The sequence below is a fragment of the Massilistercora timonensis genome, from assembly GCF_048354975.1.
Lineage (GTDB): Bacteria > Bacillota > Clostridia > Lachnospirales > Lachnospiraceae > Massilistercora > Massilistercora timonensis.
On the sequence record NZ_DBGCJQ010000061.1, the window covers coordinates 1 to 57,671 of the forward strand.

46 protein-coding genes and 6 tRNA genes (1 of these 52 running past the window's edge) are annotated in these 57,671 nt (G+C 53.4%); 38 read left to right on the plus strand and 14 right to left on the minus strand.

Features of this window, described 5'->3' with window-relative positions:
- The 6 genes from ACML7B_RS05175 to ACML7B_RS05200 all read left to right on the plus strand — a co-directional run.
- A partial coding sequence (locus tag ACML7B_RS05175; protein ID WP_418539564.1) for a carbohydrate ABC transporter substrate-binding protein occupies positions 1-1,217 on the plus strand: 1,217 nt, incomplete at its 5' end.
- A gap of 83 nt (positions 1,218-1,300) precedes the next feature.
- The gene (locus ACML7B_RS05180; RefSeq protein ID WP_346707570.1) at positions 1,301-2,191 is read left to right on the plus strand and encodes a sugar ABC transporter permease; all 891 of its coding nucleotides are present in this window, start codon (positions 1,301-1,303) and stop codon (positions 2,189-2,191) included.
- A 17-nt stretch (positions 2,192-2,208) separates the two neighbouring features.
- Positions 2,209-3,081, plus strand: coding sequence for a carbohydrate ABC transporter permease (locus ACML7B_RS05185; RefSeq protein ID WP_418539565.1), 873 nt, complete (start codon positions 2,209-2,211; stop codon positions 3,079-3,081).
- A 12-nt stretch (positions 3,082-3,093) separates the two neighbouring features.
- A complete protein-coding gene (locus ACML7B_RS05190; RefSeq protein ID WP_165697948.1) occupies positions 3,094-3,261 on the plus strand; it encodes a DUF6903 family protein in 168 nt (55 codons plus the stop codon).
- Positions 3,262-3,292: 31 nt separating this feature from the next.
- The gene (gene gnpA / locus ACML7B_RS05195) at positions 3,293-5,455 is read left to right on the plus strand and encodes a 1,3-beta-galactosyl-N-acetylhexosamine phosphorylase (RefSeq protein ID WP_418539567.1); all 2,163 of its coding nucleotides are present in this window, start codon (positions 3,293-3,295) and stop codon (positions 5,453-5,455) included.
- Positions 5,452-6,573 (plus strand): radical SAM protein, encoded by a 1,122-nt coding sequence (locus tag ACML7B_RS05200; RefSeq protein WP_418539569.1) that lies wholly within the window; start codon positions 5,452-5,454, stop codon positions 6,571-6,573. Before gnpA ends, ACML7B_RS05200 begins: the two co-directional genes overlap by 4 nt.
- 17 nt (positions 6,574-6,590) lie before the next feature.
- Here ACML7B_RS05200 and ACML7B_RS05205 read toward each other — a convergent pair whose 3' ends face one another.
- Both ACML7B_RS05205 and ACML7B_RS05210 read right to left on the minus strand, forming a co-directional pair.
- Positions 6,591-7,451 (minus strand): AraC family transcriptional regulator, encoded by an 861-nt coding sequence (locus tag ACML7B_RS05205; protein ID WP_346707573.1) that lies wholly within the window; start codon positions 7,449-7,451, stop codon positions 6,591-6,593.
- Between the two features lie 26 nt (positions 7,452-7,477).
- Complete coding sequence (locus tag ACML7B_RS05210; protein WP_418539571.1) at positions 7,478-8,941, minus strand: arylsulfatase; 1,464 nt, start codon at positions 8,939-8,941, stop codon at positions 7,478-7,480.
- Positions 8,942-9,073: 132 nt separating this feature from the next.
- Here ACML7B_RS05210 and ACML7B_RS05215 point away from each other — a divergent pair, with 132 nt between their 5' ends.
- The 9 genes from ACML7B_RS05215 (at position 9,074) to ACML7B_RS05255 (ending at position 18,387) form a co-directional block, all read left to right on the plus strand.
- Positions 9,074-9,871 (plus strand): sulfite exporter TauE/SafE family protein, encoded by a 798-nt coding sequence (locus ACML7B_RS05215; protein ID WP_346707575.1) that lies wholly within the window; start codon positions 9,074-9,076, stop codon positions 9,869-9,871.
- Between the two features lie 204 nt (positions 9,872-10,075).
- The gene (locus ACML7B_RS05220) at positions 10,076-10,576 is read left to right on the plus strand and encodes a MarR family winged helix-turn-helix transcriptional regulator (protein WP_418539573.1); all 501 of its coding nucleotides are present in this window, start codon (positions 10,076-10,078) and stop codon (positions 10,574-10,576) included.
- On the plus strand, positions 10,542-12,281 hold the full coding sequence (locus tag ACML7B_RS05225) for an ABC transporter ATP-binding protein (protein ID WP_418539575.1): 1,740 nt from the start codon (positions 10,542-10,544) through the stop codon (positions 12,279-12,281). The genes ACML7B_RS05220 and ACML7B_RS05225 overlap by 35 nt, the downstream gene beginning before the upstream one ends.
- Before the next feature lie 24 nt (positions 12,282-12,305).
- A complete protein-coding gene (locus tag ACML7B_RS05230) occupies positions 12,306-14,198 on the plus strand; it encodes an ABC transporter ATP-binding protein (RefSeq protein WP_418539577.1) in 1,893 nt (630 codons plus the stop codon).
- A gap of 171 nt (positions 14,199-14,369) precedes the next feature.
- Positions 14,370-14,885, plus strand: a complete 516-nt coding sequence (locus ACML7B_RS05235; protein ID WP_418539579.1) for an RNA polymerase sigma factor — start codon at positions 14,370-14,372, stop codon at positions 14,883-14,885.
- Positions 14,886-14,897: 12 nt separating this feature from the next.
- On the plus strand, positions 14,898-15,659 hold the full coding sequence (locus ACML7B_RS05240) for a hypothetical protein (protein ID WP_418539580.1): 762 nt from the start codon (positions 14,898-14,900) through the stop codon (positions 15,657-15,659).
- On the plus strand, positions 15,640-16,527 hold the full coding sequence (locus ACML7B_RS05245; RefSeq protein ID WP_418539581.1) for an ABC transporter ATP-binding protein: 888 nt from the start codon (positions 15,640-15,642) through the stop codon (positions 16,525-16,527). Before ACML7B_RS05240 ends, ACML7B_RS05245 begins: the two co-directional genes overlap by 20 nt.
- A complete protein-coding gene (locus ACML7B_RS05250; RefSeq protein ID WP_418539583.1) occupies positions 16,514-17,701 on the plus strand; it encodes an ABC transporter permease in 1,188 nt (395 codons plus the stop codon). The genes ACML7B_RS05245 and ACML7B_RS05250 overlap by 14 nt, the downstream gene beginning before the upstream one ends.
- Before the next feature lie 50 nt (positions 17,702-17,751).
- Complete coding sequence (locus tag ACML7B_RS05255; protein ID WP_418539585.1) at positions 17,752-18,387, plus strand: M15 family metallopeptidase; 636 nt, start codon at positions 17,752-17,754, stop codon at positions 18,385-18,387.
- Between the two features lie 56 nt (positions 18,388-18,443).
- On the opposite strand, the gene ACML7B_RS05260 is transcribed toward ACML7B_RS05255, so the two are convergent.
- The gene (locus tag ACML7B_RS05260; RefSeq protein WP_418539587.1) at positions 18,444-19,547 is read right to left on the minus strand and encodes a glycerol dehydrogenase; all 1,104 of its coding nucleotides are present in this window, start codon (positions 19,545-19,547) and stop codon (positions 18,444-18,446) included.
- A gap of 251 nt (positions 19,548-19,798) precedes the next feature.
- Here ACML7B_RS05260 and ACML7B_RS05265 point away from each other — a divergent pair, with 251 nt between their 5' ends.
- The 4 genes from ACML7B_RS05265 to ACML7B_RS05280 all read left to right on the plus strand — a co-directional run bounded on the left by ACML7B_RS05265 (position 19,799) and on the right by ACML7B_RS05280 (position 24,237).
- Positions 19,799-20,221, plus strand: a complete 423-nt coding sequence (locus tag ACML7B_RS05265) for a hypothetical protein (protein ID WP_346707580.1) — start codon at positions 19,799-19,801, stop codon at positions 20,219-20,221.
- 183 nt (positions 20,222-20,404) lie between these two features.
- Positions 20,405-20,617 carry a helix-turn-helix domain-containing protein gene (locus tag ACML7B_RS05270; protein WP_418539589.1) on the plus strand — a complete coding sequence of 71 codons (213 nt, stop codon included), beginning with the start codon at positions 20,405-20,407 and terminating at the stop codon, positions 20,615-20,617.
- Between the two features lie 7 nt (positions 20,618-20,624).
- Positions 20,625-23,339, plus strand: a complete 2,715-nt coding sequence (locus ACML7B_RS05275; protein WP_418539591.1) for a DEAD/DEAH box helicase family protein — start codon at positions 20,625-20,627, stop codon at positions 23,337-23,339.
- Positions 23,340-23,676: 337 nt separating this feature from the next.
- A complete protein-coding gene (locus ACML7B_RS05280; protein ID WP_418539592.1) occupies positions 23,677-24,237 on the plus strand; it encodes a hypothetical protein in 561 nt (186 codons plus the stop codon).
- 62 nt (positions 24,238-24,299) lie between these two features.
- Here the strand turns inward: ACML7B_RS05280 and ACML7B_RS05285 are convergent, their stop codons facing one another.
- Positions 24,300-26,018, minus strand: a complete 1,719-nt coding sequence (locus tag ACML7B_RS05285) for an ABC transporter ATP-binding protein (protein WP_418539594.1) — start codon at positions 26,016-26,018, stop codon at positions 24,300-24,302.
- Between the two features lie 139 nt (positions 26,019-26,157).
- On the opposite strand from ACML7B_RS05285, the gene lgt reads away from it, so the two are divergent.
- The 9 genes from lgt (at position 26,158) to ACML7B_RS05330 (ending at position 38,580) form a co-directional block, all read left to right on the plus strand.
- The gene (gene lgt / locus ACML7B_RS05290; protein WP_346707585.1) at positions 26,158-26,931 is read left to right on the plus strand and encodes a prolipoprotein diacylglyceryl transferase; all 774 of its coding nucleotides are present in this window, start codon (positions 26,158-26,160) and stop codon (positions 26,929-26,931) included.
- Positions 26,901-28,556, plus strand: a complete 1,656-nt coding sequence (gene ptsP, locus ACML7B_RS05295) for a phosphoenolpyruvate--protein phosphotransferase (RefSeq protein WP_418539596.1) — start codon at positions 26,901-26,903, stop codon at positions 28,554-28,556. Before lgt ends, ptsP begins: the two co-directional genes overlap by 31 nt.
- A 107-nt stretch (positions 28,557-28,663) precedes the next feature.
- The gene (locus tag ACML7B_RS05300) at positions 28,664-30,130 is read left to right on the plus strand and encodes a sodium-dependent transporter (protein ID WP_418539598.1); all 1,467 of its coding nucleotides are present in this window, start codon (positions 28,664-28,666) and stop codon (positions 30,128-30,130) included.
- Positions 30,131-30,246: 116 nt separating this feature from the next.
- Positions 30,247-31,200 carry a glutamine-hydrolyzing GMP synthase gene (gene guaA, locus ACML7B_RS05305; protein ID WP_418539665.1) on the plus strand — a complete coding sequence of 318 codons (954 nt, stop codon included), beginning with the start codon at positions 30,247-30,249 and terminating at the stop codon, positions 31,198-31,200.
- 126 nt (positions 31,201-31,326) lie between these two features.
- Positions 31,327-32,379: a DNA adenine methylase gene (locus tag ACML7B_RS05310; protein ID WP_106789106.1), complete on the plus strand. Its 1,053-nt coding sequence runs from the start codon at positions 31,327-31,329 to the stop codon at positions 32,377-32,379.
- Entirely contained in the window at positions 32,376-33,308 is a 933-nt protein-coding gene (locus ACML7B_RS05315) for a DNA adenine methylase (protein ID WP_418539600.1), read from the plus strand. Before ACML7B_RS05310 ends, ACML7B_RS05315 begins: the two co-directional genes overlap by 4 nt.
- Before the next feature lie 9 nt (positions 33,309-33,317).
- Complete coding sequence (locus ACML7B_RS05320; protein ID WP_418539602.1) at positions 33,318-35,423, plus strand: AlwI family type II restriction endonuclease; 2,106 nt, start codon at positions 33,318-33,320, stop codon at positions 35,421-35,423.
- Positions 35,424-35,488: 65 nt separating this feature from the next.
- Entirely contained in the window at positions 35,489-37,150 is a 1,662-nt protein-coding gene (locus ACML7B_RS05325) for a RyR domain-containing protein (RefSeq protein ID WP_418539605.1), read from the plus strand.
- A gap of 11 nt (positions 37,151-37,161) precedes the next feature.
- Complete coding sequence (locus tag ACML7B_RS05330; RefSeq protein WP_106789102.1) at positions 37,162-38,580, plus strand: hypothetical protein; 1,419 nt, start codon at positions 37,162-37,164, stop codon at positions 38,578-38,580.
- A gap of 57 nt (positions 38,581-38,637) precedes the next feature.
- Here ACML7B_RS05330 and ACML7B_RS05335 read toward each other — a convergent pair whose 3' ends face one another.
- A complete protein-coding gene (locus ACML7B_RS05335) occupies positions 38,638-42,021 on the minus strand; it encodes a TIR domain-containing protein (RefSeq protein WP_418539607.1) in 3,384 nt (1,127 codons plus the stop codon).
- A gap of 137 nt (positions 42,022-42,158) precedes the next feature.
- Between ACML7B_RS05335 and ilvD the strand changes: the two genes are divergently transcribed.
- Positions 42,159-43,829 carry a dihydroxy-acid dehydratase gene (gene ilvD, locus ACML7B_RS05340; RefSeq protein WP_418539610.1) on the plus strand — a complete coding sequence of 557 codons (1,671 nt, stop codon included), beginning with the start codon at positions 42,159-42,161 and terminating at the stop codon, positions 43,827-43,829.
- A gap of 70 nt (positions 43,830-43,899) precedes the next feature.
- Positions 43,900-44,886 carry an ornithine cyclodeaminase family protein gene (locus ACML7B_RS05345; RefSeq protein ID WP_418539612.1) on the plus strand — a complete coding sequence of 329 codons (987 nt, stop codon included), beginning with the start codon at positions 43,900-43,902 and terminating at the stop codon, positions 44,884-44,886.
- A 42-nt stretch (positions 44,887-44,928) separates the two neighbouring features.
- Here the strand turns inward: ACML7B_RS05345 and ACML7B_RS05350 are convergent, their stop codons facing one another.
- Positions 44,929-45,930, minus strand: a complete 1,002-nt coding sequence (locus ACML7B_RS05350; protein ID WP_418539615.1) for a LacI family DNA-binding transcriptional regulator — start codon at positions 45,928-45,930, stop codon at positions 44,929-44,931.
- Positions 45,931-46,091: 161 nt separating this feature from the next.
- Here ACML7B_RS05350 and ACML7B_RS05355 point away from each other — a divergent pair, with 161 nt between their 5' ends.
- Positions 46,092-48,020, plus strand: coding sequence for an amylo-alpha-1,6-glucosidase (locus ACML7B_RS05355; RefSeq protein ID WP_418539617.1), 1,929 nt, complete (start codon positions 46,092-46,094; stop codon positions 48,018-48,020).
- 3 nt (positions 48,021-48,023) lie between these two features.
- Here ACML7B_RS05355 and ACML7B_RS05360 read toward each other — a convergent pair whose 3' ends face one another.
- On the minus strand, positions 48,024-49,373 hold the full coding sequence (locus ACML7B_RS05360; protein ID WP_418539620.1) for an MATE family efflux transporter: 1,350 nt from the start codon (positions 49,371-49,373) through the stop codon (positions 48,024-48,026).
- A gap of 145 nt (positions 49,374-49,518) precedes the next feature.
- Between ACML7B_RS05360 and fliB the strand changes: the two genes are divergently transcribed.
- From fliB to ACML7B_RS05375, 3 genes are all read left to right on the plus strand, one after another.
- On the plus strand, positions 49,519-50,667 hold the full coding sequence (fliB, locus tag ACML7B_RS05365) for a flagellin lysine-N-methylase (RefSeq protein WP_418539623.1): 1,149 nt from the start codon (positions 49,519-49,521) through the stop codon (positions 50,665-50,667).
- Between the two features lie 6 nt (positions 50,668-50,673).
- Positions 50,674-51,468: a nitroreductase family protein gene (locus tag ACML7B_RS05370; protein ID WP_418539624.1), complete on the plus strand. Its 795-nt coding sequence runs from the start codon at positions 50,674-50,676 to the stop codon at positions 51,466-51,468.
- Between the two features lie 205 nt (positions 51,469-51,673).
- Positions 51,674-52,723 carry an ornithine cyclodeaminase family protein gene (locus tag ACML7B_RS05375; protein WP_418539626.1) on the plus strand — a complete coding sequence of 350 codons (1,050 nt, stop codon included), beginning with the start codon at positions 51,674-51,676 and terminating at the stop codon, positions 52,721-52,723.
- An 81-nt stretch (positions 52,724-52,804) separates the two neighbouring features.
- Here ACML7B_RS05375 and ACML7B_RS05380 read toward each other — a convergent pair whose 3' ends face one another.
- Entirely contained in the window at positions 52,805-53,446 is a 642-nt protein-coding gene (locus ACML7B_RS05380; protein ID WP_418539627.1) for a TetR/AcrR family transcriptional regulator, read from the minus strand.
- Positions 53,447-53,573: 127 nt separating this feature from the next.
- Between ACML7B_RS05380 and ACML7B_RS05385 the strand changes: the two genes are divergently transcribed.
- Both ACML7B_RS05385 and ACML7B_RS05390 read left to right on the plus strand, forming a co-directional pair.
- Positions 53,574-54,188, plus strand: a complete 615-nt coding sequence (locus tag ACML7B_RS05385; RefSeq protein ID WP_418539630.1) for a MerR family transcriptional regulator — start codon at positions 53,574-53,576, stop codon at positions 54,186-54,188.
- A gap of 131 nt (positions 54,189-54,319) precedes the next feature.
- On the plus strand, positions 54,320-55,744 hold the full coding sequence (locus ACML7B_RS05390; RefSeq protein WP_418539632.1) for a B12-binding domain-containing radical SAM protein: 1,425 nt from the start codon (positions 54,320-54,322) through the stop codon (positions 55,742-55,744).
- 42 nt (positions 55,745-55,786) lie between these two features.
- Here the strand turns inward: ACML7B_RS05390 and ACML7B_RS05395 are convergent.
- The 6 genes from ACML7B_RS05395 to ACML7B_RS05420 form a co-directional block, all read right to left on the minus strand.
- Positions 55,787-55,872, minus strand: a tRNA-Leu gene (locus ACML7B_RS05395).
- Positions 55,873-55,894: 22 nt separating this feature from the next.
- Positions 55,895-55,967, minus strand: a tRNA-Val gene (locus ACML7B_RS05400).
- A gap of 6 nt (positions 55,968-55,973) precedes the next feature.
- A tRNA-Asp gene (locus ACML7B_RS05405) sits at positions 55,974-56,047 on the minus strand.
- A gap of 52 nt (positions 56,048-56,099) precedes the next feature.
- Positions 56,100-56,173: transfer RNA gene (locus ACML7B_RS05410), tRNA-Ile, on the minus strand.
- A gap of 26 nt (positions 56,174-56,199) precedes the next feature.
- Positions 56,200-56,272: transfer RNA gene (locus ACML7B_RS05415), tRNA-Thr, on the minus strand.
- A 9-nt stretch (positions 56,273-56,281) separates the two neighbouring features.
- Positions 56,282-56,353 (minus strand) — tRNA-Glu (locus ACML7B_RS05420).
- A gap of 225 nt (positions 56,354-56,578) precedes the next feature.
- Here ACML7B_RS05420 and ACML7B_RS05425 point away from each other — a divergent pair.
- Together ACML7B_RS05425 and ACML7B_RS05430 are read left to right on the plus strand one after the other, a co-directional pair.
- A complete protein-coding gene (locus ACML7B_RS05425) occupies positions 56,579-57,568 on the plus strand; it encodes an SPFH domain-containing protein (protein WP_418539633.1) in 990 nt (329 codons plus the stop codon).
- An 80-nt stretch (positions 57,569-57,648) separates the two neighbouring features.
- Positions 57,649-57,671: the 5' portion of a hypothetical protein gene (locus ACML7B_RS05430; protein ID WP_418539634.1), read on the plus strand. 166 nt of this gene lie beyond the right edge of the window; 23 of the gene's 189 nt are visible here — the first part of the coding sequence; its start codon is at positions 57,649-57,651; its stop codon lies beyond the right edge, outside the window.

A 57,671-nucleotide genomic window follows, 5' to 3' on the forward strand; every position in this document is an offset into this window, starting at 1 on the left:
GAAACGGAGCTGAGATCTGGGAGAAGATCACAGCAGCTTTCGAGGAAGAGTATGATTGCGAAGTAGAACTGGAGCTTTCTTCCGAGCTTGATCAGGTTCTGACAAAAGAGATCCAGAACGGAGATGTTCCGGACGTTGTTTACTACAACCTGGGTCAGGAGAGCGGATTCACAGAGACCATGCTGAAAGAGGAAGCAGTAGCTGACATTTCAGATGTTTTCGATGATGAGCTGAAGGGCAAGATGGTAGAAGGTATCCTGGATGGTACCGCAGCTCAGCCGTATGGAGACGGCAAGATCTACCTGGCTCCTATCTTCTATACACAGACCGGTTTCTGGTACAATGCGACACTGGTTGGTGAAGGAAAAGAATACGAAGTACCGACCACATGGGATGAGTTCTTCGAACTTGGCAAGCAGGCTAAGGCAGACGGAAGAGCCCTGTTTACCTATCCTCAGCCGGGATACTTTGATGCAACCATGTATGCAATGCTGGCTCAGGCAGGCGGAACAGACTTCTACAACAACGCGCTGACCTATGATGAGAACACCTGGACTTCTGACGAAGGAAAGAAAGTTCTTGACACCATCGCAACACTGGTATCTTCTGACAACCTGTGGGCAGACACCGTATCCAATGCCAATACTGACGGCGGATTCAAGGTTAACCAGCAGGCAGTTATCGACGGCGATGCACTCTTTATGCCGAACGGAAGCTGGGTAGTTGGCGAGATGGCTAACTCCACACCGAGCGACTATGAGTGGGGCGTAATGGGAGTTCCGAAGTGGAGCGCTGACGAGTCTCAGGCTGTTTACACCTTTACAGAGCAGATGTGGATTCCGGCGGATGCACCGAACATTGACCTTGCAAAAGAATTTATCAAGTTCATGTACTCCGACACTGTTGTTGACCTTTGCCTTGCAAACAAGACAACAAACGCTGAGACCGGAGAAGAGTCCGACGCACCGATCGTAGTACCGGTTCAGGGCGCTGCAGAGAAGCTTCCGGAAGGCGTTATTAAGACAAGCTTCCAGACAGGCGACGATGTTGTTGCTGTAACAGGAACATGGGCAACCACAGCTCCGATCGAAGGTCTGGATATGAAAGGTTCCGTATACGGAGCGATCGATTCTGTCAGCACAGGCGATATGAGCGTTGACGAGTGGCAGAAGCAGCTTGTTGATGTTTGGTCACAGTGCGCAGGCGCAATGGAATAAGAAACATAAAAACTGCGAAAGCATTTGTGTGGGAAAACGGTGAGTGATCTGCTCACCGTTTTTCAAAGGAAAGGAGAAATGGTATGAATCAAAAAAAGGCGCAGGGGCGGTTCGTGTTCTGCTGTATAGCGCCGGCTGCCATTCTTGTAACACTCTTTATTTTTATTCCGACGTTCAACGTATTCAGAATGTCGCTGTACCGGATGGGCGGTATCACCAACAAAAAGGAATTTGTTGGCTTCAACAATTTTAAATCCCTGATAGGAGATGAAAATTTCCTGCAGGCTATGCAGAATACGATCGCGATCATTGTACTTGTAACACTGTTCACTATCTTTTTTGCAATTTTATTCGGCGCGATCTTACACCGCGGCAAGTTTAAAGGGAAAAACTTCTTCCGCGTTATCTTTTATATTCCGAATATTTTAAGTATCGTAGTTATCGCCGGTATTTTCGGCGCGATCTACAATCCCAGCACCGGACTTCTTAATACCTTTTTAAGAGCCATCGGGCTGGACTCTCTGGCACACCAGTGGATGGGAGATCAGAAGATCGTACTGTATTCCATCATCTTTGCGCTGGTATGGCAGGCGATCGGTTATTACATGGTTATGTATATGGCCAGTATGGCGGCGATCCCGGAGGATCTTTACGAGGCGGCAGCCCTGGACGGCTCCACCGAGATCCAGATGTTCTTCCAGGTAACGCTTCCGCTGATCTGGAGCAATATCCGGACTACCCTTACTTTCTACATCATCAGTACGATCAACTTGAGCTTCCAGTTCGTTCAGATCATGTCTGACGGCGGTCCCAACGGCCATTCGGAAGTATTCCTGAACTATATGTACAAACAGGCATATGGCGCAGGCGTATATGGCTATGGTATGGCCATTGGCGTAGTGGTATTCCTTTTCTCGTTTGTACTTGCTGCAGTTGTCAATAAGATCACAGACAGAGAAGTTCTGGAATTTTAGAAAGGAGGGCCCAAGGTATGAAAAAGCAGAATCCGGCAACGAAAGCTTTGTTCAAAGTCATCGTATATGCCGCGCTGATCGTTATGACGATCTCCATCATCATTCCTGTAGCATGGGTATTTATGGCCAGCTTCAAGCGGAATGCTGAGTTTATCGGAAAGGGGACCAATCCCTGGGCGCTGCCTGAACAGCTTCAGTGGCAGAACTATGTGACTGCGTTTGTGGATGCGGAGATGGGCAAATTCTTCCTGAACTCTGTCCTCGTAACAGCGCTGTCCCTGGTCCTTCTTCTGGCGATCGCCCTTCCGGCGGCCTATGCGCTGTCCCGGTTTGACTTTAAGGGAAAGAAAATATTAAATATTGCCTTTATGGCAGGTTTGTTTGTAAATGTTAACTATATCGTAGTACCGATCTTCCTGATGCTCTCCGGCGCAAACCGGATGCTGGGAGTGGAGTTTTTCCTGGATAACAGGTTTGTCCTGTCCCTGGTTTATGCGTCCAGCTCCTTATCGTTCTCGATCTACCTGCTGAGCGGATACTTTAAGACACTGCCCAAGGGATATGAAGAGGCGGCCTACATAGACGGATGCGGATACTTTAAGACCATGGTGAAGATCATGATCCCCATGGCAAAACCCAGTATCATCACCGTCATCCTGTTCCAGTTCCTGTCCTTCTGGAATGAGTACATCATCGCATTTACCCTGATGGACGAGAACAGTACGCTGGCTGTCGGACTGAAGAACCTGATGGCAGTGGAGAGGACAGCTACCAACTACGGTATCATGTATGCAGGTCTTGTGATCGTTATGATCCCTGTTCTGATCCTGTATGTATGCGTACAGAAACAGCTGACCAAGGGTATGACGCTTGGCGGACTGAAAGGTTAGGAGGAGAAGAGAATGAGTAATGTTGTAAGAAATGTGATCATGATCATTGTATTTTTCGTTTGTCTCGCCCTGATCTTTGTTGGACAGAAGAATATCAGCGCCACCGGCCTTTGCATGGAGCTTGCCGGGCTGGCGGGATTACTGGTCCTGTTATTCATTTACAATCGCAGATATAAGTAACGACGGAATGTAAGATTGAAAGGAGAACAATGTGAAATCACAGACTAAAGGCAGAGTTACAATTCCAACAGACGTAGATGTGGTGCCGGAGACTCTGGAACTGGTAGAACGCTGGGGCGCGGACGCCATCCGCGACTGCGACGGTACTGACTATCCGGAGGAACTCAAACATGTAGACGCAAAAGTCTACTCCACTTATTATACAACCAGAAAGGATAATGAGTGGGCCAAAGCCAATCCGGATGAGATACAGCAGATGTATATTATGACACCTTTTTATACCGCTGTGGATGAGGAGCTGTCCGTTCATCTGATGGATCATTTGTATCCCGACATGTTAAAGGTAAATGACCGGGATGACATCACAAGATGGTGGGAAGTGATCGACCGCACCACAGGAGAGGTTGTCCCGGCATCCCAGTGGACTTACGACGGAGAGACCGGAAATGTGACTATCCACGGGGCAAAAGCGTTCCACGACTATACGGTCAGCTTCCTGGCCTATATTATGTGGGATCCGGTGCATATGTACAATGCGGTGACCAACGGCTGGACCAACTTTGAGAAGCAGATCACCTTTGATGTGCGCCAGCCCAAGACCCACAAATATTCCATGGAGCGTCTGCGGAAATTTATCGCGGACAACCCACATGTGGATGTGATCCGTTATACTACCTTCTTCCATCAGTTTACCCTGATCTTCGATGAGCTTGCCCGGGAGAAATATGTGGACTGGTACGGATATTCTGCATCCGTGAGCCCCTATATCCTGGAGCAGTTTGAGAAGGAAGTGGGCTACAAGTTCCGCCCGGAATATATCATCGACCAGGGATATATGAATAATACCTATCGTATCCCGTCCAAAGAATTCCGGGATTTCCAGGATTTCCAGAGAAGAGAAGTGACGAAACTGGCCAAAGAGATGGTGGACATCACCCATGAGTGCGGCAAGGAAGCCATGATGTTCCTGGGAGACCACTGGATCGGCATGGAGCCTTTCCTGGATGAGTTTAAAAAAGTAGGACTGGACGCGGTGGTAGGAAGTGTGGGAAATGGAGCCACCTTACGTCTTATCAGCGATATTGAGGGAGTAAAATATACAGAGGGACGGCTTCTGCCGTATTTCTTCCCGGATGTGTTCCACGAGGGTGGAGATCCGGTGAAAGAGGCCAAAGTGAACTGGGTGACGGCAAGAAGAGCCATCCTTAGAAAGCCTATCGACAGGATCGGATACGGCGGTTATCTGAAGCTGGCAATGCAGTTCCCGGAATTCGTTGATTATGTGGAGAGCGTATGCCAGGAATTCCGCACCTTGTATGACAATATCAAGGGGACGACCCCGTATTGTGTCAAGAAGGTGGCTGTGCTGAACAGCTGGGGCAAGATGAGAGCCTGGGGCAACCACATGGTGCATCACGCTATCTACCATAAGCAGAACTATTCTTACGCCGGCATTATCGAGGCGTTAAGCGGCGCGCCCTTTGACGTGCAGTGGCTAAGCTTTGACGATATCCGTAAGGATCCACATGTTCTGGACGATATCGATGTGATCCTGAACGTGGGAGACGCGGACACTGCTTACTCCGGCGGAGAGAACTGGACGGATGAGACCATTATTACCGCAGTGAAGAAGTTTATCTATAACGGCGGCGGCTTCATCGGCGTAGGTGAGCCTGCGGCCCATCAGCACCAGGGGCACTTCTTCCAGCTGGCTACCGTGATGGGAGTGGAGGAAGAGAACGGATTTACCCTGAATGTGGATAAATATAACTGGGAAGAGCACGACCATTTCATCACCGAGGATTGCCAGGGAGAGATCGACTTCGGCGAGGGCAAGAAGAATATCTATGCTTACGAAGGGACCACCATCTTAAAGCAGATCGAGAAGGAAGTGCAGCTTGCGGTCAATGAGTTTGGCAGCGGGCGTACCGTATATATCAGCGGTCTTCCCTACAGCTTTGAGAACAGCAGACTGCTGTACCGTTCCATCCTGTGGGCGTCCCACGATGAGGCGGAAGTGAACAAGTGGTTCAGCACCAACTACAATGTAGAGGTGCACGCTTACGTGAAGAACGGAAAATACTGCGTGGTAAATAATACCTATGAACCGCAGAGTACTACGGTATACCGTGGCGACGGCACCAGCTTCGACCTGGATCTGGAGGCCAACGGAATCTACTGGTACGAGATATGATAGAGCTGCAGCTTTTGATCAAGCCGGTTTCTTCTGCCTGCAACCTGAATTGCAGATACTGTTTCTATAAAGACGAGGCGGCCAAACGTGCCGTCGCGGATCATGGGAAAATGAGCGAAGAGACGATGAGCGCGATCGTGGGGAAAACGCTTGCAGCAGCACAGACCTGTGTGTTCGGCTTCCAGGGGGGGGAGCCGACACTGGCAGGTCTGTCTTTTTATAAGCGGTTTACGCATCTGGTGGAGGAACAAAAGAGACCGGAGCAGAAGGTGGCTTATACCATTCAGACCAACGGGACGGAATTGGACGAGGAATGGTTTGCCTTCCTGAAGGAGAAAGATTTCCTGGTAGGCCTTTCGATGGACGGGGTGAGAAAAACCCACGATGAGAACCGGGTGGACCATAAGGAAGAAGGAACATTCTCCCAGGTTTTCCAATGTGCCCTGAAACTGGAGGAATACAGGATCCCCTTCCATGTGCTGTGCGTGCTGAATGCCCAGACGGCGCCCCGCATTGGAGCCATCTATCGGTTTTTTGGACGCAAAGGCCTGCTGCACCAGCAGTACATTCCATGTCTGGATCCTGCGGGGGAGGAGCGGGGACAGGAAGACTGGTCCCTGACGCCCCGGATGTACGGGGAAGCGCTGAAGGAGCTTTTTGACCTGTGGTTCCAGGACCGGATGGAAGGCCGGCCGGTCTATATCCGGCAGTTTGAGAATTATGTGGACATGCTCACCGGGGCCCAGCCGGAGGCCTGCAGCATGTACGGACGCTGCAGCATGCAGAATGTGATCGAGAGCGACGGGTCTGTGTACCCTTGTGATTTTTACGCCATGGATCCCTGGCTGATGGGGAATATCCGGGATCCGGAGGCGGATTTTGAGAGGTTTTTGGAGCAGGCGGCTGCCGGAGAGGGAGCCGGGGGATTTTTTGCCCGTCCGGACCAGCGGGACGCAAGGTGTCCGGATTGCCGCTGGTATCCCTTGTGCCGCGGCGGCTGCCGGAGAGATTGTTATGAGGAGAATGGGAATCTTACGAACTATTACTGTGAGGCTTACCAGGATTTCTTCGCTTACAGCATCGCCAGGCTGGAATACCTGGCGGCACGCGTTCAATGAGCAAAAGAAAAGCTGCCCTAGAGGGCAGCTTTCGAAGGATCCGGTTCATTTTCACCTGAGTTGAGTTGCCGGTATCGAACGGGCGTTATCCCGTATTTCTTCCGGAATGCCTGCGCAAAATAAGACTGGGAAGAAAAGCCTACTGAGGACGAGATGGATGAGATGGAGTAATCTGTGTCCGTCAGAAGTGTGCAGGCCGCTTCCATACGCCGGTTGTTGAGATACTGGATAGGAGACTGGCCTGTATATCTGGAAAAGGAATGGGCCATGTAGTATTTATTCATATGGGTCAGTTCCGTCAGTGTATCCAAAGTGATGTGGTCGGCGTAATTACTGTCCAGATAGTCCTTGATCTGAGCGCACTCCTTGGTCATATAAGTGGAAGAAATGGGCACCGGATTTACATGGTGGTACCGGATGATCCACAGGAGCAGGATTTCGAACAGGTTCTGGCAGATCATGTCCGAGCCATAGGATGGATGGGTCATCTCAAAGAAAATCTGAGAAAATACGGTGGCCATCAAGGCTTTGTCACTAAAATTACAGAATACCTGCACACAGGTCTGCTCTCCCTCCTTCTGGAAGGCGATGCCGTCTACACTGATCACGTAATACTCCAGGGGGATCCCTTTGATCGACTGTTCCGTGTGTTCAATATGCGGCGGTATGATCACAAGATCTCCGGTTTTGATATAGTGGGTCTCCGAATAGAAGAGGAAGTTCCCCTCCCCCCTGACTACATAGAAAAGTTCTGTAAACGGGTGGGAATGGAAAACGCTCTGCCAGTCGCCTTCATCTTTGGAATGAGAGATGGACAGAAGGTTGGCGTCCAGCTTCTCGATATCGGTGCTCTGCATGGAATATTGTCTGTGACTCATAAAAACTCCTTTGTCTGTAAATGCTATCAGTCTGCCTGGCGGAGATGGTCCATGGTCTCCGGGTAAGGACGGCCGGGGATCAGCTTCTCGCCGTCGGTAAAGCCTTCCGGTCTTCCGGTAAGGCTCTGGATCAGGCAGGAGCGCAGATAACTGACGCGTTCCCGGACTTCCGGATCGTCTATGCGGTCAGTCAGCTCGTGTGGGTCGCTTGCCAGGTCAAAGTACTGTTCCTGTCCGGTGACAGGGAACCAGATGTATTTGTCAGTTTCGGTGACGATCCAGTGGTTGGAGAACTCCCCGTAGGAATGTTCTCCGTGGAGCCAGGGCCGCACGGTCTCTTCCGGGTCCCGGGCCAGGGGAAGAAGGTCATATCCGTCCACCGTATCCGGGATCGGCGCGCCTGCCAGGGACAGTAAGGTGGGCATCACATCCCGCAGTTCCACTACGCTGTGGCAGGTGGAAGCAGGGGTGATGTGAAGGCCGGTGTTCTTCCCGGCGGTGAGGAAGAAGGGAACCCGGCAGCTCCCCTCGTAAGGCCGGGACTTACGGAACATATGGTGATCGCACAGCTCTTCGCCGTGATCGGCGGTGAAGAGGATGACGGTGTCGTCGTAGACTTCCTGCTCAATGAGGGCCATGATAAGCCTTCCGATCTGGTGATCCAGATGGGTGATGCAGGCGTAGTAGCCGATCTGGGCCTGCCGGATCAGTTCTGGATCAATGGGTCCTGTCTTGGAGTCGAAGATACGGCCGTCCCGCCTGAGGAACTGATCGGTCTCCCAGGAGCCAACGAAGGGTTTGCGCAGATCCTTGTCCTTGTAGAGGTCGAAGTAATACTGAGGCGCGTCCAGAGGCGGATGGGGCCGCAGGTAGGAGGCCATCAGGAAGAAGGGCTGGTCCGGGTCTCTTCGCCGGAGGAAATCCAGGCACCGGTCCGTCACCCAGTTGGTGGGATGATATTTCTCCTCATGGGTCCAGGGGCGGGCCACCCAGCTGTTGCAGTCGATGCCTGTATCCGTCACGTCGGCGTCGGCGCCCAGCTCCTGGCGGAGCCAGTGGAAGTAGTCGTCCGCTACAAACTGTGACTCCCGGTAAGGAACATGGCCGTAGCGGGCGGAGTGGAGATAGCCGTCGTGAAGGTCCACATTGTGGAAGCCCAGGTAGTTCCGCAGGGGATGGACGTGCATCTTGCCCACGCACTGGGTATAGTATCCGGCTTTGGCGAGTTCGCCTGCCATGGTGTGGGGGTATCTCCAGGGTACATTGTCCTCATAGCCTACCCGGCCGTGATGGCTCTGCTCCATGCCGGTGTGCAGGGCTGCCCTGGCAGCGATGCAGCTTGGGCAGGCGCTGTAGGCCCGGTCGAAATTCACGCCCCGGGAAGCCAGGGTGTCAAGGTAGGGGGTCTTCACATCCGGGTGTCCCGCGTATCCCAGGGCATCAGCCCGGAGCTGATCCGTCATCAGTAAAATAATATTTGGCTGTTTCATAATAACTCCTTTATTGTTATAATATTGCTGTGAATCTTTTAGAAATCGTTACTTTGTCTTAACAATAATACAATTGGAGTGGAAAAGCAAGCGAATCCAGGGAAAATATAAGAAAGAAGAGGTTGAGAAATTATGGTTATGGTTTTGGTATTTTTCGCGGTCAGCATTCTGTCTTCCACTGCCGGCTCCATCTGCGGGATCGGAGGCGGCGTGATCATCAAGCCGGTGCTGGATGCGCTGGGAGTCATGAGCGTGAGCAGTATCAGCTTTCTGTCCGGCTGCACGGTACTTGCCATGTCTGTGGTGTCCGTCTATAAGAACCTGCGTTCCGGAACTGCCCGGATGGATCTTAAGATCGCCACATCACTGGCCATCGGGGCTGCGGCAGGCGGCGTGGCCGGCAAAGCCATGTTCCAGTCTCTGAAGGAAGCGGTGGGAGACGAGAACCTGGTGGGGATGACCCAGGCGCTGGTGCTGATCGCCATTACCCTGGCCACTCTTTTTTATACCATATATAAAGAAAAGATCCACACCAGGAAATGCGACCAGATCTGGCTGTGCGTCCTGATCGGCCTGCTTCTTGGGATCATGTCCAGTTTCCTTGGCATCGGCGGAGGTCCCATCAACCTGATGGTGCTGGGATACTTCTTCTCCATGAGCACCAAGGAAGCGGCCTTAAGTTCCCTCTATATCATCCTGTTCTCCCAGATCACCAGCCTGGTGCAGACCTGCGCCACCGGGAATATCCCCCACATGAAGCTGTCCTACCTGGCAGTGATGATCGTGGGCGGGATCCTGGGAGGGACCATCGGCAGCAGGATCAACAAGAAGATCAGCGAAAAAGGGGTGGACAAGCTGTTCATCTTCCTGATGGCGGTGATCGTCCTGATCAATATCTACAATGCGGTGAAGTTTTCCGGCATTTTGTAACAGAAAGAAAGGAAGCCTGCGGGCTTCTTTTTTCTGTGCCATTGTTTCAGGCAGATCTATAAACAATATTTATAGAAGATAAGAAATTTGAATTTCACATTTTCCGGATTCAGAGATAAAATCATCTATGGTAAATGATTCGCCGCAGAACAGTTTGACGGCGAACCATTAAACAGAAGAATCTACAGGAGGTGTTGATGGAAAATGACGGGGGATATTCAGGCGGAAGATCTGATCCTGCTGATCCGTAAGCTCAATCTGGATCTGACGTCGCAGCTGGAATCTGTTCTCCGGTATAAAGGCATGAGCGGTTTCCAGGTTTATTTCATGGTGTATTTCTTGAGACATCACCGGGAAGGGACTTATCTTACCGAGTTGTGTCATGAGACCGGAGTCTCCAAATCAGCGCTCTCCGGTTTGATCAAGAAGCTGCGGAACGCAGGGTATCTTTCTTTTCAGGAGGACCCGCAGGATATCCGCAGGAAAGAGCTGTTCCCGACGCCCAAACTGCTGGAGGAGGGCAAGGAGTTCTTAAGGAAGGCGGACGAGATGGAGAATGCTTTCTGTGGGGCGCTGAAACCCGGGGAGCGAAGGCGGCTCTGGGGGATCCTGAAGCGTCTTGCGGACGCAGGGGAGGGAACGATCAAAGAAGACAGGAGGTTATCTTACAGTGAGAAAAGTTATACAACAGCTGGGAATTTATAAGAAGGACACCTATCGGTGTATCGGTCTTACCGCCCTGGAAGTGATCATGGAGATCCTGATGCCGTTTATTACGGCGATCATTATCGACCAGGGGCTGGAGGCCAAGGACCTTGGGGTTGTGTACCGGTTTGGCGGGATGATGGTAGTGATGGCGTTCTTAAGCCTGACATTCGGCGGACTGGCAGGAAAGGATGCGGCAAGCGCGGCCTCCGGGCTGGCGGCCAACTTAAGGGAGGCCATCTACGCCAATATCCAGACCTTTTCCTTTTCCAATATTGACAAATTCAGCGTGCCAAGTCTGGTGACCCGTATGACCACAGATATTACCAACGTGCAGAACGCGTTCATGATGGTGATCCGTGTGGCGGTGCGGGCGCCGCTGAACCTGATCTTCAGTTTCACCATGTGCCTGATCATCAGCCCCCACTTGAGCGGAATGTTCCTGATCGCGGTGGTCTTCCTGGTGATCGTGATCGGAGCTATCATGGTAGTAACGCTTAAGATTTTCCGGGAAGTGTTCCGCAGGTACGATGACCTGAACGCCAGCGTACAGGAAAATGTCACCGCCATCCGGGTGGTAAAGGCATTTGTCCGGGAGGAGCATGAGAATGAGAAGTTTGCAAGGGCTTCCAAAATGCTTCGGGACCTTTCGGTGAAAGCGGAGAGCCTGCTGGCTTTCAATGCGCCGGCTATGATGGTGGCAGTTTATTTCTGTATCATCTCTGTATCCTGGCTGGGAGCGAAGTTTATTGTAGGTGGTTCTCTTACCACCGGTGACCTGACCAGTCTGTTCAGTTATATTATGTCGCTGCTTATGAGCCTGATGATGCTCTCCATGGTGATCGTTATGATCAGTATGTCCATGGCCAGTATCCGACGGATCGGCGAAGTCCTGGATGAGAAGCCGGACCTGACCGACCCGGAGGATCCGGTGATGGAAGTGGCCGACGGGCAGATTGATTTCAACCATGTGAATTTCTCCTACAAACATGGCAGCGGCAAGAATGCGCTGACGGATATCGATCTTCATATTAAGAGCGGAGAGACCATCGGCGTCATCGGCGGCACCGGTTCCGGAAAGAGCAGTCTGGTGAACCTGATCTGCCGGCTCTACGATGTGGACGAAGGTTCCGTCTGTGTGGGCGGCGTGGATGTGCGCCGGTATGACACCGAGGTCCTGCGTGACCAGGTATCTGTAGTGCTTCAGAAGAACACCCTCTTCTCCGGAACCATCCTTGACAACCTGCGCTGGGGCAATCCAAAGGCCACTAAGGAAGAATGTATCGAGGCCTGCAAGGCGGCCTGCGCCGATGAGTTCATCGACCGGATGCCCAAGGGGTATGAGACCTGGATCGAAAGGGGCGGCTCCAACGTCTCCGGCGGTCAGAAGCAGCGGCTGTGTATCGCAAGGGCTCTGTTGAAGAAGCCTAAGGTTCTGATCCTGGACGATTCCACCAGCGCTGTGGACACGGCTACAGACGCCAGCATCCGGGCGGCCTTCGCCCGGGAGATCCCGGGAACTACCAAGATCATCATCGCCCAGCGTGTCTCCAGCGTGCAGTCCGCAGACCGGATCCTGGTGCTGGACGACGGACGGATCGACGCCTTTGACACCCATGAGAACCTGCTGGAACACAACGCCATCTACCAGGAGATCTTCAATTCACAGATCGAGGGCGGCGGCGACTTCGACCAGCCGGCATAGAGAAGGAAGGAGGAGAACTGATCTATGAACGAAAAGAAGAGAAGACCCAGAGTAGCTTCCGCCTCCAGACTGGTGGGCCGGGTCATCGGATATATGCTTCACTATTATAAATACCTGTTCCTGCTGGTGATCGCCTGCATTCTCATCAATGCGGTGGCCACCGTGGTGGGAGCCACCTTTCCCCAGAAGCTGGTGGATAATTATATCATGCCTATGCTGAACACAGGCTCTGATGATTTCAGCAGCCTGGCAAGAGACCTGTTCCAGCTGGCAGGGATCATGGCCATCGGTGTGGTGGCTGCGTTTACCTACAACCGGATCATGGTCAATGTAAGCCAGGGAACCATGCTCCATCTCAGGGACGACCTGTTTGCCCGGATGGAAGCCCTTCCCATCAAATATTTTGACACCCACGCCCACGGCGATATCATGTCGGTATACACCAACGATGTGGATACCCTGCGGCAGCTGTTGAGCCAGAGTATTCCTCAGATCATCAACTCGCTGATCTCCATGACGGCTACGCTGGTGACCATGCTGATCCTGAACCCGGCTCTGACGGTGATCTCCATCCTGACGGCCGTGGTGATGCTCCTGGTGACCTCCAACTTCTCCAAGCTGTCCGGAAAATACTTTATCCGTCAGCAGATCGACCTTGGCGCGGTGGACGGATTTATCGAAGAGATGATGGACGGCCAGAAGGTGGTGAAGGTATTCTGCCATGAGGAGAAGGCAATGGAGGACTTCCACAAGGTAAATGAGAAGCTGCGTGACAGCGCCAACAAGGCCAACCGGTACGCCAACCTGTTGATGCCCATCAACGCCAATATCGGCTGGATCAGCTATGCCCTGGTGGCCATCGTAGGCGCGATCCTTGGGATCAACGGACTGGCAGGGGTGACCATCGGTACGGTGGTAACCTTCGTGGGCCTGAACAAGAGCTTTACCAACCCCATCACCCAGGTGAGCCAGCAGATCAACTTCGTGGTCAACGCGGCGGCAGGCGCCCAGAGAGTCTTCGACCTGATGGATCAGGAGCCGGAGGTGGACGAAGGCTATGTGGAGCTGGTGAACGCAACAGAAGACGAGAACGGCAATCTCACCGAGTCCAGTACCCGCACCAACCTGTGGGCCTGGAAACATCCTCATAAGGCAGAGGGGACGGTTACCTATACGAAACTGGAAGGCGGCGTGGTCTTCGATGATGTAGACTTCGGCTACACGGACGAGAAGATCGTGCTCCACAATATCAGCCTCTGGGCGAAGCCGGGACAGAAGATCGCTTTCGTCGGGGCTACCGGAGCCGGCAAGACCACCATCACCAACCTGATCAACCGGTTCTATGACATCGCCGACGGTAAGATCCGCTACGACGGGATCAACATCAATAAGATCAAGAAGCCGGATCTGCGGCGGTCTCTTGGCATGGTGCTCCAGGATACCCACCTGTTCACCGGAACAGTGATGGACAATATCCGCTACGGCAAGCTGGACGCCACCGATGAGGAGTGTATCAACGCGGCGAAGCTGGCCAACGCGGACGGATTCATCCGCAGGCTTCCCGACGGCTATGATACTATGCTGACCGGGGACGGCGCCAACTTAAGCCAGGGCCAGCGGCAGCTTCTGGCCATCGCCCGGGCGGCGGTTGCCGATCCGCCGGCGCTGATCCTGGACGAGGCTACATCCTCTATCGATACCCGTACTGAGAAACTGGTGCAGGCAGGCATGGACGCCCTGATGGCAGGGCGGACCACTTTTGTCATCGCCCACCGGCTGTCTACCGTCAAGAACTCCAATTGTATCATGGTCATGGAGCAGGGACGGATCATCGAGCGGGGAACCCACGACGAACTGATCGCGGAGAAAGGAAAATACTATCAGCTGTATACCGGGAATTTCGCGGCGCAGGGATAGAAAAGAGACAGGAAAGAAAAACGAAGAAAGAGTGAGGAAAAATCCTCACTCTTTCTTCATTTTTTCTTGCGTGGATTTTAATTTGCGGGGAGTACCATAATAGGACTATCTTTTTTCCTACCTGGATCGTTATTTAAGATAGAAGGTCATAAGAGGAAAGGAAACAGTTCCATGGATTTGGATTTCTTACTGATCAGAAGAATGAAGTCGGGCGAGGAAGAGGCCTTTGACATTTTTGTCCGCAAGTACTATCAGGATGTGCTGGCTTACTGCAGTTATCACTGTATGGATCAATGGTATGCCGCCGACCTGACCCAGGAAACGTTCATCCGTTTTTTTACAGCTCTTTCTTCTTACCGGCACAAGGAAAAAGTAAAGAATTATCTCTATACCATTGCCCACAATCTGTGCGTAGATTATGTCAGAAAGGCAAGGGACGTCCCTGTCCCGGAAGAAGAGCTGACCGGGCAAAAGGAAGGGGAAGAACAGCCTGCGGACAAGGTCCTGGATGGGATCATCCTCGGGTCGGCGCTGGAGAAACTGCCGGAAGAGTTCAAAGAAGTCATTCTCCTTTACTATTTTGAAGGACTGAAGATACAAGAGATATCGGAAGAGCTTGGGATAACCGTCCCGCTGGTGAAATACCGGCTCAGACAGGCGAAGCGCCTGCTGAAAGAACTGTTATAGGGAGGTGTGAGTATGTGGTTCAAAGAGAAGAATCTGGCTTACAGAAAAATAATACCTGTGGAAATACAGGAAGAGAAGGTACAGGAAACTATCCGGAAGTCGAAAGAGGCATTTTTCCTGTCAGAGCAGAAGCGTTTGCTGTCCTTCCATGAATTTATATGGTCGCAGTTTAGACTGATCAAATACAGATGGTGGGTATGCCAGCTGGCTGTGCTGTTCCTGCTGTGGACCATTCTGGTGTCGGTACAGGAGGATTACTATATTCAGAGGAGCATGGGGATCATCGCGTCCTTGTTTGTGATCCTTATCATGCCCGAGATGTGGAAGAACCGGATGTATCAGAGCATGGAGATTGAATCTTCCACCTATTACTCCCTCCGCAGGATCTATGCCGCGCGGATGATCCTGTTTGGAGCGGCGGACACCTTATTTCTCACGTTGTTCATCGGGTTGACGGTGTCCTTTCTGGACGTTGCCATAACGGATCTTCTGATCCAGTTCCTTTTCCCCATGACCATTACCGCCTGTGTCTGCTTCCGCGCGTTATCCAGTAAACAGATCAATGAGGCGGGGGCGGTTACGTTGTGCGTCCTGTGGAGCGCCATCTGGCTTCTGGTCATCTTAAATGAAGCCATTTACCGATGGATCACAGTCCCTGTCTGGATCGGGTTGCTGGCGGCTGCGCTGCTTTATCTGGGGATTGCTGTATATAGGGTGTTAAAAAGCTGTTTTATGTATTGGGAGGTGTCTGCAGATGGAATTAAGACTCGATGATCTGACAAAAAGATTCCATGATTTTACGGCGGTAGATCATGTCAGCCTTACGATGACAAATGGAGTCTACGGGCTGCTTGGAGTGAACGGGGCGGGGAAAACCACGTTAATGCGAATGCTCTGTACACTTATGAAGCCCACGGAGGGAAGGATTACTTATCAGGGGAAAGACATATTTAAGCTGGACAGCGAATATCGGAAATTATTGGGGTATCTGCCCCAGGAATTTGGGTTTTATCCGGAATTTACGGTGAAAGATTATCTGCTTTATATCGCTTCCATAAAAGGCCTGCGGCCGATGGTGGCGAAAAAAAGGACGAATCTTCTGCTCTCCCAGGTGGGTCTTGCGAATGCCAAGAACAAGAAAATGAAGAATCTGTCCGGAGGGATGAAGCGCCGCGCGGGGATCGCCCAGGCCATGTTAAATAATCCCAAAATACTGATTCTTGACGAACCGACGGCCGGGCTTGACCCCAATGAACGAATCCGCTTCCGCAATCTGATCAGCGAGCTGTCGGAGGAACGGCTGGTCCTGTTATCCACACATATTGTCTCAGACATCGAGTATATCGCCAATGAAATCTGGCTGATGAAAGACGGAAGGATCCTGGAGCAGGGATCCGTGGACCAGGTGATCGATGCCATGCCGGAAATGGTATGGATCTGTCATGTGGAAAAGCAGATGGTAGGTCCGCTGATGAGTCAGTATAAGATCTCAAATATGAAGACAGAGGGTGGAAAGGCAGAACTGCGGATCATTTCTTCCAGGAAGCCGCTCCCGGAAGCGACTCCGGTACAGCCTACACTGGAAGATGTGTTTTTGCACTATTTTGGAGAGAAGGCAGGTGGCGACCATGATAAGATTTGAAATCCTGAAAATATTTTCCAAGGCCAGAAATAAAGTAGCGCTGCTGGTTTTGCTGGCGGTCCTTGTGGCCGTGTCCATGCTGACCATTGACCAGGTAGAATATGTGGATGAAAACCAGAACCATATAACGGGGATCACGGCCGCAAGGGCCCTCAGGGAAGAGAAAAATAAATGGAAAGGATATCTGACAGAAGATGTTTTTCGGGAGGTTTACCGGGAAAAGCACCGGATCTACGCAGAAGAAGGGGAGGAGGAAGCGTATTATGAATGTCAGGGTCTGTGGGGAGTCGCGGATCTGATCAACAGCGCAAACAGTCCCTGGCGCAAATACGATTACTTCGCGATCGATAATATTACGGAAGAGGAAGCAGCTGCCGTCTATGAGAAGCGGATCGCCAATCTGAAGGAATATCTGGATTTCGGCGGGGAGTATTATACGGACAAAGAAAAAGAGTACCTGATCGCCCAATATCAGGATCTGGACACGCCCCTTTACTATGAATATTTTGACGGGTGGAGCGCTCTGCAGCAGAGTCTCCCTACGTTTCTTATGATCCTGGCGCTGGTTGCAGGGTTCTTCCTGTCGGGGATGTTTTCCGAGGAATTTCAGACAAAAGCAGACGCCGTCTTTTTCTCCACAAAACTGGGGAGAAATAAAGCGGTCCGGGCGAAGATCGGCGCAGGATTTCTGGTCTCTACGGTGTTATACGTTGTATTTACCCTTTTGTACACTGCCATTGTACTTTTTGTCCTTGGCCCGGACGGGGCAAATTGTCCGATCCAGCTGGACTTCTGGAGGAGCAGCTATAATATTACCATACTGGAAGGGTACCTTATGATCGTGGCGGGCGGATATGTGGGTATGCTGTTCACTTCCGGGATGGCCATATTGGTCTCTGTGCTGACCCGCTCGACAGTGATCGCCGCGCTTGTACCCGTTTTCATCATTTGTTTCCTTCCCTTTTTGAGCAGGATTGTCCCGCTGGCGACGGTCTTTTCCTTCTTCCCGGACAAACTGTTTAATATCTATGACGGACTTCGCAACTTTAGCCTTACAAAGATCGGCGGGCAGGTTATGAATATTTCGAGTGTTATCCTGCCGCTGTACTTTGTAGTGGCGCTGCTTCTGATCCCGCTGGTCTACCGGCTGTACAGGAAGGCGGAGATAAAATAATGGGCAGATACAGGAAAAGACGCAAAGGAAGACATATAAGAAGATTTCTTATGATCCTGGCGCTGCTTGCGGTTGCAGGCTGCGGGATCCTGATATGTGCCGGCAGGCTGGGGTTCAAAAAGACGGCCAGCCTGGAGAATGGATGGAATCTGATCCTGGTCAACAGGGACAACTATATACCGGATAATTATGAATTTGAGCTGACGGAATTATCCAATGGGGAGAAAGTGGATTCCAGGATCTATCCCAGTCTGCAGGATATGTTTGACGACGCCAGGGCCAAAGGTTTACATCTCTTTGTGGCGGCAGGATACCGGACAGAAGAAAAGCAGCGGCAGCTATTAGAGGAAAAAACCGAAGCGTATGTAAATGAGGGACATTCCAGATCTGAAGCCAGAGAACTGGCGGAAGAATGGGTCGCGGTTCCGGGCACCAGTGAACATCAGATCGGGATAGCGGTAGACATCAACGCAGATACCAAGTATAGTTCCAGGGACTCTGTATACGGATGGCTTGAGAAAAACTCCTGGAAGTACGGATTTATCAGACGGTATCCTCCCGACAAAACAGAGATCACAGGGGCGATCAATGAGCCGTGGCACTTCCGATATGTGGGGAAGGAAGCGGCGCAGGAGATGTATTCACAGGGGATCTGCCTGGAGGAATACATAGAAATGTTGGGATAGACGGAGAAAAGGCAGAGCATGTAGATACATGCTCTGCCTTTTAGTTCCCTGAGAGATTATCTGTCCATGTTCTGGAGCGCTTCCCGGCCCAGCGCATCGGCGGCGATGATGGCCGCATATAACTGATCCGGCGTTACGTCGGCTACCATGTTGTGGATGGATTCGCCTTCCACGCAGGACTTCTCTGCGATCACACGGATCTGGTCTTCCGTGGTGATGCCGATCTCTTTTAGTGTGACCGGAAGCCCTACTTCCATGCAGAAGTCCTGAACCTCTTTGAATTCTTCTTTGGACGCCCGCTCCAGGACAAGCTGGACCAAAGTGCCGAAGGCCACGCAGTTTCCGTGGGGAGCGCTGTGCCCGCCCAGGGCGGTCAGGCCGTTGTAGAAGGAATGGGCGACGGCAAGACCGCCGTTGTCGGCGCCTACGCCGGAGAGGTAGACGTTGGCTTCGATGATGGCGTCCAGAGCCGGTGTGACCACGTTGTGTTCACAGGCTGTTTTGGCGGCCGCGCCGTATTCCTTCAGCGTCTGATAGCAAAGGCGGCAAAGAGCCATGGCGGACTGGGTGATCCCGCCGTTTTCCAGGCTGGGAGCGTCGGTGCGCTCACAGGCCCTGGCTTCAAAATAAGTGCCCAGGGCGTCGCCCATGCCGGCTACCAGGAAGCGGACCGGAGCTTTGGCGATCACGTCGCTGTCCACGATCACGGCTTCCGGGTTCTTGGGGTAGAACAGATAGCTGTTGAAGGTCTTGTCGTCATTGTAGATCACAGACAGCCCGGTACAGGGGGCGTCGGTGGCAACTACCGTGGGGATGATCACCACAGGAAGCTTCTCATAATGCGCAGTCGCTTTGGCGGTGTCGATGGCAGAGCCTCCGCCTACGCCGACTACTACATTCAGCCCGTTTTCCCGGACAATCTTACGCATTTTCTCAATCTCTCCTACACTGGAAGTTCCACCGAAGATTTCATAACGGCGGATGTCCGTTGTCCCTTCAAAGCTCTTCTCGATCTTGTCGTGGCACATCTTGTGGCCGCTGTTGGAACAGATGAACAGCCATTTGTTTCCCAGATCTTTCATCTCTTCGTGGAAATGGAGAAGAGAATCCTTTCCCTGCACGTATTTCTGCGGCGCCCGCATCATTCTGAGCCTTGCCATATGAATTCCTCCTTTGAAATGAATCGTTAAATATATATCAATCTTTGCCTTTATTATAGTCCTGCGATTTCAGATTTCAAGAGCAAAATCTCTGAAAATATTGTTGTAAATAAAGAAAATTTTGGTAAATTTTATCGCTGTGTGGTTTCGTTAACATTCATTTTACAGAAGCATGATAGAAATCAGGGATAGACCCCTTCTATAATGAAAACAGAAGAGGAAAGTTGACTTTGGGGAAGGAGGAAGCGGATATGGCATTGTTGATGAATGATACCGATATGAAACAGATGTTGGACGCGATCTGCCCGGAGGGAGAAACTTATCAGGGACAGGCATGGGGCACCTTGATGTCCGGAACAGCGGAAATGCTGGCGTTGGGGGCGCTGAGTAATGTGTACTGTTATGTGGGGGTTACAGAGCGGTTCCTGGTGATCGCAGTGCTGGAGACTCTGGACATTTCTCATATATATGGGAAGATCTGTATTCCCTTTGATCAGTTTGATGAGGTAAAGATCAAAAAGGGACTGGTTCCGTCCCAGAGGATCATTAAGATGAAGAGTGGAAAGACGAAATTAAAATTGTCTCTGGTCAACAACTCGATCACGGCAAAGGTGAAAGAGCAGAAGCTGGGAATGCAGAAGATCTGCGAAGCGCTGGAGAAAGCTGCCCGATAAAAGAATAGTTTCATTGATTGAAATTGCAAGACAGAGTATGTAGAAGATACATACTCTGTCTTTTTTGGTGCGCCAGAAAACTTGCAATAAGCAGGTGGATAAATTATAATGGAATTAGCCGTACGGCTAAAAAAAGTATGAAAAAATTACAATTTTGCCGTACGGCATAGAAATGGGGAAAATATGAAAATTATTGATACCAAATCTCTTGGCACAGCGATACGAGAAAGGCGCAAAGAGCTTCATTATACGCAGACATATCTGGCTGAATTCAGTGGCTTCAGCGTTAGTTTTATCTCAGATCTGGAACGAGGGAAAGCGACGGCAGAAATAGGAAAGACCCTGCAGATCATACATTTGCTGGGGATGGATATTTTGGTGGAGAAGCGGGGGTAAGATGGAGATGGGAAACAGATACGATAACATTTTACAATTTAAGGGGACCTGGCGGGATTACCAGGAGCGGGTCCTGTCCAATTCGGGAAAATATCTGGCGGACGGCAAGCTGCATATTGTGGCGGCGCCGGGCTCGGGGAAGACAACCCTTGGCATTGAGCTGATCCGGCGGCTGGGGGAGCCCTGTCTGATCCTGTCGCCCAGCATTACCATTCGGCAGCAGTGGCTTGCCCGGATCACAGAAGGATTTCTTGTAGAAGGACAGGCGCCGGAGGAACTGATGTCCAATGACCTGAAGCAGATGAAGCCGATCACGGCCATCACCTATCAGGCGCTGTACAGCGCCATGAAACATTATCAGGGAGAGCTTCGGGATCAGGGGGAGGAAGAAGACGAAGAGCCGGATCCGGTTCTTGCTGAAGAAACGGAGGCGGTAGACTTCCGGGAGTTTGATATCCTGGCGGCGGTGAAGGAAGCCGGGGTGAAGACGATCTGCCTGGATGAGGCCCATCACCTGCGCAGCGAGTGGTGGAAAGCGCTGGAAAGTTTTATGAAAGAGATGAAGGGGATGACGGTGATCGCGCTGACTGCCACGCCGCCCTATGACAGTACTGCCGGGCAGTGGAAGCGGTACACGGATCTGTGCGGTCCTATCGACGAAGAGATCTTTACGCCGGAGCTGGTGCGGGAGGGGAGCCTTTGTCCCCATGAGGACTATGTTTATTTTAACTGGCCTACGAAAGAAGAGCTAAAAGAGATCGGGAAGTACCAGGAGCAGACGGCCGGCGTATACCGGGAGCTTCTGACCGGCCCGGAATTTACCCGGATGATCGCCACCCATAAGGGATTGCAGGATCCGGAAGGATACAGTGAGAAATTCCTGGAGGAGCCCAAGTATTTCTCTGCCCTTCTCATCTTCTGCCAGGCCCAGGGGATCCCCTTTCCACCCTATCTGCGGCGGCTGATCGGGACAGAGGGAAGACTGCCGGAACTGACGGATAAGTGGCTGGAAGCCTTGCTGCAGGGATTCCTCTATGACGATACAGACTCTTATCTGGTATCAGAGGAAGCAAGGGAAGGGATCCAGAAACAGCTGAAGGAAGCGGGATGTATCTATAGGAAGAAGGTTTCCCTGACCCACAAGGACGCCCTGCAGAAGCTTCTGGTCAAGAGTCAGGGCAAGATGGAGAGCATCGGCAGGATTGTGGAGACAGAACAGCAGGCCATGGGAGAACGGCTCAGGCTCCTTATCCTGTGCGACTATATCAAGAAAGAAAAGCTGTCCGTTGTGGGGACGGAGGAAGATATGACTGCGGAGATCGGGGCAGTGCCTATCTTTGAGTTCCTGCGACGCAAAAATCAGGCCGGGATCAGGCTTGGAGTTCTCAGTGGTTCCGTGGTCGTCGTACCCCTGGACACAAAGGAGATCCTGGAGAAGCTGATGGCGGAAAAAGACTGTGAGGGAACCCTCTCTCCCATCCGGGAGACCGGCTACGGGAAACTGCAGGTGAAGGGGAAGCAGACCCATGTGGTGGCTGTGGTGACAGAGCTTTTTGAGCAGGGGCAGATCAACGCCCTGGTGGGGACCAAATCCCTGCTGGGCGAGGGGTGGGACGCTCCCTGTATCAATTCGCTGATCCTGGCAACCTATGTAGGGTCCTTTATGTTGAGCAATCAGATGCGGGGCCGGACCATCCGTACGGATAAGAACCATCCGGAGAAGACCGGCAATATCTGGCATCTGGCCTGTATCTTCCCCCAGAAGAAGGGGAAGGAAAAGCACCCGGACCTTTCCGGGGACTACGAGACACTGGTCCGCCGGTTTGACTCTTTCCTGGGGGTATCCTGGCAGGAACCGGTGATCGAGAGCGGCATTGAGCGTCTGGGGATCCCGGAGTTTGACACCCGGGATGAGATGGAAGAGATCAATGAGACCATGCTCTTAAGGGCGGCTGACCGGGAAGGGCTGCGCCAGAGATGGCAGCAGTCTCTGAAAGAGATCCGGGGCGGAATGGAGGTGCGCCAGCGGGAGGACATCCCCAAAGAGGCTGCCAATACCGGGTACATTTTCGTTCATGCTCTGGGATTTATGATCCTGAGTATCCTGTCAGCAGTACTTTCCGAGGCTGTCCGGCTGTTCTTCGAGATGACTTACCGATATCCCGGATCACTGGTGCCAAAGGTCCTGATGGTGATCACGGTCCTGGGCTGTCTGGGGATCGGAAGATTCGGATATCTTTTGTTCAAGTTCAGCACCCCGCAGAAGCGGATGCGCCAGATCGGCCAGGCGGTGGCCGCAGCTCTGGAAGAGCTTGGGGAGTTGGAGGATCCGCAGCACAGTCGGGTGGAAACAGAATCCCTGCAGGGGGCGGTGATCAGCGTGGCGCTGAAAGGCGGGACCATGCGGGACAAGACCACATTCGCAGTCTGCATGGAGGAGATCTGGGGCGTCATCGACAACCCCAGGTATCTGCTGGTGAGAGGAAGAAAGCCCCAGAAGGCCAAAGAGTTTTACGCGGTTCCTGAGATCTTCGGGAAGCACAAGGACCGGGTTTATGTCTTTGAGAAACATATCCGCAAGGCGCTGGGGAGATTCCAGACTGTCTATACCCGGACGCCGGAAGGGCGGAAAGTCCTATTGCGGGCGCGGACGCGGTCCTTTGTGAATAAGAATCAGACGGTGCTGCAGGGACGGAAAGTCGTGAAAGGGGAATACGAATAAAAAAGAATCGGCACAGAATTCCTGGCAAGGCTGTGCCGATTTTTCTTGCCTTTTATGAGCCGGGCGTTTATACTGATTTCATCAGAACACGAATCGAGTGTTCTGCCAATGATCGGAGACGGCATTTCTGCCGGAATTATCCAGAGAACTGAAAAAAGAATAAGGAGACTGTAATACAAGGAACGCTTGTTATTTGTCTGGAGAGTTTCTATAATAGGATTAGGAGAGTGATTATGACAGCGGGGATAAGGTGAAGTACCTGGATTACATTTCATGTACGGTCAAGCGGTATATGAAAAAATGGAGAATCAGGAACGAGTCTGCTTTGAAGATCCGTATGATCGTAATCTATACTGCGGATATTGAACCACGGCAAACCCAGCCGGTGCTTGACGTGGGATGTCTGCGTTTACAAGTGGAAGAAGCGTTCTTATGTGAGATGGACTGGGAAGAGACAGAAAGAGAATTGGCAAAAAAGATAAAAGAGCACGAACCACTGACAGCGGAGGATCAAATGCGGTTTATTGTTCTTCCCCTGACACATAAGGGGAAACAAGAAAAGCAGGAATGTATCCGCAGATGTTTTAGGTTGGCGCGAGAAGTGGCAGATGTAAAAGTGCAGACCTTCATCTTATCCGGAATGCTGGTATTCTCAGATAAGGTGATCACGAAAGAGGATTCGAAGCAGATAAAGGAGTGGATTATGTTGACAAAGGTAGGGCAGCTGTTTGAGGAAGAGAAATTAGAAGCGGTGAAAGAAGTAACGAAAGAAGCAGAAAAACAGAGGGAAAATACTGCGCGGAAGTTGCTGGGAAGAGGATTTTCACAAGAAGAAATCCTGGAGATCGTGGATGGACTGACTGAGGGTGAGATCAGGAAGCTTAAGGAGAGTCTATAGCGTGATTTTTGTGAACAAAGCCGGATGGATAAACCATTCCGGCTTTGTTCTGCTTAAAAGTGTTACCGATAATACCCGGCGTAAATTCCCCCAAGGGCAAGCAGCTCCTCATGGGTGCCCCGCTCCGCGATGCCGTTGTCAGCCACCACCAGGATCTCATCGGCATTCTGGATGGTGGACAGCCGGTGGGCGATGGTGATAGTAGTACGGTTGTGGGACAGGGCGTCCAGACTCTTCTGGATCCAGCGTTCGCTCTCGTTGTCCAGGGCGCTGGTGGCCTCGTCCAGGATCAGGATGGGCGGGTTCTTTAAGAAGACTCTGGCAATGGAAATGCGCTGCTTCTGTCCGCCGGAGAGCCGGGTGCCCCGCTCTCCCACATAAGTGTCATAGCCTTCGGGAAGGCTTACGATAAAGTCGTGGATGTTGGCCCTTCTGGCCGCTTCCACGATTTCTTCTTCGGAGGCGCCGGGCTTGCCGTAGGCAATATTTTCCCGGATGGTGCCGCAGAAGAGATAAACGTCCTGCTGGACGATGCCGATCTGGCCCCGCAGGGAGGAAAGGGTCAGGTCCCGCACGTCCTTGCCGTCGATCAGCACCCGGCCGCCGGTCACATCATAGAACCGGGGCAGCAGGTTGCAGATGGTGGTCTTGCCGGAGCCGGAAGGCCCTACCAGAGCCACGGAACGGCCGGCCTGGATCTCAAAGGTGACATGTTCCAGCACCGGGGCGTCATCGTCCGGATAGTGGAAGGACACGTCTTCATAGGTGACAGTGCCCTTGATATCGGTGAGAGGCTTTGCGTCCGGCTTGTCCTGGATCTCGATCTCTGTGCCCATCACATCCAGGTAGCGGCGGAAGCCGGAGAGGCCTTTTTGCATCATTTCCATCAGCTCTACCAGGATCTGGATGGGACTGATAAAGATGCCGATATAGAGGGCGTACATGGACAGATCCACCACGTCCATCCGGCCCTGGGCGATGAGATAGCCGCCGTAGACCAGGGTCACCAGGTACATCATGCCCTGGAAGAAAAGATTCCCTCCGGTGAAATCGCCCATACATTTGTAGTTGGCGTCCTTGGAGCGGAGGAATCCCTGATTGCTTCTGGCGAATTTCTCCCGTTCAATGTCCTCGTTGGCGAAGGACTGCACCACCCGGATGCCGGCCAGGGTGTCCTGGAGGCTGGCGTTCACATCCCCGATTTTGCGGCGGTTGTCCAGGAAGGTGGCCTGCATCCGTCTGTTCTGGCTGATGGAGAAGATCAGCATGCAGATCACCAGGGCAAGCAGCGGAATGGCCAGCTGCCAGTTGATCAGGAACAGGAAGATAAAGGAACCAACGATCTTGATCAGGGAAATGAACAGGTTCTCCGGGCCGTGGTGGGCGAATTCCGCGATGTCGAAGAGGTCAGAGACCAGCTTGCTCATCATCTGGCCGGAGTTGTTCTGATTATAGTAGGAGAAGGACAGCTTCTCATAGTGGTCGAAGAGGCGGGAGCGCATGTCCCGTTCCATGTGGGCGCCCATCATGTGTCCCTGGTAGCTGACATAATATTTGCACAGGCTCTGGAGCACATACATAATGAAAAGCCCGAGGCCGATAAGAGGCAGGGCATGGAGAATGGTTTCCCTGTCCCCGGTAAACAGGCGGTCGATGGCAGTCCGCAGGAACTGGGGATAGAGAAGATCTACCACGCTTATGAAGGTGGCGCAGAAAAGATCCAGGAAAAATACGGTTTTATAAGGCTGATAATAATGAATAAATTTTCGTAGTGCAGACATAGGGGAAGACTTCCTTTCCATCAGATTAGAATATTATAACACCAGGGAGCAGGGGCGGGTCAAGAAGCAGATTGGGCTTTTTAATCGGTTCCAAATATGCTATAGTTAGGAAAGCAATAAAAACGCAGGGAGAAATGATATGCACAACGATTTGCTTACTATTGGGAAATTTACTATACACGGCTATGGACTGATGATCGGCATTGGATTTGCCGCAGCTTACCTTGTGACGGAGTACCGGGCCAGGAAGCGGGGGATGGATACGGATATGGTCTATATCCTGTTCTTCAGTTCGATCATCTTCGGGCTTCTGGGGGCCAAGCTTTGTTACTATCTGACTATCCTGGATGAACTTCTCAAGGATTTCAGCCTTCTGCTCTCCGAGGGGTTCGTGGTGTACGGCGGAATCATCGGAGGCGTGCTGGCAGGGTATGTGGCCTGCCGGATCAAAAAACAGGATTTCTGGAAATATTTTGACCTGGTGGCGCCTGCCATTGCCCTTGCCCAGGGATTTGGACGGATCGGCTGTCTGCTGGCGGGGTGCTGCTACGGGCGGGAGACCACGTCGGCGTTGTCCATCACCTTCCAGAACTCGGATTTCGCCCCCAACGGGGTGGCGCTGATCCCCACCCAGATCTATTCCAGCCTGCTGGATTTTCTGAACTTTGCCGTGCTGTGTCTGATCGCCCGGCATGTGAAGAAGGATAAGATCGTGGCCGGGTGCTACCTGGTGTTCTACAGCATCGGCCGGTTTATCCTGGAATTCTTCCGGGGAGATCTGGAGCGTGGGAGTGTGGGGGCTCTTAGTACATCCCAGTTTATCTCCATCTTTATACTGGCGGCAGGGCTTCTTCTGCTGGCCTGGGGAAGGGGGAAAGGAACATGGAGCAGTACACAGGAAGATCCGTCTTAAATAAGATCGCGGCAGGGAAGGTTTTCTTCTACTCCCGGAAGGCGCAGGAAGTGCGGCGGGAGGAGGGAAAGGACCCGGCGGCGGAGCTGGCCCGGTTTTGCCGGGCGAAGGAAGCGGCTGCCGGGCAATTGGAAGAACTGGCCGGAAAAGCGGCGCAGGAGGTGGGAGAATCCGGAGCCCAGATTTTTGCGGCCCATGTGACGATCCTGAAGGATGAGGACTTTCATGCCTGTATCACGGAAATGATCGAGAAAGAGAAGGTCAACGCGGAGTATGCGGTGGCTGCCGCGGGGGAGCATTATGCCCGGATGTTCGTCCGGATGGAGGATGAATACTTCCGGGCAAGGGAAGCGGATATCCGGGATATCACCCGGCGGCTTCTGGAGAATCTTCAGGAAGAAGAGATTCTTACGGAAGAGGCGGCCGGAGGATCCCTGCCGGTGGGAGAGGAGCCGGTGATTCTGGCGGCGAAGGATCTGTCTCCCAGTGATACCCTGCGGATGGATCCGGCTCGGCTTGCAGGGATCGTGACGGAACAGGGCTCGGTTGCCTCTCACACGGCGATCCTGGCCCGGACCATGGGGATCCCGGCCATCCTGGGCGTCCCGGTGAGGGCGGACTGGAATGGGAGAATGGCAGTGCTGGACGGTGAAGAGGGGCTTGTGATCCTGGATCCGGAAGTGGACCTGCTGGAGGGATACCGCAGGCGGCAACGGGAAGAGAGTGAAGAGAGGGCGCGGCTTGAGAAGCTGAAAGGAGCCGGGGACGTGACGCTGGACGGGAAAGAGATCCAGCTGATGGCCAATATCGGAAGCGCCCGGGATATAGAGGAAGTTATAGAACAGGACGGGGCGGGCGTAGGCCTTTTCCGCAGTGAATATCTCTACCTGGGGCGGGAGGAGAGCCCGTCGGAGGAAGAGCAGTACCTGGAGTATAAGTCCGTGCTGGAGAAGATGCAGGGGAAGCGAGTGGTGATCCGGACCCTGGACGCAGGAGCGGATAAGCAGGCAGCGTATCTTGGGATGGCCCGGGAGGAAAATCCGGCCCTTGGCTGCCGGGGGATCCGGCTGTGCCTGAAGCGCCGGGAGTTATTCCGCACCCAGCTGCGGGCCCTTCTCAGAGCCAGTGTCTGGGGGAATCTGGAAGTAATGTATCCCATGATCATCTCGGTTGCGGAAGTGCAAAAGATCCAGGAGATCCTTAAGGAGGCCAGGGAAGAACTGACGAAAGAAGGAATCCCCTGGAAGGACTTTCCCCAGGGGGTGATGATCGAGACGCCGGCGGCTGTGATGATCAGCCGGGAACTGGCGGCGGAGGTGGATTTCTTCAGTATCGGGACTAACGATCTGACCCAGTATACCCTGGCGGTGGACCGGCAGAACGGGAATCTTGGCGCTTACTATGATCCTCGTCATCCGGCGATCCTGCAGATGATCCGGATGGTGGTGGAAAACGGACACGCACAAGGCTGCCGGGTGGGGATCTGCGGGGATCTGGGATCAGACCCGGAGCTGACGAAAGTCTTTGTGAAGATGGGGGTGGACGAGCTTTCGGTTCCGCCTGCCAGTATCCTGCCTCTTAGGGAGGTCATCCGGAACAGCCGGGCAGGGGCGGAAAATTCGTGATTTCATCTGGACAGAATGAAGATCTTACAGTAAAATAAAAAGGTGGCGGACAGAAGCCGGAGAGGGCTTCTGTTTTGCTGTTTAAGGATAGAAGGGAGACGAGAGGAATGAAGAGAGAAACATTCGGTTCCCGGATCGGGTTCATCCTGGTATCCGCAGGGTGTGCCATCGGGATCGGAAATGTATGGAAATTCCCGTATCTTTGCGGGGAATATGGAGGGGCGGCATTTATTTTGATCTACCTGATCTTTTTGCTGATCATGGGGATCCCCGTCCTGGTATGCGAGTTTTCCATCGGCCGTGCCAGCCGGTTCAGCGTGGCGGCTTCTTTTGAGAAGCTGGCGCCGGAGGGGACGAAGTGGCACTGGACGAAATGGATCGGCATCGTGGGAAGCTATCTTCTGATGATGTTCTACACCACCGTAGGCGGATGGCTTCTGTATTACTGTTTTAAGAGTATCAAAGGTGATTTCAACGGCGCCAGCACCGAGGAAGTGACGGCGGCCTTCTCTGAAGTGATGGGCAACATGCCGGTGATGGCTTTCTGGACCATCCTGATCTGCGTGATCGGATTCGCGGTGTGCGTGTTCGGGATCCAGAAGGGGATCGAGCGGGCGTCTAAGTTCATGATGTCCATTCTGTTGGTACTGATGATCATTCTGGCGATCCACTCTGTATTCATGGAGGGAGCGGGAGAAGGAATTCATTTCTACCTGGTTCCGGATTTTGCCAAGATGGCGGAGCAGGGCATTGGAAATGTGATCTTCGCGGCCCTGAGCCAGTCCTTCTTTACCCTGTCCATCGGTATCGGCGCCATGATGATCTTCGGAAGCTATATGCCCAAAGACCGGGCACTTCTGGGGGAGGCGGTGAGCATCACAGCCCTGGATACCAGCGTTGCGCTGACGGCGGGATTTATCATCATTCCAGCCTGCTTTGCCTTTGGCATCGAGCCGGGATCCGGTCCCAGCCTGATCTTTATCACCATCCCCAATATTTTCGCCCAGATTCCGGGCGGCGCGTTCTGGGGCGGGCTTTTCTTCCTGTTCCTGACCTTTGCCGCGTTTACCACGGTAGTGGCGGTATTTGAGAATATTATTTCCTTTGACATGGACCTGTTTGGATGGTCCCGGAGCAAGAGCGTGATCGTGAGCGCGGTACTGATCATCCTGCTGAGTATGCCCTGCGTACTGGGCTTCAACGTGCTGGCAGGCTTCCAGCCGCTGGGAGAGGGAAGCACCATCATGGATCTGGAGGACTTTATCGTGTCCAACAACCTGCTTCCTCTGGGCAGCCTTGGCTATGTGCTCTTCTGTACCCGGAAGAACGGCTGGGGCTGGGAGAAGTTCCTGGAAGAGGCCAATACCGGCAAGGGCCCCAGATTCCCGCGGGGACTTAAGAATTATGTGGCTTACGGGATCCCGCTGATCATCATGGTGATCTATCTGAAGGGATACTATGACAAGTTTGCGCCCATGGGCACCACAGCCCTGGCAGGGTGGATGGCCATCGCCGTTTTGTTCCTGGCATTTGTGATCTACTGCGGCGTGGCAGGAGGAAAGAAAGAAGCGTGAAATCCGGTTGCCCTTCGCTGATTTTTCCTCTATAATATCTTTAGGTTTACAAAGGGTTCATCATTTTACGAAAAAAGGAGATAAAAGGGATGGATAACAGCAAACGTCCGGACGATATGGTCCGTATTACAACCAGTGAACTGGCGGAGGCATTTATTGAAGAACAGATAAAAGAGATTCAGGAGCAGGTAGGCGACAAAAAGGTGCTGCTGGCTCTGTCCGGAGGAGTGGATTCCTCTGTTGTGGCGGCGCTTCTTATCAAGGCCATCGGCAAACAGCTGGTGTGCGTCCATGTGAACCACGGCCTGCTGCGCAAAGGCGAGCCGGAGCAGGTGGTTCAGGTGTTCCGGGATGAGATGGACGCCAACCTGGTGTATGTAGACGCCATCGACAGCTTTCTTGACAAGCTGGAAGGGGTGGAGGAACCGGAGCAGAAGCGTAAGATCATCGGCGCGGAGTTTATCCGGGTATTCGAAGAAGAGGCGAGAAAGCTGGAGGGGATCGAGTTCCTGGCCCAGGGAACTATCTATCCTGACATCCTGGAGAGCGACGGCGTGAAGGCTCACCACAACGTGGGCGGCCTGCCGGAGGATCTGCAGTTTGAGCTGGTAGAGCCCCTGAAGCTGCTTTTCAAGGACGAAGTGCGGGTGGTAGGTAAGGCCCTTGGCCTGCCGGACGGCATGGTATACCGTCAGCCCTTCCCGGGACCGGGACTTGGGGTGCGGTGCCTTGGCGCCATCACCAGAGACCGTCTGGAGGCTGTCCGGGAGTCAGACGCCATCCTCAGGGAGGAATTCGCGAAGAACGGCCTGGAAGGCAAGGTATGGCAGTACTTCACCATCATCCCGGACTTCAAGTCTGTGGGTGTGAAAGAAGGCAAGCGCTCCTTTGAGTGGCCGGTGATCATCCGTGCCGTGAACACCAAGGACGCTATGACAGCTACGGTGGAGGACGTGCCCTTCGCCCTGTTGCAGCACATCACTGACCGGATCACCAAAGAAGTACCGGGTGTGAACCGGGTGTGCTACGACCTGACGCCGAAGCCGACGGGAACCATCGAGTGGGAATAAGAAATAGAGAATAGTTATGGCGGCAGAGAGGCAGAAGATTTCTCTGCCGCTGTGTTTACAAGAGAGTTTTATGGGACACCTTGTGTGATAGGGTCATGACAGCAATGAAGAGGCGGAGGACAGGCAATGAGCCAGGAAGAGACAAAAACCTACAAAACTTCATCCATCAATAACCGGCGGTATCTGGGGAATAAGTATAAGCTTCTCCCCTTTATCAAAAGCGTTGTGGAGGCGGAGTGCCGCGAGATCCATACGGTGGCGGACATTTTCGCTGGCACGGGCGCAGTGTCCTCGGCTTTTGCCGACAAGACCCTGATCACCAACGACCTGATGTACAGCAATTACATCTGCAACTATGCCTGGTTCGGCGCGGAACCCTATGAGCCCCGGAAGATCATCGACCAGGTGGTCCGGTATAACGGGAAGATCAATCCCGGAGAGAATTATATGACCCGCAATTTCGCGGATACTTATTTCAGCAAAAGGGATTGCGCCAGGATCGGGTATATCCGGGAGGATATTGAGCGGAATTACAAAAGAGGCAATCTCAACCGGAGAGAGCGTGCCATCCTGATCACGTCCCTGCTCTACGCCATGGACCGGATCGCTGTGACCTGCGGGCATTATGACGCCTACAGGAAGGGAGCCAAATTCGAAGGGTCGCTGGAGCTTTGCGTTCCGCTGGCAGAGGTTCACAACAACCCGCAGAACCAGTGTTTCAATGAGGACGCCAACAACCTGGTCAAAAGGATCGAGGCGGATCTTGTCTATATCGACCCGCCCTACAACTCAAGGCAGTACTGTGACACCTATCATCTGCTTGAGAATGTGGCGCGGTGGGAGAAGCCGGAAGTATTCGGCGTGGCGAAGAAGATGGACCGGAGCGGGATGAAGAGCAGATACTGCACCACCGGAGCGACCAAGGCATTTGAGACCTTGATCCAGGATATCAAGGCCAGGTATATCCTGCTTTCCTACAACAATATGGCGGAGAAGGGAAACGGCCGTTCCAACGCCAAGATCTCCGATGATGACATTATGCGGATCCTGGGCCGCAAAGGGGAGGTAAAGGTTTTTGAGGAGAGCTATAAGGCCTTTACCACCGGGAAATCCGATCTCCCTGAGAATGCGGAGCGGTTATTTCTATGTACTTGTTTTGATGAGGAGCAGACGATATGATCCAGTCACCCCTTAACTATACCGGCGGCAAATACAAATTGCTGCCGCAGATCCTGCCGTTGTTCCCGGGAGACATCCGCGTCTTCGTAGACCTGTTCTGTGGAGGCTGCAACGTGGGCCTCAATGTGGACTGCAGCCAGGTCATATACAACGACCGGAATGAGAATCTGTTCCGTCTGTATCGCACGTTCCAGAAGCTGGACAAAGAAAGATTGCTGGGATGGATCTACGAGATCATAGAGAGCTACGGCCTTTCTCTGGTGAGCAGGAACGGGTACGCCCATTACCACTGCGACAGCAGCAAGGGACTTGGAAGCTGGAACAGGGAAGGGTATCTGAAGCTGCGCAGAGATTTTAACCAGAGGCACGGAGCCGGGGAGCGGGACGATTACTACTACGTCATGCTCTATGTGCTGATCGTGTATGCCTTCAACAACCAGATCCGGTTTAATGCCGATGGAGAATTTAACCTGCCGGTGGGGAAAAGAGACTTTAACGGAAGGATGGAGCAGAAACTCCTTGCCTTCCTGGACCGGATCCGGGAGCAGGACTGCTGTTTCACCTGCTATGATTTCAGAGAGCTTGACACTTCTGCCTGGACATCCCGGGATTTTGTCTATGCGGATCCGCCCTATCTCATCACCTGCGCCACTTATAATGAGCAGGGCGGGTGGGATGCGGATGCCGAGCGGGCGCTTCTTTCCTTCCTGGATGAGCTGGATGGAAGGAAGATCCGCTTTGCTCTGTCCAACGTGCTCAGGAGCAAGGGGCGGGAAAATGAGATCCTGCTTGACTGGCTGGCCCGGAATACAGGCCGGTACCAGGCAGTGGGACTTGACTACAGCTATTCCAATTCCAGTTATCAGACCAAAGACCGAAGCTCTTCCTCGGAAGAAGTGCTGATCATCAATTATGAACCAGAACGGTGAGGTGCCAATATGATCGTTGAGAGAAATCAGATCTTTAATCTGATGGATACAAACGGCAGACGAAGCGATGTCCTGAATGCCCTGAAAATCTATCTGGAGATCCTGGAGGAATTGCAGGAAACCTTCCCCGCTGAACATTGGGGAACCTATCCGGAGAGTCTGTCCCAGTTCCTGTTCTATGAAAAGGCGCTGGAGAAGTCACCAGATGTTTTTAAGAAACACAGCAACTACGATCGCTTCATCCGGGAGCTGGGCGATGACCGCCGGAAATTTCTGGACAGAGACAAACGATGGGTGGCGGAGAATCTGCCAGGACTGGCGAAAGACCTGGATGAGGCCGTTGAGAAACGGGCCCGCCATTACACCAGCAACCTGGTGAAGATGGGATTCGCGGACGGGAACCGGAAGATCACCGAGGCGGGTTATTCTTACCTGAAGGGAACCATCGTCCGGGACGAACTGGAGGAATTACTGCCGCTGGACAATGTGAACCTGGCGCTTCTCAGGCAATTGTCCAAACTGAAGATCTTTGGCTCTCCTGTTAACGGGAAGCGGAGTTTCTACTCTCCCTTCCTTATGGCGCTGGTGCTGCTGCTGGATGACGAGGCCATAGACGCCCACAGCTTTGAGGTGATTGTCCAGGGGCTCTCCCCCTACAGCAGCGAGGAAGTGAAGGAAGCGGTCCGCAGGAAAGGGAAATGTGTTTCAGAACTGGAGGAAGCCATCCGGGATATCCACATTGTTATTCCGGAAGAGCTGGCCGGAAAAAACGATGTGGAATATGACGTGTTCCGGCGCATTTTCAAGGGATCAAAAAGCAATGATTCCATATCCAGGACGTACTACGATTTCTTCCGCGCCCTGAAAGCATTCCGGGACGACCGGACAGAAGCGGCTTATGGGGATCTGCTGGAATGTCTGGACCGGGAGAGCAGCGCTTCCCTGTACAAAGCCTTTGGATATGGGAAAGCCATCTTCGCAGCGGGGAACCGGGGCAGCAGATACGACCTGGAACGGTTCCTGGAGAAAAATAAGGATCATCCCTTCCTGGCTTCCGGGGATCTCGTGGGAGCCTTTTATACGGCGTTTGCCAGATCCAAGTGGATCGACGGAATCCGGGAGTACTCGGACACCACCGTTCGTCTGCTGGGCGCTACCGGCCTGTTCCGGTTTAAGAATCTGCCGGAATTATCTTACCGGGAGATCCTCTCTCATATGTTGGATGTGGAAGAGCTGCGGGGGCAGGTGTTCGGGGAGATGACGGAAGAAGAATATATGCGCTATGAGGGCGTGGAGGATTCTTACTTCGGGAAGAATCTCTCCCTTGCGGAGATCTTCCGGTATTCCCAGGATGATATCCATGCCATAACGAACAGGCTGGAACAGTTGCTGGGCGTAACCGGATCTGCTGACGTGAGGAAGCGTCTCAGTGAGCAGAAAAGCGCCGGATTTATGGCTCATATCAATGAAAAATATCCCAGGGAGAGGGTTATGGAGCTTCTTCCCCTGTTCTCAGACCGGAAGAAGGACAGCCAGATCAAGAAGGCGGTAAATGACGGAGCCACCGTGCCCACCATATACGAGTACATGATCGGGATCGCCTGGTACTATATCTCGAAGGGAGAGTTTGACCTGTATCACAGTCTGAACCTGACCCTGAACGCTGATTTTGAACCGGTGATCCACGCCGGCGGCGGAGAGGGCGATATTGTGATCGACTATGATGACCTGGTGCTCATGCTTGAGGTGACGCTTATGAACAAGCAGGCACAGAAGAGGGGAGAATGGGAGCCGGTGCTGCGGCACTCCCTGAACCTGAAGGCGGCCGGCGGGACGAAGGAGACGATCACCTTCTTCATAGCAGATGAGCTGGATTATAATACCGTCAATATCTGGAGAGCCGTTGCGGCGGTATCCCTGGAATCTACGGACACTCACGCCAAAGTGGACGGGGTTGTGATCATGCCCTTTACCAATAAGGAGATCCTGGCTTTCCTTGAGAAAGGGATCTATTACAAGGAGATCGTAAAGGCAGTCAAAGCTTCTTTCGCGAAAGTGCCGCAGATCACGGATGTGAAATGGCAGGAGGAGATCCTGGCGGATCTGCTTGTTTGATTTCTGGTCAAAAATGGTTATAATTGAAAGAAAATGAATCAGTAATTGCTGGATGGGGGTAAGAGATGGAAACAACGATCAGCAAGTTCTTCCGGTCGTTTCAGATGAAGGAAGACAAAGAAAACAGCCACAGCTATGGCATTTACATGAAGGAGGCCCTGCAGGCTTTTGCCGAACGGGACAATAAAGAGACGGCAGGGGAGGTCTATGAGACATTTCTGGACTGCTACAAGCAATTGCTTGGCGGGAACGATAACTTCGTGGATCTTCTGGATATCCTGCGGGGATATGAGGAGAACGCGGCGCTCCTTATTGATAAGCAGCGGGACCACTATGTGCATTCGGTCAATGTGTTCCTGCTGGGGATCCGGATCTGGCAGAGGAATCCCGCTTTCCGCAATGCGGCAGAAGCTTATCTGGAAGGACAGGGGAAGTGTTCCTTCTCCGGGGTGGAGGAGGAATTCTTCTTCCGCTGGGGGATGGCGGCTCTGTTCCATGATACCGGCTATCCGGTGGAGATCACCAGTAACCAGGTGAAGAAATTCATCGGGACCGTGGTGGCTGACGGGACGCGGAGCGCGGGGACTTATATCGGCTATCAGGACGAGGCCTGCCTGACCACCCTGACCTGCAATGGGGAGAAGCTTGACTTTGTGGCTATGTTAAGCCGCCATATGGGGGAGACGCTGGGAGTGGATGAAGAACTTCTGGAAAAAACTCTCGCCGGATTTATCCGGGATATGCAGCAGGGCGGCCATGTGGATCACGGATATTACAGCGCTCTGGCGCTTTTGCAGCACTATGGGTTTATGGCGGGAGGAAGCGATTCTTCCAGACAGATTTATCAGGAGGCCATTCTGGATGCGGCCTGTGCCATCCTTCTGCATAACTACTACAAGCATGTGCTGCAGAAACCGCCTTTTTCTCTGCCGCCGCTGGCGGCGGATCTTCATCCTCTGGGATATCTTCTGATTCTGTGTGATGAGCTGCAGGAGTGGAATCGGCAGGCATACGGGATCGTAGACCGGCAGAAGGTACAGGCGGCGGACAGCAAGATCGAACTGGGGGAAGATTCCCTTAAGATTCATTACATTACTTACGGCGGCGTCCTGGGAGAAGCCTTTTCCGCGAAGAAGAAGCAGACGCTGGAGCAGCTGCTGAAGCTGGATCAGATATTCCCAGGTGGAGTGGAAGTAACCGTCACCACCAAGTCGGAGCTTCTGCTTTCTCACATTCAGTCTGGCGAGAGGAAGCTGCCGCGGCCTTTCCTGGAGCATGTGGAGCAGATGTCCAGGCGGATCCATGAGCGCTACAATGAGGCCCAGAAGGCGGCCCATCCGGATGAGCCGCTGGCGTATCCCGACTGGGAGAGCTTAAGCGACGATCTGAAGTATTCCAATATCCGTCAGGCCCGGTCTTACTTCGGCTATCTGGAAGCGGCAGGAATGTACGCTGCCCAGGAGGGAGGAAAGGAGCAGGAAGTATTGGAATTTCCGGAAGAGCTTACGGAAGCCCTGGCCCGTGCGGAGCATGAAAACTGGATGGCGGAGCGGATGGAGAACGGGTGGACTTACGGACCAGAGAAGGATGTGGAGAGGAAGCGGTCTCCCTATCTGGTTCCCTATGAAGAACTGTCGGAGGAGATCCGTCAGTTGGACCGGAACGCCATTGGAAATATCCTGCCTTTGTTCCACGAGATTGGTCTGCGGGTTTTCCGTTGTGAATAAGGATGAGGCGTATGAAGAAGATAGTAAGAGTTATTTTGTTTTTTGTTCCGTTTTTGCTGGGCGTGATCGGCTATTATGGGGTTGCGGGAGAAAGTCTGGGAAATTCTCTGTTTTACAGCATGAGCTTCTACGCGCTTAGCTTTGTCTCAGAAGCGCCGAATCTCCTGGTGGAATTCGCCCGTTGGCTGGCGCCTTTGATGACCGCAGGCGGAGTGATCCTGATCATCAATTCCCTGCGGGAACGGCTGCGGGCATGGATCGTAGGCGCAAGAAAGGGAAGCATTGCCGTCTGTGGAGCGGAAGAAGAGATTCGTCCTGTCCTGGAGGAACTGGGGGCAAGAGGGATTCGGATCCGGGACCGTCTGCCCCGGGCGGAGCGTTATATCTTTCTGGGAGAGGAGCGGGAGAATTTCCTGTTCTATGAGAAATATCAGAAAGAACTGGCCGGAAAGCAGGTCTATCTGCGGTGCGCTTCCATGAATGGAAGGAAAGCGGCGCCTGATCTGAAATTATTTTCTGAGGAAGAGATTGCCGCCAGACTGTACTGGAAAAAGTACGGGATCTGGCAGGAGGCCAGGGAGAAGGATTACCGGATGAAACTGGTTTTCCTTCAGTTTGGGCCGCTGGAAGAGCAGCTGCTCCTGTGGGGACTGCAGAATAACATCTTTTCTCCTGGCCAGGAGCTGGAATACCATATCTTTGGAGAGACAGGGCGTTTCCGGGCCATTTACCATGAGCTGGATCATATGGAGGATCGGATCATATACCATGAAGAGCCCTGGTATGAGGCGCAGGCGCTTCTTCTGGAGGCGGACCGGATCTTCGTTTGCGATACCACCGGCGTGCTCAGTGATCTTCTCTATGCCCTGCCTCAGAAGAGGGTCCATGTGCTGGCGGATGGCCGGGACGTGGCCTGTTATGAGGAACAGTCCCGTCTTGTGGTCTTCAACTGGAAGCAGGAGGCTCTTACGGTGGAACATATCCTGGATGAGGCGCTGCTGGTGCGGGCCAAGCATATCAATCTCAGGTACGCCCATCTCTATTCCGGCGTGGAGGAGACAAAGCAGAATCTGGAGGATCAGTGGAACCAGTTGGATGCGTTTACCAGGTATTCCAATATCAGCGCGGCAGATTACCATGAAGTGCGGCTTCAGATGATAGAAGACTGGAAGCAGGAGACCGGGAAACAGGAGCCGGACGAGGAGTATCTTCGCTATCTGGCCGAGCTGGAGCATATCCGGTGGAATCGGTACCACTATATCCACAACTGGCGCCTGGGAACGCCTGAGAATGGGAAGAACAAGGACAAGGCAAGACGGATACACCGGGATCTGATTCCCTTTGGGGAACTGACAGAAGGGGAGAAGGAAAAGGATGCGGAGAATATCCGGGTGCTGCTGTCGATGGACGTTTGTCTGGCCGGAAAGTAAAGGAAAGAAGCGGGGGATACCCGCTTCTTTTATTGCACTTTTTGCAAAGGCTTGTTCCTAGCCCTCCTCCAGGATCTCCCGGATGATTCTGGCGTTTTCCTTAAAACTGGAGTTTTCTGGCATTTCCTTTGCCAGCGCTTCCCAGATCTTCAGGGATTCTTCCAGATAGTAGGAATAATAGCCGCCTGGTACGATACAGGCGAACGTGTAATTCAGATACCCCAGTTGTTTCCTGCCGCCGATGTGATCCGGGAACATTTCTACAAAGACTTCTGCATAGTGGATCGCCAGTTCGCAGGCGTTTTCCGCTTCGTCGTAGGCTTCCTTCTCCTTGAATTCCTTCGCCTGTTCCTCGAAGGTCTGCGCCAGCAGCCGGATGCGGGAGCCGGCGTAATCCGGGAGGGAAAGTCCGTGGAAAGCGGGGACCTTTGGGAAGAGGGCCGGGATCTGGCAAATCATCTCCCGGTATTTTTCTCCGTAATCTTCTGCTGATTCAAAATCTTTCTGTTTCAGGGCGATCTCGATCAGAGTCAGGAAGCAGTGGCAGGCCATGTCATAGGCGGTTATGTCTTCGGGCATTTGCTGCCAGGCTTCCCGGCGCAGCGTACAGACCTGAAGGGCCAGTTCTTTCGCCTTCTCATAATGGCCGCAGCGAAGAGCTGCGTTGCAGCAGTAGTTCCAGGCGTCCCCTGGCTGCTGCGGAGAACTTTCGGCTGCAGTATCCTGCTGCGGGGTCCCGCGAAGTTCCAGGTAGCGTTGGTAATAAGGCCAGGCTTCCTCCCAGCTTCCTGCTTCGCAGTAGCTGTCCCCGAGAGTCGCCGCCTTCTCAGAGAGTTCCATCCGGTTGGGGGAGGAGGGATCCTTCCGGTACAGTTCCTCGGACAGGTTCAAGGCCCGCTTCCAGTAATGCCGGGCTTCCTCCTCCTGCTCCCGTCTGTGGCAGAACTGCGCCATGTTGGTACAGTACCTGGCAAGATGGTTCTGGTAAGCGGGCACAGAAGGCTCACGGGCCACGGCTTCTTCGCAGAGCTCAATGCTGCGTTGCTTATGTTGTTTGGCTCCATCATAGTCAAAAGCAGCTTCGTCCTGGCGGCTCAGGATCTGATGATCAGAGGCCAGGGCCATAAGATCTTCCAGAGACCGGGTCTCTTCATAAATCATCTGATGAAGGGCGAAGCTTTCCTGGCAGCAGGATTTCGCATTTCCCATATCCTCTTCCTCTTCGTATAACTGCCCGAAGCGGGCTAGGTAAGAGGCTAGGGCGCGTCTGGCCAGGGCGCTTCCGGAACGCTCCGCCGCTTTCCGGGCGGCGTCTGCGGCCTGGGAGAGGAACTCTTTTTCCTGTTTTCTGTCTCCCTTCAGTCCATAGTAGCGGCTGAAACGGTCAAGGGTATGGGCCAGATCCAGCCAGGCTTCCAGGGAATTGCTGCGGCAAACCAGTTTTTGGCTGATCTCCAGCGCCCGTTGACAGAACTGCAGCACGTCTGGAGAAACGCCCTCATTCCAGCCAAGACTGGTATTGGCCAGGGTGTCGCCGTTGAAATTGCAGCAGACCGCCAGATTCCTCAGGTTGTGATAGGTAGGCTCCTTTTCTGTCAGATCTTCCAGGATGGCCAGACTTTGTCTGGCATATTTCAGGGAATCGTTCTGGGGGAGGATCAGGTTGCTGCAGATGCGTCCCAGATCCATATAGCAGATTGCCAGCCTCCTGGCGTCTGCGCTGTCTCCGTCCCGGGCCAGCCGTTTGGCCAGAGGCAGAAGATGAGTGTAGGTCTCCCGGGCGGCCCGGTATTTTTTCTGTTCCCGCAGGACGTTGCCGCACTGGAGCCCCATGGTGAGCCGCCGGGACATGGAGAGGGTGCTGTGCAGTTCTTCATCGGCCAGATCAGTCAGGAGTTTGCCATCCTGGAACATTTGGAGAGCCTGGGAGAGGTTCCCTTCTGTCATGGCAAGCTGTCCCAGGCGGTCATAGCTGGCGGTGAGGGCCCAGATGGCGGCTTCTGTGGGGGATTCTTTTGCCCACCTGGCTACCAGCTTCTGATGGGCCAGCAGTTCATCCCTAGCGCCGGGTAAGTTTCCCTGGCCTTCCAGGCAGGCGGCCAGGCGGGAATGGAGCCAGAGAGTTGTATTTCTTGCTGTCTCCGGTTCCAGACGGGGAGACAGTTTTTCCAGCGTCTCCTGCAGCTTCTGACAGATCCCGGCTGCCTGTGAGTATTGCTGACATTCCAGGTACAGCTCTGCCAGGTCCTGCAGATCGGCAAGCAGCGTCTCGCCTCCGGTTCCTGTCCGGGCGAATTCTTCTTCTCTTGTGGCGGCAAGTTTCTTCTGCCAGGCAATGGCCTTCTCCTGATCCAGGGGAACGCCATACCCGGTGCGGTAGAGGGACACCAGCTTCTCCATGGCCTGGGGCAGCCTGGCAAAGGCAGCTTCTTCGATCAGTTTTACGCCGCGTCCGGGGTCTACTTCCACATCGATGCCGCCAAGATAGGCCAGGCCGATGAACAGGAGGTGCTCCGGGGAATTGTCGTTTTCCCGGACGGCAATCTCCTGGAAGGAATCCATAAGAGAAGCCTTGAGCGAGGATTTGTCGCTGCTGGTCACGCAGGAAGGGAGACCCTGGTAATATTGCTTCAGAAGCTGCCGGTCGGTGTCCTGCAGCTCTACAGGCAGGATCTTTTTCTCTTCTTTCTGAGCCATGGGGTACTCGATATCCATGACGTAATTTTTCTCATTTACCAGGTTGGGCGTTACCGCCAGGGCGAAAAGGTGGCTTTTCTCCAGCGCCTCCTGAATGGCTGCGTTGAAATTCTCGCCGGGGGTGAGGAATTCGTCATACCAGATGGCGATGTCACGGCAGAATTCATTTTCGTGGATCAGCTTCATCAGTTCCTGGGCATATCTGCGGTCTTTCTTCCGGTAACTTAAGAATACATAGGCGTCGAAGGCAGCCCGCACCTGCCGGGCCAGGTCGTCAGGGACCAGGACTGTGCGCAGGAAGTTTTCCAGCTTCTGGCGATAGGGGATCTCGGTGAGATCGGTGGATGTGCGGTCCAGAAACTGGATGTTGCCGCAGATCCGGTTGAAGTCGGCGGCCAGGCCGCTGTTGACCAGGATGGGCAGGACGGGGATGTGATGATCTGCCGCCAGGGTGAATTCCCGTGTCCGGGCGTCTGTTTCCTCCATCAGGAAGGCTTCCGAGACAGGGATGACAAAGAGCTGCATCTGCAGCAGGCTGTCACAAAAGTCTTCTTCCTCATCTGCGCCCCAGGGGGAGCTTTGCGCCAGATCCCGGTACCAGATGGCGCAGTCCCAGAGATCCAGAAGTTCCTGGGACAGAGAGTCAAAATAAATGGGGAAATCTTCCGGGTGGCAGCAGAAGTAAAGGCGGGGTTTCCCGCCGGGGGCGGAGCCTGCCCGGGTCCGGTAGTGAAGCGTGCTCATAAGAAGGTACCTCCTTAAATATAAGAAAAATGATGGAAAATATTAACAGAGCTGGCTTTTCAACAGTTTTTTGATAAGTTATTATAAATATAACTGATATTTTAGCGGTAAGCAAGAGATGAAAAGGAGGCGTAACCATGAGTGAATCATACTGGAACGGCGCGGAAGCGGCCCACCGCCGGGTGATGATGAAGGCTGCGGGCTATTCCGACGGCGATATCCGAAAGAAACCTCACATCGGCGTGCCCAACTCCTACATGGCAGGCTCCCCGGGGACGGCCCATTTAAGACAGATCGCGGAGGCGGTGAAGGAAGGGATCTGGGCGGCCGGCGGGGTGCCGGTAGAGTTTGGGATCCCGGCCACTTGCGGCAACATCGCCAACGGGGCGGAGGAATTAAAGTACGAGCAGGTGGGGAGAGACATTGTGGCCATGTCGGTGGAATTTGTCACCCGGGTCCACAATTTCGACGGCCTGGCGATGATCGCGTCCTGCGACAATATCATTGCCGGCTGTTATCTGGCGGCCATGCGGCTTGACCTGCCTGCTATGATCGTCACCGGAGGCTCCATGCAGCCGGGGCAGTACTGCGGGAAGACGGTAGTGGAGGCGGATCTGGATTCAGCCCGGTTCTCCGGGGCTTCGGAAGAAGAGCTGATGGAGATGGAAGACAACGTGTGCCCGTCCTTCGGGGCATGTCCTTCCATGGGGACTGCCAATACCATGCAGATGCTGGGGGAGGTGCTGAACCTGGTGCTGCCGGGGACTTCCACCATCCCGGCTTCTGACAACGCCAAGCTGCGCAAAGCCCGGGAGGCGGGGAAGACCATTGTGGAGATGACCAGGGCAGGACGGAAGCCCTCAGAGCTGATTACCAGAGAAGTGCTTCTGAATTCCATCATGTTCGACCTGGCGGTAGCAGGCTCCACCAATGCGGTGCTCCACATCCTGTCCTTTGCCTATGAGCTGGGGATTCCGCTCAGCCTGGAGGATTTCGAACGGTATGCCAAAGAGATCCACTGTATCAACGCAGTGGTGCCAAGCGGTCCCTATACGGTGGTGGATTTCCACTATGCAGGGGGCGTCATGAATGTGATGAAAATGCTGGAGAGCAAGCTTTACACGGATGTGCCGGATATGTACGGGACTACCTGGAAGGAAATGCTGGAGCGGGTAACGCCCCGGGAGAATGAGGTGATCCACTCCCTGGAGAAACCACTGTTCCATGAGCCGGGACTGAAGATCCTGCGGGGGAATCTGTCGCCCAACGGAGCCATTGTCCGACCTACGGCAGTGTATGAGGAAGTGAAGTACCTGAAGGGGAAGGCCAAGGTCTTCGAGGGAGATCGTCCGGCCTTCGAGGCCATCCAGTCCGGCGAGATCGTGCCGGGAGATATTATCGTTATCCGGTATGAAGGGTGCAAGGGAGCGCCGGGTATGAAGGAACTGATGCTGAGTATCGACGCCCTGATCGGCCTGGGGCTTCACAAGAGCGTGGGACTGATCTCGGACGCACGGTTCTCCGGATTCAATTACGGGGCCATCGTGGGCCACGTGTCGCCGGAGGCTTATGACGGAGGAACGATCGCCCTGGTGGAAAACGGAGATGAGATCGTCATCGATATCCCGGGCGGGGAACTGAATCTTCTGGTGTCCGAGGAAGAACTGGCAAGACGGCGGGAAAACTGGGTATGCCCGCCTCTTAAGGAAGAGAAAGGCTGCCTCAACATTTACGCGAAGACCTGCCGGCCGGCGGAAGAAGGGGGAGCCATGCAGCCCTGGCCTTTGGGCGCCCGGTTCCACCGGTAGAAATCCATTGCGGGAAGGGGATTTCTGCGGTAAGATAACAAGTAAGAGAGAATAAGGAGGAAAGCGGATTATGCTGTTATTATCAAGAGAAGATATCAAGAAAGTATTTACCATCAAGGACGCCATTGAGGCGGACAAGAAAGCCTTTCAGCTGGTGGTGGAGGGAAAATGCGAAGCCCCTCTTCGGACCAACATCCAGGCGCCAAAGTATGAGGGATGTTTCCTGTTCATGCCCGCCTATGTGGAGGAGATGGACACGGCGTCTCTGAAGATCATCAACATCTTCCCCCACAACATTGACCAGGGGATCCCATCCTCTCCAGCCCAGGTGCTCCTCATCGATGGGACCACCGGACTGGTGACGGCAGTACTGGACGGAACTTATGTGACTCAGCTTCGTACCGGCGCGGCTTCCGGCGCGGCTTTTGATGTGCTGGCCAAGAAGGACTGCCGGATCGGAGCCCTTATCGGGACCGGCGGACAGGCTCCTACCCAGCTGGAGGCCATGATGGCAGCCAGGAAGCTGGAGGAAGTAAGAGTCTATGACCTGAACCTGGAGCGGACCAAAGAGTTTGCCGCCCGTATGCAGGAGGAACTGAAAGACTACGGAACCCGGATCGTGGCAGTGGAGAGTTCTGATGCGGCCATTGATGACGCGGATCTTATCATCACCGTGACCCCGTCTTCCAAGCCGGTATTTGACGGAACAAAGGTAAAAGCAGGAGCTACCATCAGTTGTGTAGGCGCTTATCAGCACCATATGCAGGAGATGGATCCGGCCATTCTGCCAAGAGCCTCCAAGATCTACTTTGACTCTGAGGACGCGGTGCTCTCCGAGTCCGGCGATATCCTGATCCCGCTGGAGCAGGGGATCATCACCAAGGATGACTTCACCGGCGACCTGGGTCAGGTGATCAAAGGCGAAATAGTGGGAAGAGAGAATGACGAAGAGATCATTGTCTTTGAGACGGTAGGCGTGGCCACCCAGGATCTGGTGGCGGCCAGAGAGATCTACGACAAGGCGGTAGCCGCAGGCGTGGGGATCAACTGGAACTAGAGAAGAACAGGAAAGCCAGGGCAGATACATGCCCTGGCTTTTTTATTTTCCCGGAGGGGCGGTGGAAGCCCGTACGATAAGTTCTGTGTGTAATAAAAGCGTGCCGATGGACACTCCATTCATCAGGCTATTTAGGGCATAGTAAGCGCTTTTCCCCAGCTGTATCCGGTCCTGGCGAAGGGTGGTGAGGGGCGGGCTGGTATAGGGGCAGAGGGGAAGATCGTCAAAGCCGATGACGCTGAAATCTTCCGGAACCCGCAGGCCCATCTCCTGACAGCGGACCAGGGCAGCCTGGGCGATCAGGTCATGACTGCAGATCAGGGCGGTCATGCCTTCTTCCAGAAAGCGAGGCAGATGTTCGTCCAGGCACTGAGAGATATAAGAGGAGAGGCCTGTGCAGGCGGAATCTGCGCAAAGCCCGTTCTGGCGCATGGCCCGGGAAAATGCCTTGCGGCGGACCTGCATGATATAGGAGTCAGGGGAGGTGCTCAGATAGCCGATCTTCTGGTGCCCCAGCTCCTTTAAGTGGGAGACGGCAAGAGCCATTCCCTCGTCGTTGTCCACGCCCACATAAGCCGTAGAAGGGTTGGCCAATACATGGTTATCGTAGAGAACGGCTGGCGTGCGGCTGGTCTCGAATTCCTGCATCCAGGGGTCGGCGAGGGAAAATCCTATCACGAAGGAACCCTGATAATGATTCTTCAGCATAAATACATCATAAGGCTCCTGCCGCTGAGATTCTTCATCCACTGGAATGATGTCTACCTGGTAGCCCTGGGGCTCCGCCATCTGCCGGAATCCCAGAACCACCTCGTAGCCAAACTGGTGGGGCTTTTGGTACTCCATGTTTTGGCTGGCGGCCAGGATGCAAAGCTTTGGCGCGGTTCCTTTCTGCCTGCGCAGACGGGTATATCCCATTTCCACCGCGGTTTCCAGAATTTGTTTCTGTAAAGTTTCGCTGATGTCAGGGGCGCCGTTGAGAGCTTTGGATACAGTGCCTTTTGTGACGCCAAGCCGGCGTGCGATATCCTGGATCGTGGTCATGCTTTCTTCTCCTCTTCATACAGGTTGCTGTTATGGACTTATTATATTACAAAAATCTACGAAAATGCAATACAGGATTGACGAGCCTGTAGAAATATACTATTATAATTCATATCGAAACTTAACGAAACATTTCCGGGCTTTAAAAGGAGGCGCGCGGAATGAAATGGATCTATGGGAAACAGGATTGGAAAACTCTGGAGCGGGGAATGGAGAATTGCTGGCTTCTTACCGACGGCCTGGGCGGTTATTCTTCTCTTACCGTGACCGGAGCCGCAGCCCGCAGCGATCACGCTCTTTTTATGGCCTGTGTAAGATCTCCGGGCCAGCAGGTCAATATGGTGCACAGACTGCGGGAGACACTGGAGAGAGGAGAGCAGAAATGGCTGCTTTCCACACAGGAGTTTGCAGATGGGAGCGCGGAGGAAGGTTTTCGGAATCTGGTGGAATTTTCCTATGAGGATACGGCCAGGTGGCGGTATGTGACGGCAGGGGTTGAAGTGGAGAAGGAGGCGGCTATGAAGCCGGGCAGTCCGGTGCTGGCGATCAGGTACCGGCTCACCAACCGGACCAGGGAGGCTTGTTGTCTGACAGTGACTCCGTTCTATCAGCTTGTCCCCAGGGGCAGTGACCTTGAGAAAGGACAGGATCTGTACTGGAGAAAAACAAAGGTTAAAAGCAGGGGATGGAGCCTGTTCTTTAAGACAAACGGTTCGTTCAGGGAGATACCGGAGATCCGGGAACGGTATTACTACCGATACGATATTTGTGATGGAAGGAGGAGTACCGGACAGGCGGCCGCCGGCCATCAGATTTTTATAGAGGCAGAGCCGGGCGCCGTCCGGGAACTGGAGATCCTCTACAGCCTGAAGACGATAGAGAGCAGCGCGGCAGAAGTGATCTGGCAGCAGAAAAGGTATCGGAAGGAACTTGCCCGGAAAGCGGGGTTTGCCCACCCCCTGGCAGATTTCCTGGCAAGAAGCGCAGATCAGTTTGTGGCGGTGCGGGATTTGCCCGGCAGCAGGACGATCCTGGCAGGTTTTCCCTGTTTTGGCGACTGGGGCAGGGATACGATGATTGCGCTTCCCGGACTCTGCCTCGCTACCGGACAGTATGGGAGGGCGAGAGCAATTCTCCAGACCTTTGCGTCCTATGAGAAGGACGGGCTTATGCCCAATTATTTTCTGAAAGAAACCCAGGAGCCGGTGTATGATACGGCGGATGCGGCGCTGCTTTTCATCAATTGCGTCTGGCAGTACTGGCAGGATACCGGGGACGAAAGATTTGTGTGTCAGATGTATCCTGTGATGGAGCGGATCATTCAAGGGTATTGCAGGGGAACGCGCTATGCCATCCATATGGACGAGGATGGGCTGATCTATGCCGGAGAAGGGGAAGAACAGGTGACCTGGATGAATATGCAGGCAGGAGAGATCCTGCCTACGCCCCGGCAGGGGAAACCGGTAGAGATCAATGCTTATTGGTACAATGCGCTGAGATGTATGGAGGCAATGGCGGGACCGGCGGGAAAGGATGGAAGCAGTTATGGGAGGCTGGCGCTTCAAGTCCGGCGGTCTTTCGCAGAAAAGTTCTGGATGGAGGAAAAGAATTGCCTGAAAGACCTGCTCTCCGGGTCGGGGGCAGATGAACAGATCCGCTGCAATCAGATCTGGGCTGTTTCCATGCCCTTTACCATGCTGGACCCGGAACAGGAACGGCAGATCGTGGACGTGGTGTTTGAGAAACTCTATACGCCTTACGGACTTCGAACACTGGAAGAAGAAGATCCACAGTTTCATCCGGTTTATAGTGGAGTGGTATCAGAGCGGGATCTGGCCTACCACCAGGGAACGGTGTGGGTCTTCCCGCTGGGGGCTTATTATCTGGCTTATCTGAAGGTGCACGGAGAGGACCGTAAAGCAAAAGAAACGGTAAGAAATCAGCTGGAAGTGCTGGAGAGCGCTCTGCGGGAGGGGTGCTGCGGACAACTGCCGGAAATCTACGATGGGGGGAATCCCATATCTTCCAAAGGATGTTTTGCCAAGGCATGGAGCGTGGGAGAACTACTGCGGGTATTTGAAAAACTCTGAAGGTTATCGGTTGTTCAGGGACCTCATCACCTTCCGGTTCAGGAGGGTGGTGAGGGCAAAGGTGAAGACGTCGGATACCGCCTGGGCGCACTGGATACCTGTAAGCCCCAGGAACTGCGGCAGGATGAGAAGGGCGGGGATGAAGAACAGCCCCTGCCGGGAGGCCGCCAGGATGGTGGCGGGAACAGTCTTGCCCATGGTCTGCATCATCATGTTGTTCATGATGATCCATCCGTTCAGGGCGAAGGTGACGCACTGGAAGCGTAAGGCGGTGGTGCCGATCTGGATCACATCCGGGTCGTTGCGGAAGATCCAGATGAGATGGCCGGAGAGGAAGCCGCCAAGAACAGCCAGGCCCAGAAGGACGGCGGTGGAGACCTTCACGCAGAACCAGAAGGCTTCTTTTACCCGATCGTATTTATCGGCGCCGTAGTTGAAGCCGCACACCGGCTGGAAGCCCTGGCCGAAGCCGATGAGAGCGGAGTTGGCGAACATCATGATCCGGCTGACCACGGACATGGCGGCGATAGCCGCATCTCCGTAGGGATTGGCCGCGATATTCAAAGTGGTGGTGGCAATACTTCCCAGCCCCTGCCGGAAGAGAGAGGGCAGTCCTCCGCCCATGATCTCGCGAAGCCGCAGGGCGGTAAGACGCACGTTGCGGAGGTGGATGGGAATACATTTGGAGACGCGAAGCCCCACAAGCAGCAGGCAGAAGCTGACGAACTGACTTAGGATGGTGGCGATGGCGGCCCCGGAGATCCCCAGGTCAAAGACGAAGATAAAGATGGGGTCCAGGATCACGTTGAGCACGCCGCCGGAGGTGATGCCGATCATAGCGTAGAAGGCATTCCCCTGGAAGCGGAGCTGGTTGTTGAGCACCAGCTGGGCAGTCATATAGGGTGCCCCAAGAAGGATGAAGCGCAGATAATCCCTGGTGTAAGGGAAGATGGTTTCAGTTGAGCCCAGGAGATGGGAGAGAGGGTCCAGGAAGATAAGGCCCAGGACCATCACAAGGATCCCCAGGGCGAAGGCAAGGAAGAATCCGGTGGAAGCCAGCTCTCTGGCGGACTGGACGTCCTTGGAGCCCAGATGTCGGGAGATGGAGTTGCCGGAGCCGTGACCGCAGAAAAATCCCAGGGCCTGGATGATGGCCATCACAGGGAATACCACGCCTACCGCGGCGGTGGCGCTGGTTCCGATCTTGCCGACGAAGAAGGTGTCGGCCATGTTGTAGAATGATGTGATGAGCATGCTGATGATGGTGGGGACGGCGAGACGGCCGATAAGACCGGGGATGGGCGCCTCCGTCATCATTTCGAATTTCTGCTCCTGAGACATTGCCCTGGACAATTGGATCGCTTCCTGTTCTTTTAAGATGAAAATTGAATGGTTCTATTCTTATGATAGCACAAATCCTGGAGTTTGCTCACAAAATCCGGGATTTATTTTTGCGGGGATCCTGTGGTATAATCAGCAGGACGAGGTGAGATAAGGTATGCTGTATACATTTCCAGATTATTATAAGGAATTCCAGTGCACCGCGGACCGGTGCGAGGATACCTGCTGCGCCGGGTGGGCCATTGTGATCGACGACGGGACGCTGAAGCGGTACCGGCGGACCGGCGGCAGCCTGGGGGCAAGGCTTCGGCGGGAGATCCGCTGGAAGGAGAAGGTGTTTGGGCGGCGGGAGGAGCGCTGCGCCTTCCTGGATGAAGAGAATCTGTGCGACATCTATAAAGAGCTGGGGCAAAAAGGGCTGTGCCGGACCTGCCGGCTCTATCCCCGTCACATCGAGGAGTTTGAAAATGTGCGGGAAGTGAGCCTGTCTGTCTCCTGTCCGGAGGTGGCCGGGATCCTGCTTCGCCACAGAGAGCCGGTAAGATTCCTGGAGTTCCACCGGGAAGGGCAGGAGAGCTGGCCGGAGTTTGATGAACTGACTTATTCCGTGCTGGCGGACGGCCGGGATGTGATGATCCGCATCCTGCAGGACCGCAGCCTGCCGATCCGGACCAGGGCCGGGCTTGTGCTGGGGCTGGCCCACGACATGGAAGGGCGGCTGCGCCGGGGAGAGACCTTCTCCTGCCAGGAACTGTACCGCCGGTATGAGACGAAGGAAGCCGCCGATTATACGGCAGCGCGGCTGGCGGACTATGAGAGGAAGAAGGAGAAGCAGTTCCGGGATCTTGGCCGGGAGCTTCATTCTCTGTATCGGCTGGAGCTTCTGCGGGAGGACTGGGAGATGCTGCTGCGGGAGAGCGAATTCTTCCTGTGCCGGGAGGGCGCGAAAGGCTATCACGAGACCCAGGAGCGATTCCGGAAATGGCGGGAAGAACATCTGCCGGACTGGGAGATCTCTCTTGAGCAGATCCTGGTGTATTTTATCGCCACTTATTTCTGCGGGGCAGTCTATGACGGAAGAGTCTGGGGGAAGGCCCGCATGGCAGCGGTCAGCGCGTTTCTGATCGCGGAACTGTGGAAGGCCCGGTGGATTAAGAACGAAGAGACCCTGGATATCAGCGATTTGACAGAGATCCTCTACCGGTACTCCCGGGAGCTGGAGCATTCCGACCTGAACCTGGAGCGGATGGAGCGGATCATGGAACGAAGGGGGATCCCCTGGATGGAAAGAAAGAAGGAGGTATGAAAGATTATGATCCAGATAGATCAAAACAGTTGTATTGGCTGTAAAGCCTGTATCAAGGACTGCCCGGCCGGGGCGATCCGGCTGGAGGAAGGAAAGGCAGTGTGGAAGAAGGAGTGTATCCAGTGCGGGCACTGCGTGGCTGTCTGTCCGGTGAAGGCGGTGTCCATCCCGGAATACGACATGGAAGAAGTGGAAGAATATGACAGAGATACATTTACCCTTGACCCGGAGATCTTCCTCCATGCGGTGAAGTTCCGCCGGAGCATCCGGAATTATAAAGAAACGCCCGTTGAGAGGGAGAAGATGGAGCGGATCCTGAATGCGGGCAGATATGCGGCCACTGCCAAGAATACCCAGGGCTGCCGGTTCCTCTTCCTTCAGAAGGACCTGGAAGCTTTCAAGGACCTGGTGTGGGAAGAGATGCCCGGGATCGTGGCAGGGCTGAAAGAAACTCTGCCGGCCTATGCAAGGCTTTTTGAGTTCTTCTGCCTGCGGCGGAAGCGGGATCCTAAGGATGATCCCCTGTTCTTCAACACCACATCCTTCCTGGTGATCACGGCGAAAGACCTGCTGGACGGCGGGCTTGCGGCGGCGAACATTGAGAATATGGCGGTTGCAGAAGGGGCGGGGGTCCTCTACAGCGGCTATCTTATGCGGGTGATCAATGCCAGCGCAAGGCTGAAGGAATGGCTTGGGATCACGGAAGAAGAGCAGATCGCCTGCTGTATGTTGATGGGATATCCGGCAGTCTCTTACCGGAGGACGGCGCCCCGAAGAGAAGGGCAGATCGAGTGGAGATAAGTCAGGCGAAAAACGGACGATCAGGCGGCCTGGATTTGTGGAAAACCACAAAATCCAGACCGCCGTTTTTGTGCGTATATACAAGGATTAATCGCGATTACAAAATCTATTGACAAGAGGAAAAAAAGAGCGGTATACTTACAATGCAAAGAGAAATTAATCATGATTAATTTTTAACATAACAAAGGAAAAGGAGGGAATCATTATGGCTTACACTGCAACCGAAGAACAGAAGAAACTATTTGCCGGGGATCATGAGTATCTGAAGAAGATCCTGGATCTGGGACATGAGATCCTGTGGCTGACGAAAGACGAATGTATCAAAGCCGGACCGGATCTGGACGAGACCCTCGCTATCATTGAGAAGGTTCTGATGGACCACGGGCGCAAAGAGTATGAGATGCCGGCCAAGATCGGGATCCATCCCTGGAGCGACGTGTTCTTTCACGCCATGCCCGCCTATGTGCCAAACAGCAAGGCCTGCGGGATCAAGTGGATCGAGTGCTTCCCGCGGAATCCTAAGGAGTTCCAGCTTCCCCAGACTACGGGACTTCAGATCATGAACGATATTGAGACCGGCGTTCCCTACGCAGTGATGGACTGTGCCTGGCTGACTTCCATGCGGACTCCCGCAGTGACGGCCCTGACGGCGGCGAAGTTCCATCCGGGCGCCGAATATTTTGGAATGTTCGGCTGCGGCGTACAGGGCGTGGGACATGTGAAATACATTCCCAGAACGCTGAAGAATCTGAAGAAGATCTATATCTACGATGTGTCGGAGGAAAAACAGGATCAGCTGATCCAGGAAGTGAAGCCCTACGTGGACGTGCCCATTGAGAAGTCGGATCCGAAGACCATGGCCTCCAGGTGTGATGTGATGGCCTCCGCCACCATTATCCTGCTGAATTCGCTGAGCGTGGTGAAGAAAGAATGGGTATCCAAAGGCCAGACCATCCTTCCCTGCGACTTAAATACCTTCTGGGATCCGGCCATCCAGAGAGAGGCGGACAAGTATTTCGTGGACAGTGTGGACGAACACAAGCTGTTTGAGAGTATGGGATACTTTCCGGAGGGACTGCCCAGGATCCAGGGAGAGACGGGAGAAGTGCTGGCGGATCTGATCCCTGGCCGGACCTCCTCTGATGAGTTGATCGTGGTGTCCAATATCGGGATCTCCGTGTGCGATATGGTGATGGGCCGGGCCATCTTCGATAAAGCGGTGGAGATGGGACTTGGAAGGAAGCTGCCTCTGTAAGCGGGGCGGGCGATCCGGACAAAAGAATAAAAAAGAAAAACATCAGGCTGACAGAGCCAGGTTCTGCAGTCTGATGTTTTGTTATATTTTCGCGTAATTCAGGATCACGGCCCGCACACATTCCAGGAAATCGTCCCGGATCGCTTCCACATCCCGCTCCGGGTGATCCAGGATGGTCTTGATACATCCCTTGCAGAGATAGATGGACATCTTGTTGATCAGCACGGCCTCCGGCTCTGTGAAGATCCCGTCCCGGATGCATTTCTCCAGCATCATGTAATCCCGCTTGAGGAAATCCCCTTCCTTCAGGAATACCGGAACGTAGTCCATGTTCATATCCAGGGTCTCTTCCGGGAAAAGCTCATAGTAGTCGGCGATCATGCTGCTCAGCTTGTCACTGTATTTGCCAAAGAACAGGTTGTTGTAGATCTGGGGGCTGTAGAAGGCATGCCGGGAGAAGATGCTCCACACATCCAGGTGCTGTTCCAGGATGGGCTTGCCGGAATGGGAGAGGGCGCCCACCTCCCGGATATAGTCGTCCAGATATTTTAAGGAGGCGTAGAGAGCCAGTTCCTCCAGGTTGGAAAGGTAGCGGTACAGGTTGGCAGAATTGCAGTTCAGCCGGTCCGCGACGCTGCGGATGGTCAGCCCTTCCGGCCCCGCCTCCTGTAAAATGTCGTAAGCTGCCCTGATATAGGATTTTTTGGAAATATCACTGCGCATGTGACGGTCCCTTTGCTTTCTGTTAAAATAATCTTGGATTATTATAACACGGGCGTGTTTTTATTTCAATTTTCCTTGACCTTCAAGGGACTTGAAGGTGTTTAATCAGGATAGAAGGAGGGAGCATATGACGATCAAAGAGGTGGAAGAAAAGGTGGGGATCAAAAAGGCCAATATCCGCTACTATGAGGAGATGGGCCTGATCCGTCCCGCCAGGGATCAGGGGAATAATTACCGGGTATACTCGGAAGAAGACGTAGAGCTGCTGGAGAAGATCCGTTTCTTAAGAAGTATCGACATTTCTGTAGAGGAGATCCGCCGGCTGGAAGAGGGGAAGATCACCATGGACCGGCTGATGGATCAGCAGATTGAAAAGCTTCAGAGAGAAAAGGAAGGGATCGAGACCGCAGAAGAAATCTGCAGATTCCTGTGTCGGGAAAATCCATCCTTTCAGACTCTGGATCCTTCCTTTGCGCAGGCAGAACATGTCTGGAGAGAAAAAGGAGGAGTGGTTATGAAGACAGACCGGATCCGAGAGATCAGCAAATTGCAGGAAAAAGACAAGAAGATCCTGGATTTTATCGAAGTGGTCAGTTCCCTGTGCCTGGGGATCATGATCATCCTGGTGTCCCAGGGAGTCAGATTTCCCATCTGGCTGACTCTGACGGTAGCGGCGGTGATGATCGGGGCACATGCTGCGAGATACCGTATATCGAAACAGATAAACAGGCTGCGGAAATGATTCTGCAGCCTGTGCTGTGTAAGCGGGCAGATTTACTAAAATGTGGCACTTAAATTTGGCAATTATCCCGGGAAAAGCAAAGCAGTGGATATGGTAAAATAGGGACAGGAATTTCAGAAGGAGGGAACTCCATGAAAGTGCGTTTTATCGAACCGGGGAACCGGCCCTATAAGCCAACGCCATTAAATTATTTTGTCTATGATCGTTATATCCGGACGCCGTCTGTGGGGTTGAATACGCTGGCTACCATTGTGAAGCGCAGGGTGGAGGACACACTGATGTACAGCGAATCCATCTCCAGGATTCCGGTAAAAGACTTGCTGGATGCGGATGTGATCTTCATCGGAGTCTTTACCTTCGCAGCTGTGCGGGGGTATCAGATTGCCGGGTATCTGAAGAAGCACAGTAAGGCGGTGATAGTTCTGGGCGGACTCCACGCTTCCATGAACTATCAGGAGGCGGTGCGATACTGCGACTATGTGCTGCTGGGAGAGGGGGATGAGACGATCCTTCAGTTTCTGGATGTATTGGAGCAGGGAGGAAAAATGGATTTCCCAGGGCTTGCGTATCAGAAGGACGGACAGACAGTGAGTACCGGATACCCCAAGCCGCCGGAGGATATTGATATCATCCCGGACCGGAATCTTGTGTATCATTATCAGAAGATGGCGGGGCACAATACCATCTGGCCTCAGGTGCACGCTTCCAGAGGATGTCCCCATAACTGTGATTACTGCGCGCTGGTGCGGCATTTCGGCCATCGGGTGCGGACCCGGACGCCGGAAAATGTGGTGGAGGATATCCGTCAGTCTATTGCCTTTTTTGATGAGAAGCATTTCCGCCCGGTGAAAGACCTGTGGATCACCGATGATAATTTCTTTGCAGACCGGGAGTGGGCGGTCTCCGTACTTCAGGCAATCATCGACAGTGGTATCCATTACCGTTTCAACGTGCAGGCCCGATATGAGGTGGGCTTTGATGATGAAATGCTGGAATTGTTGAAAAAGGCAGGTTTTTTCGAATTGGATATGGGAATCGAATTTATTGACGATAAATCCTTTGCCACGTACCACAAGAAGAGTACGAAGGATGAGATCATAAGATCTATCCAGAATATCCGCAGACACGGGCTTAGTGTGCGGGGGCTTTTCATTCTTGGATCCGATGACCAGGAGAAGGGGGTGGGGGATCAGCTGGCGGACTTTGTGATCAGGAACAAGATTCAGGGTGTGTTGATCCAGTCCATGTATTTTGTCCCAGGCACACCGGTGTATGAATCCCACAAGGATCAGCTGCTCCATAGGAACTGGAGCCTCTATAACGGAAATGTAGTCCACCGCCCCAGAAATATGACGCCCTATGAACTTCAGATGGAGCATATCCGGGCCAGCAGAAAGATTTACTCTGTCCGGCGGCTTATCCGGGCGTTGCTTTTTGAAGACTATGTGCACAAATTCCTGTTTGTGGGAGAATTCTTCTGGCACATGAGTATAAGGGCGGATCTTAAGAAACAGTTACCGTATCTGAAAGAGATGTCAGAGGGGAAGCAGGAGTAAAAAAGCTTCCGATCCGTAAGCTGGATCGGAAGCTTTTCTCAATGCCGCAGGCCGGGGTCGAACCGGCACGGGTATTACTACCCACGGGATTTTAAGTCCCGGGCGTCTGCCAATTCCGCCACTGCGGCGCATTCATAATGAAATTGTGAATGGGGCCTATAGGGCTCGAACCTATGACCCTCTGCTTGTAAGGCAGATGCTCTCCCAGCTGAGCTAAGACCCCATACAACGACCCAGAAGAGACTCGAACTCTCGACCTCCGCCGTGACAGGGCGGCGCTCTAACCAACTGAGCCACTGGGCCACAATATTTGATTGTGCACTTCGTGTCTGTCCTTGCAGCACATATGTGCAAATGGACCTTCGGGGACTCGAACCCAGGACCGACCGGTTATGAGCCGGTTGCTCTAACCAACTGAGCTAAAGGTCCAAATTAGCAGTCCCGGAAAGGACCTAAGCCGATGATCGGACTCGAACCGATAACCTGCTGATTACAAATCAGCTGCTCTGCCAATTGAGCCACATCGGCACACCTGAATGACTCCGACGGGAATCGAACCCGTGTTACCGCCGTGAAAGGGCGATGTCTTAACCTCTTGACCACGGAGCCAGATAATGAATTTGAGACCGATTAATATCATAGCATACACACCCTGTTTTTACAAGAGTTTTTTTGCAAAAATCCACAGGTGGTCGAAGGAAGCTGCCCCGGGCCACGAAGCGGCAGAAGAAATATTACCGGCAGACAGAGAAAAAAGGATTGACTTCTCTTTTTGACGGTGATACTATGATGATATCAAAATGATATCAGATTCGCGGAGGGAGGAGAATCAATATGAAGAAAGAACAAGTACAAGAGAGAATCTTACATCCGGCCAACGGCTACCTGATGCTCCTTTTAGGTATATTACTTCTGATCGCAGGGATCGGAGGAGGAGTTGCAGGATCCGTGATCGGCGGCATGGAGGAAAATGGCGCTTTGATCGCCATCAGCGTTACCGCCTGTGTCATCCTGGTCATTTTAGGGGTGATCCTGCTGTGCGGGCTGAAGGTGCTGAACCCCAACGAAGCCTATGTGCTGACTTTGTTTGGTAACTATTACGGAACCATCAAAAAGGAAGGTTTCTTCTGGGTGAATCCCTTCTGTTCCGCTATTAATCCTACAGTCAAAGCAGTGCCGGTAGCGACCGGAAGCGTGGAAGGACGCCTTACCACTGCAGGCGTATCTGCCGGTGGGAAGAAAGTATCCCTGCGGATGATGACCCTGGACAACAAAAAGCAGAAGGTCAACGATCTTCTGGGCAATCCGGTGGAGATCGGAGCTGTGGTGATCTGGCGGGTGGTAGATCCTACCAAGGCTGTGATCAACGTGGAAAATTATAAGAACTATCTGTCCATCCAGTGCGACGCCATCATCCGGAATACGGCCAGACAGTATCCCTACGATACCAACGAGGGCGGCGACGAAAAATCCCTGCGGGGCAGCAGCCAGGAGATCGCGGATATCATGAGCCGGGAGCTGCAGAAGAAGACGGAAGACGCCGGCATCCAGATCGAGGAAGTGCGGATCACCCACCTTGCGTACGCGCCGGAGATCGCATCCGCCATGCTGCAGCGGCAGCAGGCGGCCGCCATCATCGACGCGCGGCAGAAGATCGTGGAAGGCGCCGTGGGCATGGTGGAGATGGCGCTTCACAAATTAAATGAAAATGATATCGTAGATCTGGACGAAGAGCGCAAAGCCGCCATGGTCAGTAACCTTCTGGTAGTGCTGTGCGGCAATAAAGAGGCGCAGCCCATCGTCAACAGCGGAAGCCTGTACTAAGAAAGAGGGTCTTGAATAAGAGGTGGGGAAACCGTAAGATAGTAAGTATAGAACGGCAACGGAAGGGGGACTTTGTGGAAATGGAAGAAAAGAATACCGACAA

Excerpts from the sequence above, each read along its gene's own strand:
- ACML7B_RS05180 (WP_346707570.1), top strand. The coding sequence starts at position 1,301 with ATGAATCAAAAAAAGGCGCAGGGGCGGTTCGTGTTCTGCTGTATAGCG.
- ACML7B_RS05185 (WP_418539565.1), top strand. The coding sequence starts at position 2,209 with ATGAAAAAGCAGAATCCGGCAACGAAAGCTTTGTTCAAAGTCATCGTA.
- ACML7B_RS05190 (WP_165697948.1), top strand. The coding sequence starts at position 3,094 with ATGAGTAATGTTGTAAGAAATGTGATCATGATCATTGTATTTTTCGTT.
- ACML7B_RS05200 (WP_418539569.1), top strand. The coding sequence starts at position 5,452 with ATGATAGAGCTGCAGCTTTTGATCAAGCCGGTTTCTTCTGCCTGCAAC.
- ACML7B_RS05205 (WP_346707573.1), bottom strand. The coding sequence starts at position 7,451 with ATGAGTCACAGACAATATTCCATGCAGAGCACCGATATCGAGAAGCTG.
- ACML7B_RS05210 (WP_418539571.1), bottom strand. The coding sequence starts at position 8,941 with ATGAAACAGCCAAATATTATTTTACTGATGACGGATCAGCTCCGGGCT.
- ACML7B_RS05215 (WP_346707575.1), top strand. The coding sequence starts at position 9,074 with ATGGTTATGGTTTTGGTATTTTTCGCGGTCAGCATTCTGTCTTCCACT.
- ACML7B_RS05220 (WP_418539573.1), top strand. The coding sequence starts at position 10,076 with ATGACGGGGGATATTCAGGCGGAAGATCTGATCCTGCTGATCCGTAAG.
- ACML7B_RS05230 (WP_418539577.1), top strand. The coding sequence starts at position 12,306 with ATGAACGAAAAGAAGAGAAGACCCAGAGTAGCTTCCGCCTCCAGACTG.
- ACML7B_RS05235 (WP_418539579.1), top strand. The coding sequence starts at position 14,370 with ATGGATTTGGATTTCTTACTGATCAGAAGAATGAAGTCGGGCGAGGAA.
- ACML7B_RS05240 (WP_418539580.1), top strand. The coding sequence starts at position 14,898 with ATGTGGTTCAAAGAGAAGAATCTGGCTTACAGAAAAATAATACCTGTG.
- ACML7B_RS05245 (WP_418539581.1), top strand. The coding sequence starts at position 15,640 with ATGGAATTAAGACTCGATGATCTGACAAAAAGATTCCATGATTTTACG.
- ACML7B_RS05250 (WP_418539583.1), top strand. The coding sequence starts at position 16,514 with ATGATAAGATTTGAAATCCTGAAAATATTTTCCAAGGCCAGAAATAAA.
- ACML7B_RS05255 (WP_418539585.1), top strand. The coding sequence starts at position 17,752 with ATGATCCTGGCGCTGCTTGCGGTTGCAGGCTGCGGGATCCTGATATGT.
- ACML7B_RS05260 (WP_418539587.1), bottom strand. The coding sequence starts at position 19,547 with ATGGCAAGGCTCAGAATGATGCGGGCGCCGCAGAAATACGTGCAGGGA.
- ACML7B_RS05265 (WP_346707580.1), top strand. The coding sequence starts at position 19,799 with ATGGCATTGTTGATGAATGATACCGATATGAAACAGATGTTGGACGCG.
- ACML7B_RS05270 (WP_418539589.1), top strand. The coding sequence starts at position 20,405 with ATGAAAATTATTGATACCAAATCTCTTGGCACAGCGATACGAGAAAGG.
- ACML7B_RS05275 (WP_418539591.1), top strand. The coding sequence starts at position 20,625 with ATGGGAAACAGATACGATAACATTTTACAATTTAAGGGGACCTGGCGG.
- ACML7B_RS05280 (WP_418539592.1), top strand. The coding sequence starts at position 23,677 with ATGATCGTAATCTATACTGCGGATATTGAACCACGGCAAACCCAGCCG.
- ACML7B_RS05285 (WP_418539594.1), bottom strand. The coding sequence starts at position 26,018 with ATGTCTGCACTACGAAAATTTATTCATTATTATCAGCCTTATAAAACC.
- lgt (WP_346707585.1), top strand. The coding sequence starts at position 26,158 with ATGCACAACGATTTGCTTACTATTGGGAAATTTACTATACACGGCTAT.
- ptsP (WP_418539596.1), top strand. The coding sequence starts at position 26,901 with ATGGAGCAGTACACAGGAAGATCCGTCTTAAATAAGATCGCGGCAGGG.
- ACML7B_RS05300 (WP_418539598.1), top strand. The coding sequence starts at position 28,664 with ATGAAGAGAGAAACATTCGGTTCCCGGATCGGGTTCATCCTGGTATCC.
- guaA (WP_418539665.1), top strand. The coding sequence starts at position 30,247 with ATGGTCCGTATTACAACCAGTGAACTGGCGGAGGCATTTATTGAAGAA.
- ACML7B_RS05310 (WP_106789106.1), top strand. The coding sequence starts at position 31,327 with ATGAGCCAGGAAGAGACAAAAACCTACAAAACTTCATCCATCAATAAC.
- ACML7B_RS05315 (WP_418539600.1), top strand. The coding sequence starts at position 32,376 with ATGATCCAGTCACCCCTTAACTATACCGGCGGCAAATACAAATTGCTG.
- ACML7B_RS05320 (WP_418539602.1), top strand. The coding sequence starts at position 33,318 with ATGATCGTTGAGAGAAATCAGATCTTTAATCTGATGGATACAAACGGC.
- ACML7B_RS05325 (WP_418539605.1), top strand. The coding sequence starts at position 35,489 with ATGGAAACAACGATCAGCAAGTTCTTCCGGTCGTTTCAGATGAAGGAA.
- ACML7B_RS05330 (WP_106789102.1), top strand. The coding sequence starts at position 37,162 with ATGAAGAAGATAGTAAGAGTTATTTTGTTTTTTGTTCCGTTTTTGCTG.
- ACML7B_RS05335 (WP_418539607.1), bottom strand. The coding sequence starts at position 42,021 with ATGAGCACGCTTCACTACCGGACCCGGGCAGGCTCCGCCCCCGGCGGG.
- ilvD (WP_418539610.1), top strand. The coding sequence starts at position 42,159 with ATGAGTGAATCATACTGGAACGGCGCGGAAGCGGCCCACCGCCGGGTG.
- ACML7B_RS05345 (WP_418539612.1), top strand. The coding sequence starts at position 43,900 with ATGCTGTTATTATCAAGAGAAGATATCAAGAAAGTATTTACCATCAAG.
- ACML7B_RS05350 (WP_418539615.1), bottom strand. The coding sequence starts at position 45,930 with ATGACCACGATCCAGGATATCGCACGCCGGCTTGGCGTCACAAAAGGC.
- ACML7B_RS05355 (WP_418539617.1), top strand. The coding sequence starts at position 46,092 with ATGAAATGGATCTATGGGAAACAGGATTGGAAAACTCTGGAGCGGGGA.
- fliB (WP_418539623.1), top strand. The coding sequence starts at position 49,519 with ATGCTGTATACATTTCCAGATTATTATAAGGAATTCCAGTGCACCGCG.
- ACML7B_RS05370 (WP_418539624.1), top strand. The coding sequence starts at position 50,674 with ATGATCCAGATAGATCAAAACAGTTGTATTGGCTGTAAAGCCTGTATC.
- ACML7B_RS05375 (WP_418539626.1), top strand. The coding sequence starts at position 51,674 with ATGGCTTACACTGCAACCGAAGAACAGAAGAAACTATTTGCCGGGGAT.
- ACML7B_RS05380 (WP_418539627.1), bottom strand. The coding sequence starts at position 53,446 with ATGCGCAGTGATATTTCCAAAAAATCCTATATCAGGGCAGCTTACGAC.
- ACML7B_RS05385 (WP_418539630.1), top strand. The coding sequence starts at position 53,574 with ATGACGATCAAAGAGGTGGAAGAAAAGGTGGGGATCAAAAAGGCCAAT.
- ACML7B_RS05390 (WP_418539632.1), top strand. The coding sequence starts at position 54,320 with ATGAAAGTGCGTTTTATCGAACCGGGGAACCGGCCCTATAAGCCAACG.
- ACML7B_RS05425 (WP_418539633.1), top strand. The coding sequence starts at position 56,579 with ATGAAGAAAGAACAAGTACAAGAGAGAATCTTACATCCGGCCAACGGC.